Annotated in this window: 54 protein-coding genes and 1 pseudogene (1 of these 55 only partly in view); 30 read left to right on the forward strand and 25 right to left on the reverse strand. The window is 73.0% G+C overall.

Annotated features, from left to right (window positions below):
- The 4 genes from Dvina_RS31530 to Dvina_RS31545 all read right to left on the reverse strand — a co-directional run.
- A protein-coding gene (locus Dvina_RS31530) for a hypothetical protein (protein WP_223092932.1) crosses the window boundary here: on the reverse strand, positions 1 to 346 show its 5' portion. The gene continues 95 nt to the left of window position 1, outside the view; the window shows 346 of its 441 coding nt (coding positions 1–346); it begins with the start codon at positions 344 to 346; its stop codon lies off the left edge, out of view.
- A gap of 106 nt (positions 347 to 452) precedes the next feature.
- Positions 453 to 887 (reverse strand): GNAT family N-acetyltransferase, encoded by a 435-nt coding sequence (locus Dvina_RS31535; RefSeq protein WP_223092933.1) that lies wholly within the window; start codon positions 885 to 887, stop codon positions 453 to 455.
- 114 nt (positions 888 to 1,001) lie between these two features.
- Positions 1,002 to 2,075 carry an alpha/beta fold hydrolase gene (locus tag Dvina_RS31540; RefSeq protein ID WP_223092934.1) on the reverse strand — a complete coding sequence of 358 codons (1,074 nt, stop codon included), beginning with the start codon at positions 2,073 to 2,075 and terminating at the stop codon, positions 1,002 to 1,004.
- Between the two features lie 337 nt (positions 2,076 to 2,412).
- Positions 2,413 to 3,567, reverse strand: coding sequence for an FG-GAP repeat domain-containing protein (locus tag Dvina_RS31545; protein WP_223092935.1), 1,155 nt, complete (start codon positions 3,565 to 3,567; stop codon positions 2,413 to 2,415).
- A 179-nt stretch (positions 3,568 to 3,746) separates the two neighbouring features.
- On the opposite strand from Dvina_RS31545, the gene Dvina_RS31550 reads away from it, so the two are divergent.
- Positions 3,747 to 3,896 carry a DUF1345 domain-containing protein gene (locus tag Dvina_RS31550; protein ID WP_223092936.1) on the forward strand — a complete coding sequence of 50 codons (150 nt, stop codon included), beginning with the start codon at positions 3,747 to 3,749 and terminating at the stop codon, positions 3,894 to 3,896.
- Between the two features lie 53 nt (positions 3,897 to 3,949).
- Positions 3,950 to 4,966 (forward strand): hypothetical protein, encoded by a 1,017-nt coding sequence (locus Dvina_RS31555; protein WP_223092937.1) that lies wholly within the window; start codon positions 3,950 to 3,952, stop codon positions 4,964 to 4,966.
- 123 nt (positions 4,967 to 5,089) lie between these two features.
- On the opposite strand, the gene Dvina_RS31560 is transcribed toward Dvina_RS31555, so the two are convergent.
- On the reverse strand, positions 5,090 to 6,805 hold the full coding sequence (locus Dvina_RS31560) for an RICIN domain-containing protein (protein WP_223092938.1): 1,716 nt from the start codon (positions 6,803 to 6,805) through the stop codon (positions 5,090 to 5,092).
- A 371-nt stretch (positions 6,806 to 7,176) separates the two neighbouring features.
- Here Dvina_RS31560 and Dvina_RS31565 point away from each other — a divergent pair, with 371 nt between their 5' ends.
- Together Dvina_RS31565 and Dvina_RS31570 are read left to right on the forward strand one after the other, a co-directional pair.
- Positions 7,177 to 7,890, forward strand: coding sequence for an esterase family protein (locus Dvina_RS31565; RefSeq protein ID WP_223092939.1), 714 nt, complete (start codon positions 7,177 to 7,179; stop codon positions 7,888 to 7,890).
- A gap of 24 nt (positions 7,891 to 7,914) precedes the next feature.
- Positions 7,915 to 8,223, forward strand: a complete 309-nt coding sequence (locus Dvina_RS31570; protein ID WP_223092940.1) for an NIPSNAP family protein — start codon at positions 7,915 to 7,917, stop codon at positions 8,221 to 8,223.
- Positions 8,224 to 8,368: 145 nt separating this feature from the next.
- Here the strand turns inward: Dvina_RS31570 and Dvina_RS31575 are convergent, their stop codons facing one another.
- Positions 8,369 to 9,568, reverse strand: coding sequence for an ROK family transcriptional regulator (locus Dvina_RS31575; protein WP_223092941.1), 1,200 nt, complete (start codon positions 9,566 to 9,568; stop codon positions 8,369 to 8,371).
- 121 nt (positions 9,569 to 9,689) lie between these two features.
- On the opposite strand from Dvina_RS31575, the gene Dvina_RS31580 reads away from it, so the two are divergent.
- From Dvina_RS31580 to Dvina_RS31595, 4 genes are read left to right on the forward strand one after another with little or no spacing between them, the layout of a single operon-like run.
- The gene (locus Dvina_RS31580) at positions 9,690 to 10,766 is read left to right on the forward strand and encodes a sugar ABC transporter substrate-binding protein (RefSeq protein ID WP_223092942.1); all 1,077 of its coding nucleotides are present in this window, start codon (positions 9,690 to 9,692) and stop codon (positions 10,764 to 10,766) included.
- Positions 10,766 to 11,503: an ATP-binding cassette domain-containing protein gene (locus tag Dvina_RS31585; protein WP_246655440.1), complete on the forward strand. Its 738-nt coding sequence runs from the start codon at positions 10,766 to 10,768 to the stop codon at positions 11,501 to 11,503. The genes Dvina_RS31580 and Dvina_RS31585 overlap by 1 nt, the downstream gene beginning before the upstream one ends.
- Complete coding sequence (locus Dvina_RS31590; protein WP_223092944.1) at positions 11,500 to 12,651, forward strand: sugar ABC transporter permease; 1,152 nt, start codon at positions 11,500 to 11,502, stop codon at positions 12,649 to 12,651. Before Dvina_RS31585 ends, Dvina_RS31590 begins: the two co-directional genes overlap by 4 nt.
- Positions 12,648 to 13,538, forward strand: a complete 891-nt coding sequence (locus Dvina_RS31595) for an ROK family protein (protein WP_223092945.1) — start codon at positions 12,648 to 12,650, stop codon at positions 13,536 to 13,538. The genes Dvina_RS31590 and Dvina_RS31595 overlap by 4 nt, the downstream gene beginning before the upstream one ends.
- Before the next feature lie 85 nt (positions 13,539 to 13,623).
- Here the strand turns inward: Dvina_RS31595 and Dvina_RS54625 are convergent.
- Positions 13,624 to 13,788: pseudogene (locus Dvina_RS54625) on the reverse strand (FKBP-type peptidyl-prolyl cis-trans isomerase); the annotation flags it as partial.
- A 289-nt stretch (positions 13,789 to 14,077) separates the two neighbouring features.
- Between Dvina_RS54625 and Dvina_RS31605 the strand changes: the two are divergent.
- Positions 14,078 to 15,160, forward strand: a complete 1,083-nt coding sequence (locus Dvina_RS31605) for an IS110 family RNA-guided transposase (protein ID WP_223092947.1) — start codon at positions 14,078 to 14,080, stop codon at positions 15,158 to 15,160.
- A 6-nt stretch (positions 15,161 to 15,166) separates the two neighbouring features.
- Here the strand turns inward: Dvina_RS31605 and Dvina_RS31610 are convergent, their stop codons facing one another.
- Both Dvina_RS31610 and Dvina_RS31615 read right to left on the reverse strand, forming a co-directional pair.
- On the reverse strand, positions 15,167 to 15,559 hold the full coding sequence (locus tag Dvina_RS31610; protein ID WP_223092948.1) for an FKBP-type peptidyl-prolyl cis-trans isomerase: 393 nt from the start codon (positions 15,557 to 15,559) through the stop codon (positions 15,167 to 15,169).
- Between the two features lie 74 nt (positions 15,560 to 15,633).
- Positions 15,634 to 16,497 (reverse strand): alpha/beta fold hydrolase, encoded by an 864-nt coding sequence (locus Dvina_RS31615; RefSeq protein ID WP_223092949.1) that lies wholly within the window; start codon positions 16,495 to 16,497, stop codon positions 15,634 to 15,636.
- Positions 16,498 to 16,660: 163 nt separating this feature from the next.
- Here Dvina_RS31615 and Dvina_RS31620 point away from each other — a divergent pair, with 163 nt between their 5' ends.
- Positions 16,661 to 17,683 (forward strand): hypothetical protein, encoded by a 1,023-nt coding sequence (locus Dvina_RS31620; protein ID WP_223092950.1) that lies wholly within the window; start codon positions 16,661 to 16,663, stop codon positions 17,681 to 17,683.
- A gap of 370 nt (positions 17,684 to 18,053) precedes the next feature.
- On the opposite strand, the gene Dvina_RS31625 is transcribed toward Dvina_RS31620, so the two are convergent.
- A complete protein-coding gene (locus Dvina_RS31625; RefSeq protein ID WP_223092951.1) occupies positions 18,054 to 19,574 on the reverse strand; it encodes an MFS transporter in 1,521 nt (506 codons plus the stop codon).
- Positions 19,575 to 19,635: 61 nt separating this feature from the next.
- On the opposite strand from Dvina_RS31625, the gene Dvina_RS31630 reads away from it, so the two are divergent.
- On the forward strand, positions 19,636 to 20,520 hold the full coding sequence (locus Dvina_RS31630; protein WP_246655441.1) for a helix-turn-helix transcriptional regulator: 885 nt from the start codon (positions 19,636 to 19,638) through the stop codon (positions 20,518 to 20,520).
- 174 nt (positions 20,521 to 20,694) lie between these two features.
- Here the strand turns inward: Dvina_RS31630 and Dvina_RS31635 are convergent, their stop codons facing one another.
- Entirely contained in the window at positions 20,695 to 21,501 is an 807-nt protein-coding gene (locus Dvina_RS31635; protein WP_223092952.1) for a polysaccharide deacetylase family protein, read from the reverse strand.
- Positions 21,502 to 21,937: 436 nt separating this feature from the next.
- Here Dvina_RS31635 and Dvina_RS31640 point away from each other — a divergent pair, with 436 nt between their 5' ends.
- The 3 genes from Dvina_RS31640 (at position 21,938) to Dvina_RS31650 (ending at position 24,824) form a co-directional block, all read left to right on the forward strand.
- Entirely contained in the window at positions 21,938 to 22,960 is a 1,023-nt protein-coding gene (locus tag Dvina_RS31640) for a glycoside hydrolase family 11 protein (RefSeq protein WP_223092953.1), read from the forward strand.
- 125 nt (positions 22,961 to 23,085) lie between these two features.
- Entirely contained in the window at positions 23,086 to 23,529 is a 444-nt protein-coding gene (locus Dvina_RS31645) for a CBS domain-containing protein (protein ID WP_223092954.1), read from the forward strand.
- On the forward strand, positions 23,526 to 24,824 hold the full coding sequence (locus Dvina_RS31650; RefSeq protein WP_223092955.1) for an ArsB/NhaD family transporter: 1,299 nt from the start codon (positions 23,526 to 23,528) through the stop codon (positions 24,822 to 24,824). The genes Dvina_RS31645 and Dvina_RS31650 overlap by 4 nt, the downstream gene beginning before the upstream one ends.
- Positions 24,825 to 24,907: 83 nt before the next feature.
- Here the strand turns inward: Dvina_RS31650 and Dvina_RS31655 are convergent, their stop codons facing one another.
- Positions 24,908 to 25,417 carry a hypothetical protein gene (locus tag Dvina_RS31655; RefSeq protein WP_223092956.1) on the reverse strand — a complete coding sequence of 170 codons (510 nt, stop codon included), beginning with the start codon at positions 25,415 to 25,417 and terminating at the stop codon, positions 24,908 to 24,910.
- Positions 25,418 to 25,776: 359 nt separating this feature from the next.
- Here Dvina_RS31655 and Dvina_RS31660 point away from each other — a divergent pair, with 359 nt between their 5' ends.
- A complete protein-coding gene (locus Dvina_RS31660; RefSeq protein ID WP_223092957.1) occupies positions 25,777 to 26,292 on the forward strand; it encodes a fascin domain-containing protein in 516 nt (171 codons plus the stop codon).
- Here the strand turns inward: Dvina_RS31660 and Dvina_RS31665 are convergent.
- On the reverse strand, positions 26,276 to 29,032 hold the full coding sequence (locus tag Dvina_RS31665; RefSeq protein WP_223092958.1) for an AfsR/SARP family transcriptional regulator: 2,757 nt from the start codon (positions 29,030 to 29,032) through the stop codon (positions 26,276 to 26,278). The two genes, Dvina_RS31660 and Dvina_RS31665, sit on opposite strands and share 17 nt — an antisense overlap.
- Positions 29,033 to 29,207: 175 nt before the next feature.
- Here Dvina_RS31665 and Dvina_RS31670 point away from each other — a divergent pair, with 175 nt between their 5' ends.
- The 10 genes from Dvina_RS31670 (at position 29,208) to Dvina_RS31715 (ending at position 36,357) form a co-directional block, all read left to right on the forward strand.
- A complete protein-coding gene (locus tag Dvina_RS31670; RefSeq protein WP_223092959.1) occupies positions 29,208 to 29,393 on the forward strand; it encodes a hypothetical protein in 186 nt (61 codons plus the stop codon).
- A 91-nt stretch (positions 29,394 to 29,484) separates the two neighbouring features.
- Positions 29,485 to 30,042, forward strand: a complete 558-nt coding sequence (locus Dvina_RS31675; protein ID WP_223092960.1) for a peroxiredoxin family protein — start codon at positions 29,485 to 29,487, stop codon at positions 30,040 to 30,042.
- A complete protein-coding gene (locus Dvina_RS31680) occupies positions 30,039 to 31,901 on the forward strand; it encodes an ABC transporter ATP-binding protein (RefSeq protein ID WP_246655442.1) in 1,863 nt (620 codons plus the stop codon). The genes Dvina_RS31675 and Dvina_RS31680 overlap by 4 nt, the downstream gene beginning before the upstream one ends.
- Positions 31,898 to 32,338: a S26 family signal peptidase gene (locus Dvina_RS31685; RefSeq protein ID WP_223092961.1), complete on the forward strand. Its 441-nt coding sequence runs from the start codon at positions 31,898 to 31,900 to the stop codon at positions 32,336 to 32,338. Before Dvina_RS31680 ends, Dvina_RS31685 begins: the two co-directional genes overlap by 4 nt.
- 4 nt (positions 32,339 to 32,342) lie before the next feature.
- Complete coding sequence (locus tag Dvina_RS31690) at positions 32,343 to 32,741, forward strand: hypothetical protein (RefSeq protein WP_223092962.1); 399 nt, start codon at positions 32,343 to 32,345, stop codon at positions 32,739 to 32,741.
- 65 nt (positions 32,742 to 32,806) lie between these two features.
- The gene (locus tag Dvina_RS31695; RefSeq protein WP_223092963.1) at positions 32,807 to 33,319 is read left to right on the forward strand and encodes a hypothetical protein; all 513 of its coding nucleotides are present in this window, start codon (positions 32,807 to 32,809) and stop codon (positions 33,317 to 33,319) included.
- A gap of 62 nt (positions 33,320 to 33,381) precedes the next feature.
- Positions 33,382 to 33,744: a VOC family protein gene (locus Dvina_RS31700; protein ID WP_246655443.1), complete on the forward strand. Its 363-nt coding sequence runs from the start codon at positions 33,382 to 33,384 to the stop codon at positions 33,742 to 33,744.
- Between the two features lie 100 nt (positions 33,745 to 33,844).
- Positions 33,845 to 34,504, forward strand: a complete 660-nt coding sequence (locus Dvina_RS31705; protein ID WP_223092965.1) for a GNAT family N-acetyltransferase — start codon at positions 33,845 to 33,847, stop codon at positions 34,502 to 34,504.
- A 536-nt stretch (positions 34,505 to 35,040) separates the two neighbouring features.
- Positions 35,041 to 35,838, forward strand: a complete 798-nt coding sequence (locus tag Dvina_RS31710; protein ID WP_223092966.1) for an RNA polymerase sigma factor SigF — start codon at positions 35,041 to 35,043, stop codon at positions 35,836 to 35,838.
- Positions 35,839 to 35,973: 135 nt separating this feature from the next.
- Positions 35,974 to 36,357, forward strand: a complete 384-nt coding sequence (locus Dvina_RS31715) for a hypothetical protein (RefSeq protein WP_223092967.1) — start codon at positions 35,974 to 35,976, stop codon at positions 36,355 to 36,357.
- Between the two features lie 33 nt (positions 36,358 to 36,390).
- Here Dvina_RS31715 and Dvina_RS31720 read toward each other — a convergent pair whose 3' ends face one another.
- Entirely contained in the window at positions 36,391 to 36,963 is a 573-nt protein-coding gene (locus tag Dvina_RS31720) for a TetR/AcrR family transcriptional regulator (protein ID WP_246655444.1), read from the reverse strand.
- A 92-nt stretch (positions 36,964 to 37,055) separates the two neighbouring features.
- Between Dvina_RS31720 and Dvina_RS31725 the strand changes: the two genes are divergently transcribed.
- Positions 37,056 to 37,370: a putative quinol monooxygenase gene (locus tag Dvina_RS31725; RefSeq protein WP_223092968.1), complete on the forward strand. Its 315-nt coding sequence runs from the start codon at positions 37,056 to 37,058 to the stop codon at positions 37,368 to 37,370.
- Between the two features lie 80 nt (positions 37,371 to 37,450).
- Here the strand turns inward: Dvina_RS31725 and Dvina_RS31730 are convergent, their stop codons facing one another.
- From Dvina_RS31730 to Dvina_RS31740, 3 genes are all read right to left on the reverse strand, one after another.
- The gene (locus tag Dvina_RS31730) at positions 37,451 to 40,147 is read right to left on the reverse strand and encodes a hybrid sensor histidine kinase/response regulator (protein WP_223092969.1); all 2,697 of its coding nucleotides are present in this window, start codon (positions 40,145 to 40,147) and stop codon (positions 37,451 to 37,453) included.
- Between the two features lie 213 nt (positions 40,148 to 40,360).
- On the reverse strand, positions 40,361 to 42,622 hold the full coding sequence (locus tag Dvina_RS31735; protein ID WP_223092970.1) for an Hsp70 family protein: 2,262 nt from the start codon (positions 42,620 to 42,622) through the stop codon (positions 40,361 to 40,363).
- Positions 42,623 to 42,684: 62 nt separating this feature from the next.
- Positions 42,685 to 43,194 (reverse strand): hypothetical protein, encoded by a 510-nt coding sequence (locus tag Dvina_RS31740; protein ID WP_223092971.1) that lies wholly within the window; start codon positions 43,192 to 43,194, stop codon positions 42,685 to 42,687.
- 125 nt (positions 43,195 to 43,319) lie between these two features.
- Between Dvina_RS31740 and Dvina_RS31745 the strand changes: the two genes are divergently transcribed.
- On the forward strand, positions 43,320 to 43,694 hold the full coding sequence (locus Dvina_RS31745; RefSeq protein WP_223092972.1) for a response regulator: 375 nt from the start codon (positions 43,320 to 43,322) through the stop codon (positions 43,692 to 43,694).
- Here Dvina_RS31745 and Dvina_RS31750 read toward each other — a convergent pair.
- The 3 genes from Dvina_RS31750 to Dvina_RS31760 all read right to left on the reverse strand — a co-directional run bounded on the left by Dvina_RS31750 (position 43,660) and on the right by Dvina_RS31760 (position 47,120).
- Positions 43,660 to 44,334, reverse strand: coding sequence for a response regulator transcription factor (locus tag Dvina_RS31750; protein WP_223092973.1), 675 nt, complete (start codon positions 44,332 to 44,334; stop codon positions 43,660 to 43,662). The two genes, Dvina_RS31745 and Dvina_RS31750, sit on opposite strands and share 35 nt — an antisense overlap.
- Entirely contained in the window at positions 44,321 to 46,075 is a 1,755-nt protein-coding gene (locus Dvina_RS31755; protein WP_223092974.1) for a sensor histidine kinase, read from the reverse strand. Before Dvina_RS31755 ends, Dvina_RS31750 begins: the two co-directional genes overlap by 14 nt.
- 271 nt (positions 46,076 to 46,346) lie before the next feature.
- Positions 46,347 to 47,120 carry an SDR family NAD(P)-dependent oxidoreductase gene (locus tag Dvina_RS31760; RefSeq protein WP_223092975.1) on the reverse strand — a complete coding sequence of 258 codons (774 nt, stop codon included), beginning with the start codon at positions 47,118 to 47,120 and terminating at the stop codon, positions 46,347 to 46,349.
- A gap of 100 nt (positions 47,121 to 47,220) precedes the next feature.
- Between Dvina_RS31760 and Dvina_RS31765 the strand changes: the two genes are divergently transcribed.
- Positions 47,221 to 48,093, forward strand: a complete 873-nt coding sequence (locus Dvina_RS31765; protein ID WP_223092976.1) for a helix-turn-helix transcriptional regulator — start codon at positions 47,221 to 47,223, stop codon at positions 48,091 to 48,093.
- Positions 48,094 to 48,136: 43 nt separating this feature from the next.
- On the opposite strand, the gene Dvina_RS31770 is transcribed toward Dvina_RS31765, so the two are convergent.
- From Dvina_RS31770 to Dvina_RS31785, 4 genes are all read right to left on the reverse strand, one after another.
- Complete coding sequence (locus Dvina_RS31770; protein WP_223092977.1) at positions 48,137 to 49,372, reverse strand: hypothetical protein; 1,236 nt, start codon at positions 49,370 to 49,372, stop codon at positions 48,137 to 48,139.
- The gene (locus tag Dvina_RS31775; protein ID WP_246655445.1) at positions 49,369 to 49,857 is read right to left on the reverse strand and encodes an RNA polymerase sigma factor; all 489 of its coding nucleotides are present in this window, start codon (positions 49,855 to 49,857) and stop codon (positions 49,369 to 49,371) included. Before Dvina_RS31775 ends, Dvina_RS31770 begins: the two co-directional genes overlap by 4 nt.
- 184 nt (positions 49,858 to 50,041) lie before the next feature.
- On the reverse strand, positions 50,042 to 50,974 hold the full coding sequence (locus Dvina_RS31780) for an NADP-dependent oxidoreductase (RefSeq protein ID WP_223092979.1): 933 nt from the start codon (positions 50,972 to 50,974) through the stop codon (positions 50,042 to 50,044).
- Between the two features lie 70 nt (positions 50,975 to 51,044).
- Positions 51,045 to 51,461, reverse strand: coding sequence for an SRPBCC family protein (locus Dvina_RS31785; RefSeq protein WP_223092980.1), 417 nt, complete (start codon positions 51,459 to 51,461; stop codon positions 51,045 to 51,047).
- A gap of 160 nt (positions 51,462 to 51,621) precedes the next feature.
- Between Dvina_RS31785 and Dvina_RS31790 the strand changes: the two genes are divergently transcribed.
- Positions 51,622 to 53,163, forward strand: a complete 1,542-nt coding sequence (locus Dvina_RS31790; RefSeq protein WP_246655446.1) for an FAD-dependent oxidoreductase — start codon at positions 51,622 to 51,624, stop codon at positions 53,161 to 53,163.
- A 118-nt stretch (positions 53,164 to 53,281) separates the two neighbouring features.
- On the forward strand, positions 53,282 to 53,764 hold the full coding sequence (locus tag Dvina_RS31795; protein ID WP_223092982.1) for an ArsI/CadI family heavy metal resistance metalloenzyme: 483 nt from the start codon (positions 53,282 to 53,284) through the stop codon (positions 53,762 to 53,764).
- Between the two features lie 5 nt (positions 53,765 to 53,769).
- Here the strand turns inward: Dvina_RS31795 and Dvina_RS31800 are convergent, their stop codons facing one another.
- On the reverse strand, positions 53,770 to 55,362 hold the full coding sequence (locus tag Dvina_RS31800) for a methyl-accepting chemotaxis protein (protein ID WP_223092983.1): 1,593 nt from the start codon (positions 55,360 to 55,362) through the stop codon (positions 53,770 to 53,772).
- Between the last annotated feature and the right edge of the window lie 104 nt (positions 55,363 to 55,466).

Here is a 55,466-nt window from a genome sequence, read left to right on the forward strand (position 1 = left end):
ACGCCATCGGATACTGCGGCGGCCTCACCCTCGCCAGCAGCCGGCGACGCGCGAACCCGCCTCCGATCCATACCGCAAACGTGAGGTAGCCGAACTCGTGCCACCAGTGCGCGAGCACCCAGCAGACGCACGCGCACGCGGCCACGCCCACGTCGGCGTACTGCTCCAGGCGGCGGTAACGAACGAACCGCTTCCGGCTGGCGTCGTCGAGCATGATCCAGAGCGCGTCCGGCCAGAGCCCGGGCATCGGCAGCTTCGTCGGCGTCTCCACGACGGACCCGTCGACCACGGACCTGTACGGCATCGGCGGCACCGCCCCGCCCATCTCCCACCAGACCCACGCCACACCCACATTGTCATCGATACCCGCAACACCGGCCGCCCTCGTCTCCCGGCCCGAGTGATCCCGACGGCCCCGGGGCCTGCGCTGGGGCCGGTCGGTACGGAAGGCTTCAGCCGACCGGCAGGTCGCGGGAGAGGTCGATGAACTGCGCCCCGTCGACCGTGTAACGCTCGACCTCCACGAAGCCGTGTCGCCGCGCGAAGGCGAGCCCCTCGACGTTGGCGGCGAGCACCACCGTCGCCACCGAGGCCGCGCCGAGCTCGCCCGCGACGGCCAGCATCCGCCGCAGATACTCGCTGCCGTATCCGCGGCGGCGATACTCCGGCAGCACCCGCACGATCACCGTCGCTCGCCCGTCGACGACCGGACGCACCGTGGCGTTGCCCACCGTCGCACCGCCGACGAGGCCCAGCGTCAACAGATTCCGGCCGCGACGCTCCTCGACGTCGGTGCGTGACAACGGCGCCACCGGGATGATCAGATTATGGATCTCGCGCCAGGCTTCGGCGGAGTCGTCGGCAACCGGCACGACAGTCAAGGCCACCGGCCGAGGGTAGCCGTTCACGGCCCGGGACCGCAGCGGCGAAGCGGCCTCCGGGGCGGGCGTGACACCGCGGCCACCGCGGTCGGCGGTGGTCGCGGTGCCGCCGGGCCGGTGTCAGGCCACGCAGCCGTTCGCGTCCTTGACCGGGTTGATCGTGTATTTGTCGACCCAGCTGTGCGCGAAGTTGTAGGAGTCGCGGGCTTTGATGTGGAACCCGGTGGCGTGGCCGCCGTCGAGCACGACGTAGGTGCTCAGGCAGGCCCGCGGCCCGAAGTTGACGCCCTCGCGGGTCTTGACGGCGGCGCTTGTCGCGCAGGTGAGCCCGCTGGGCTCGTCACAGTAGAAGGTGTCGTACTGCCCGACGGTGATCAGCACCGGCACCGTGATCGCCAGCGTCACGGCCGGGTTGCGGGCCGCGCCGAGCGACGATCGCTCGGTGAGCGTGCCGGTCTGCTTGATGGACTCGTCCATCGTGATCATCGCCGCCTCGGCTCCGGCCGTGCGGTAGAAGGCCGTCCCGCGGGTGTTCGGCATGGTCGTGATGTAGCCGCTGTCCAGTCCGGCGGAGGCGAACGCCGGGTCGGAGGCCGCGGTGTAGAGCGCGCTGCCCAGCACCGCGAGCCCCGGTGCGTAGGTGGTCATCAGGAAGTCCTGCAGCACCAGAAAGTCCGGCCGGGCCGCCGCATTGGTGGTGGTCCCCGCCAGGTACTGCAGAATCGCCGCCCCGAAGGAGTGCCCGACCCCGACGACGTTCACGAAGGAAATACCGCCGATGACCCCGGTGCGCAGCTTCTGCACGATCTGGGCGATGACATAGGCGTGCGACTGCAGCGTCAATTTGCTCGACGGCGGATGGTCGGACAGCCCGACCCCGAGCCGATCGATGTTGAAGGTGGAATATCCCCGGCTCGTTGCGGCATAGACGTACGAGTACGTGTTGGGCTGGGCCGGTGAATTGAAGTAGTTGTGGTCGTAGGTCAGGCCGGACACGAAGAGCTCGACCGTCCTGGCGCCCCGCAGGCTGTCGGCAGTGGTGCACAGCCGCCCCCGTACGGTGTAGGGCGTGGGATCGGTGGCCGAGACGGTCACCGTGACCGTCTGCGCGGAACAGCTCGCCCAGGACGGGTCCGCGCCCTCGGCAAACGCCGTCGAGGGCGGGGCCACCATCGCCAGAAATACACTGCTCAACAGGGCGACGGAAAATGACAATAATCGACGCATTCGCATTCCTAGCTGTAGTGGAGGATTTGCGAGTGCGGTAGAGCATAAAGACGGATCTCGAAGCCCACCCGGTCCGATCGGGTGCCTCGGCCGAGTCATTGAGACAGCTTTGGCGGCATGATCGGATTACCGCTGCGCGCCGCGGCACTCGGCGCCATTCGCCGATTACCCGCGGTGACTGCGTTCTACAGTTGACCGTGTGCTTGACGGCCGCAGCGGCGCCCTCATCCGCACCGGGATGCGGCGGGACCGGGGTTCGCCCCGGCCCCGCCGCCCGTTGCCGCTCGTCCGCCGGGCCGGGCGCTCAGCGCGGCGCGGTGAAGGTGCCGTTGAAGCTCGCGCCGTCGGACAGCCAGCAGGTGATCTTGTCGATGACCGTGCAGTGGTCGGCCTTGCCGTCGCCGTTGACGTCCGGGTAGTAGGGCCAGCCGCCGTCGCTCGGCATCGGGTGGGCGAAGCTCGTGGTGCTCCAGCCGGAGCCGTCGGAGAGCGTGCACAGGTCCTGGTACCCGCCGTAGTTCACCACCCGGCAGAAGTCGGCGCGGCCGTCGCCGTTCACGTCGGCCCAGGCCGACCGGCCGGCGTAGCCGCCGTCCATCACCGGTGACATGCCCGTCGAGCCGAACCCGCTGCCGGTGGCCGGCGTGCACTGGATGTTCATGGCCGCGTAGTTGGCCGAGCCGACGAATCGGCAGTAGTCGGCCCGGCCGTCACCGTTCACGTCGGCCCATTTGCGGGTGTCGTCGTAGCCGGGGTCGACGACGCCCGACGTGACGGTCAGGCCGAAGCCGATGCCTGTCGACAGGGCCAGCGTGCACTGCAGGTATTTGTAACCGCTGCCGACGACCCGGCAGTAGTCGGCGCGGCGGTCCCCGTTCACGTCGACCCAGGCGCGGCCGGCGTCGTAGCCGGGGTCCAGCGGGCCGGACGTGTACGTATCGCTCCAGTTGGTGCCGGTGGACAGCGTGCACGAGATGCGCTTGTCGGACCCGCCGACGACCCGGCAGTAGTCGGCGCGGCCGTCGCCGTCGAAGTCGGCCCAGGTCCGCCCGGCGTCCCAGCCGGCGTCGACCGCCCCCGACGTGTACGTGGCGCCGAAGCCGCCGCCCGTGGACACCGTGCACTGCAGGTCGGTGTACCCGCTGCCGATGACCCGGCAGTAGTCGGCGCGGCCGTCGCCGTTGAAGTCGGTCCAGGCCCGGCCGGCCGACCAGCCGAGGTCGGCGATCGAGCCGCCCGTCGCGAACAGCAGCCCGGTGCCGGTCAGCAGGTCGCAGTGCAGGTACCGGGAGTTCTGCGCCTCGCAGTAGTCACCGCTGTGGTCGCCGTTGAAGTCGACGAAGCCGAACTCGCGCGGCACTCCCGCGAACCCGGCCGTCGTGGCATCGGCCGGTGCGGCCGGGACGATGAGCAACGCCGCGGCCGCGGCCGCGAGTATCCCGGTGATGCGTCGGAACATGTGATGACCTCCTGTCATCGCGGTGCTGGATACGTTCCGTCACGCTAGGGACGCGGACTGGTGACCGGCATCGGTGCTACCACCGATTCCCCGGGCCCCGGACTGACCGCAATACGACGTATCAGCGGGCCGCGGGCGCCGTCCGCGGGGGCGGCGGGTCAAAGGGCTTCACCCTCGGCATGACCTACCAGGTCTCGGACACCGAGCTGAAGACCCGGCCGATCCGGATCACCGCGCTGCGCCACGGCCTGCTGTCGTACCTCTTCGGCGCGATCATCCTGGCCACGACCATCAACCTCGTCGCCGGGCTGGGCAGCTCGGGCCGCTGACTCGGGCCGCGCCGAAGGGCGCCGGTGCCGCAGACGTGCCAGACTCGCATGCCATGAGCCTGGTCGACGCCCTGATCCAGGGCCTGACCGCGCCCGTCTCCGAGGCGCAGCGCGCCGCGTACGCCGGCCCGCCGTATCCGACGCCGCCCGCGCTCGTCGCGCCGCGGGCGAGCGTACTGGGCGAGCTGGAGGCCCGCCTGCCCGCGAACGGTGACGGGCCGATGACCGTCACGCGGGTACTCGGGCCGGTGCAGCCCTACCGCCTCGAGGTCCGCTCGCTGCGCCGGCCCGGCCCGTTCCAGTTCGCCGACGCCGCCTGCGCGCTGCTCGCCGTCGGCGCCCTCACCGACGACGACGCCGAGACGCTCCGGCCCCACCTGCCGCCCTCCTGCGGCATCGGCCGCCAGCAGGTGCTGAACCGGCTCGCCGCCGACGACGTCACCGGTGCCCGCGCGGCCGCCGACCGGATCGAGGGCGGCACCGGCTGGAAGGGCCACCGCGACATCGCCGCCGCCCTCGCCGACCGGGGCGACGCCGCCGGGTTCTTCGCCGGCTGGAAGCGCTGTGCACCGGTGAAGGACCGCCACGGCCTGGCCGACCTCAAGCGCCGGCTGGTCGAGGGCGTTGCACGCGCGACAGGCTGGGAGGCGGCGCTCACCCTGACCGCCGACAAGCGGCTCGGCCCGGCGTTCGCGAGGCACGCGTTCACCGCGTTCGGCGCCGACGTCGACGGCCTGCGCCGGGTCCTGGCCGGCGTCGGCGCGCTGCCGGAGCTCGACCAGCTCGCGCTGCTCGCCGAGGCCGTCCGGCAGGCCGCCGGCAAGGACCCCGCGAGCGACCACCCGTACCTGCCCGAGCTTGTCGACCGCATCATCGCCGTCGACCCGGCCACCGACCGCGCCACCATGCGCTCCCGCGACTGGCTGCTGTTCTCGCTGTGGCCGGCGATGGGCGAGCAGGCGACGCTCGAGCGCGCCCGCAGGGCGATCCGGACACCGCAGTACAAGCGGGAGCTGCACCGGCTGCCCCGCGATGTGACAGCTTCGCTCAGGCACCGCCCGGCGAGCTGATGCTCGCGCGCCGGAGGAACCCCCGCGCCGCGGCCTGACAATCGGCGGCGGTGGTAGTGCGCTACGCACCCGCGCGCCGGCAGCCGGCGCGGGGTGCGCCGGCTGCCGGTTCCTGCTGGGGTGTCACATCGTGGCGAACTTGAACTTCTGGTAGTCGGTCGTGTTGCAGGTGTTGATCACCAGGTAGGCGTTGACCGCCGTGGAGTTGCCCTCGAGCTGCAGGCACAGGCCGCCGGCTCCGACGTTGGCCAGGCGCTCGCTCGGGTAGCGCATCCACTGCTGCTTGGTGGTGCCGTTGCAGGGCGCCAGGATGACCCGGGTGTTCGCGGCGGTGCTGCCGCCGTTGAGGTCCAGGCAGCGGGCGTCGCTCGCGGTGCCCGTGTCGTTGTAGACCTTGTAGTAGCCGGAGGTGCCGGCGGAGCTGGACGGCACGAAGACCAGGCGCTGGCCGTTGTTGTAGTTGCAGCTGCGGTCCTGCAGGAAGCTCGTGGTCGCCGGTACGGTGCCGTCGGTCGACGAGCCCAGGCAGTAGCTGATCGCCGTGGTCGTGCTGCCCTTGCTCTGCATGATGTCGAGCGGGCGGACGTTCCAGTTCTGCGAAGCCGCGGCGCTGTCGCAGGTCACGACCTGCAGCGGCGTGTTGTTGGCGGTGCTGCCGCCCTGCGGTGCCAGGCACAGGCCCGAGCTGGCGTTGCGGATCAGACCGTTCGTCTGGAAGTACCACTGCATGCTCGTGTTGCTTGCATCACAGTTGTAGATCACCGCTGCGGTGCCGCTCGTCGCGCCGCCGTTGAGCGGGTAGAGGCAGCGCTCGCTGCCGTCGGCGAGCGGGCTGCCGGCCACGGAGCCGCCGACATTCGTGCGCAGGGTGCCGTAGATGCTGTTGTCGTTGATTGGCGTAAATGTCCACCACTGCGCGTAGGTGCCTGTGCAGCCAACGATCTGCACCGTGTTGTTGTCGGTGTCGGCATAGTTGAGCACGTCGGCGCAGGAGTTGGTGGCGCCGTTCTTCAGCGTCAGGATCGAGCTGACCTTCTTGCTCGTCATGTTGTACCAGGCTTCGCCGAGCGTCAGGTATCCGTTCGCGTTGCCCGTCTGCGTCTTGATGAAATCGTCGAGGTTGTTGCCCGGGTACTGGTTGGCGTAGAGGTCGTGCGCGAAGTTCGGCTTGTTGAACGTCGTGGCGATGTAGTTGAACAGGTAGCCGGCGTGCTCGTAGCCGTGCAGGTAGGTGAAGGTGGTCGGGTTCGCCACCGGCATGTTGCTGCTGTACACCCAGTAGCGCACGTAATCGCCGAAGCCCTCGACGATCCAGCTCGCGTTGAACACCGGGCTCATGCCGTAGGTCGCGATGTGCGTGCCCTCGTGGATGGCGAAGGACAGGTCCGGGTCGTTCAGGTGCCCGTCGATCCAGGGCGTGCCGACGAACATCGTGTTGCCGCTGACGTACGCGCCACCGTAGGTCGTGGTGGTGTTCAGCGTGATGCTCGTCGGCGCGTTCGCCTGCGCGCCGAGGTAGGTGACGATCTTCGGGTACCACTTCTCGAGCAGCCCCTTGACCGAGGTCAGGTACTGCAGGTACGTCCCCGTGACGCCGGACGCGATGGTGATCGGCGGCACCGGGAACGGGCTCGCCGGCTGCGTCGCCGACACCGTCGAACTGGCCGCCGAAGCCTCGTTTGCGGCATTCTTCGCGACGACCTTGTACGAATACGTCGTGCCGTTGGTGACACCGGTGTCGAGCCAGCGCTGCGTCGCGTCACCTGACGCGTATGCGGCGGTCGCCGCGACGGTGGCATACAACGCATTGTTGCGGTAGACGTCATATTGCGTCGGCACCTGACCGGAGGCGTAATTCCAGGTCAGTCCGATACTGTTCCCACCGACGAGTGCCCGCACATTCACCGGCGCACTCGGCGCGGCGGCGTGGGCCATTTCGGCCGGCAATCCCAGTGGTGCGACCACACCGACAGCCGCGGCGGTGATTGCCAGCGCTGCCCTCCTGGCCCGCTTCATGCGCGCGACCAACCTACCCAGCATCGATTGCCGCCCTCCCCGTTTAGGCGCTAGATCCGGATCACCATGGTCGCGTGCCGGTACGACGGGCGTCAATGTCTTGATCGACGACGGTCAACAGGGTAAAGGGCGGCCGGCGGCGGCCGCGGCAGGGCCTTCGCCGGGTGTTTCCACGGACCGGATACCGTCGGCGGATGCGTGAGGTGCAGCTGTCGGCGGGGCGGGTCGTGCAGTACGGGCACTGGGGCCGGCCGGTGCTCGTGTTCCCTTCGGAGGGCGGGGACGCGTACGAGTACGCCGACCGGGGCATGGTGCACGCGCTGTCACCGCTGATCGAGGCCGGGCGGATCAAGGTGTACTGCGTCGACTCCCACGACGCCCAGTCGTGGTCGGCCCGCCACCTCCCGATCGAGGAGCGGACCCGCCACCACGAGCGGTTCGAGGCGTGGATCGTCGGCGAGGTCGTGCCGTTCGTGCACGGCGACACCGGCCCGGACATCATCGCGACCGGGTCCTCGCTCGGGGCGTACCACGCGCTGAACCTGGCCCTGCGCCACGCCCACCTGTTCCCGCAGGCGATCGGCCTGTCCGGCCACTACGACGTCGGCGCGTGGTCGGCGTGGGGCGAGCGCGCCGATCGGACGTACTTCAACAACCCGGCCGACTACGTGCCCAACCTGCACGGCCCGCACCTCGACTGGCTGCGCGCCCGGCTGTCCCTGGTCCTCGTGTGCGGCCAGGGCCGGTGGGAGGACACCACCGGCGCGCTCGAGCAGACCCGGCGCATGGCGGCGCTCCTGCACGACAAGGCGATCCCGTGCGAGCTCGACGTGTGGGGTCCACAGTGGCCGCACGACTGGCCGTCATGGCGGGCGCAGATCGCGAAACACCTGCCCCGCTTCTGCTGACCCCGCCCTCCGTATGCTGGCCCGGTGATCACCTGCGTCGTGCACTACACCATCGACCCGGCCCGGATCGACGCGTTCGAGCGCTTCGCCCGCGAATGGATGCGCCTCGTGGCCAAGCACGGCGGCATCCACCACGGCTACTTCCTGCCGGCCGAGGGCGCCAGCGACCGGGCCGAGGCGCTGTTCAGCTTCGAGAGCCTGGCCGCCTACGAGCGGTACCGCTCCCGGTTCGGCACCGACCCGGAGTTCATCGCCGCCGACCGCATCCGCGACGAGTCAGGCTGCGTGCGCCGCTACGACCGCACCTTCATGCGCCCGCTCCTGCCGGACTGACCCGCAGCGGGCAGGCCGCCGGACAGTGCCCGGCCTCGCGCGCCTCGGCGCGGACCGGCTCCGGCACGCGGGCATCGTGGATGACCCGGTGCCAGAAGCCGCTCATCCGCCCGGCCCCCACCCGATCATGATCGCAGACCGGGCGTCAGCGGGTCGGTGCGGTGCGGTCCAGGACGAGGGTGCGGGCCTCGGCGAGGCCGATGGCGAGCGCGCCGAGCAGGACGGCGTCGGGGCCGAGGGTGGAGACCTCGATGCGGGGCGGGCGCAGCGCGACGAGGGTGCGCAGCCGCTCGGTGAGCGGGCTGGTGAACAGGTCACCGAGCTGGCTGCCGACGCCGCCGCCGAGGACCACCAGCTCCGGGTCGAGCACGGCGGTGATGCCGGCCAGGGCGTGGCTGACGTGGTCGACCTCGCGGGACACGGCCAGCCGGGCGGTCTCCTCGCCGGCGCGGGCGGCGTCGAAGACGTCCTTCGCGGTGACCGCACCGGGCAGGCCCAGGCGCCGGGCCACGCCCACGATGCCGTCGGCGGAGGCGACCGACTCGAACATGCCGCGGGGGCGGGCGGCGGGCTGCTCGAGCAGCGGGTCGCCCTCACCGATCGGCAGGTAGCCGATCTCGCCGGCCGCGCCGCGGAACCCGCGGTACAGCCGGCCGTCGATGATGATGCCCATGCCGGTCCCGGTGCCGATGGAGACGTAGACGAAGTGCCGGACGCCCCGGCCGAGCCCGTAGGTCGCCTCGCCCACCGCGGCCAGGTCGACGTCGTTCTCCACCACGTACGTCGAGCCGGCGATGCCCGCGAGCCGCTCGACGCTGCCGCGGCGGTCCCAGCCGGGGAGGTTGGGCGCCAGGTGCAGGGCGCCGGTGGCCTTGTCGTGGATGCCGGGGGTGCCGAACACGGCGAGCGTGATGTCGTCGCGGGTGATGCCGGCCTGCCCGGCGAGCTCCTCGGCGAGGCGGGTGAGCTGGGCGACGAGGTCGCGGGCGCGGGTACCGCGCGACGGCTCGTCCTTGCGCGCCACGATCGTGCCGACCAGGTCGGCCAGGCCGACGCGGACGTAGGAGCGCCCGACGTCGACGGCGAAGACCCAGCCCGCCTCGGGACGCACCTCGTACAGCATCGCCGAGCGGCCGGCGGCTCCGGCCCGGGTGCCGACCCGGCGCAGCAGCCCGGCCCGCTCGAGGTTGGTGAGCGCCACGGCCACCGTCGGCTTGGACAGCCCGGTCTGCTGCGCGAGCTCCGGGCGCGACACCGTGCCCAGCCGGAACGTCTCGGCGAAGACGGCGCGCTCGTTCATCACCCGCAGCACGCTCGTCGTGCTGGCGGTGTTCGTGGTCTGCACAGGCAACAGCCTGCCACATCAAGTAAAGAAGGGTCCTTTATCAATTTCGTAAAGGACCTTGCCACACGGCGGGCCGGTGGTCGACCATGCACCCAGTACCTCCGAGGAAAGGTGCCCCTCCATGCACGCAAGATGGTTCGTCGCAGTCGTGGCCGTCGCGGCCACCATCGTCAGCGGGTGTGGCGGCAGCACCGGCGGCAAGCCCGGCGGCGGTGACGCGCCGACGATCGCGCTGTTCCTGCCCGAGTCCAAGACGACCCGCTACGAGGCGTTCGACAGGCCGCTCTTCGAGGCCAAGGTGAAGGCCCTGTGCGCGGACTGCAAGCTGCTCTACGCCAACGCCGACCAGGACGCCGCGAAGCAGCAGCAGCAGGTCGAGGCCGCACTGGCCCAGGGCGCCGACGTGCTGGTGCTCGACGCCGTGGACGCGAGCGCCGTGGCATCCCTGGTCAACCAGGCCAAGCAGAAGAAGGTCCCGGTCATCGCCTACGACCGGCTGATCTCCGAGATCAGCTACGAGTACTACGTCTCCTTCAACAACGTCCGGGTCGGCGAGATGCAGGGCCAGGCCCTGCTCGACGCGCTCACCAAGGCCGGGACGACCGACAAGGGCAAGATCGTCATGCTCAACGGCGCGCCGACCGACCCCAGCTCGGCGGACTACAAGACCGGCGCGCACAAGGTCCTGGACGGCAAGGTCCAGATCGGCCGCGAGTTCGACACTCCCGACTGGAGCCCCGACAAGGCCCAGCAGGAGATGGAGCAGGCCATCACCGCGCTCGGCCGGGACACCGTCATCGGGGTGCTGTCGGCCAACGACGGCATGGCCGGCGGCGCGATCGCGGCGATGAAGCGGGCCGGCTACCCGGCGCTGCCGCCGATCACCGGCCAGGACGCGGAGCTCGCGGCGGTGCAGCGGATCCTCACCGGCGAGCAGTACATGACCATCTACCTCGACATCCGGGCCGAGGCCGAGAAGTCCGCCGAGCTGGCGGTCGCGCTGGCCAAGGGCGAGAAGCCGGCCGCACCCGCGAAGGTCGCCAACGGCACGGCCGACATCCCGGCGTTCCTGCTCGACCCGATCGCGGTCACCGCGGACAAGGTCAAGGACACGATCGTCAAGGACGGCTTCTACAAGGCGGCGGACATCTGCACCGGGCCGGTCGCCCCGGCGTGCGCCAAGGCGGGAATCCAGTAGTGCTCAGCGCGACAGGGATCAGCAAACGGTACGGTGCGGTCCAGGCTCTGGACGGGGTGAGCCTGGACCTGCCGCCCGGCGAGGTGGTCGCCTTGGTCGGCGACAACGGCGCCGGCAAGTCGAGCCTCGTCAAGGTGCTGTCCGGCGTCGTCACCGCCGACGACGGCGTGATCGAGCAGGACGGCCACCCGGTCCGCATCGCCGGCCCGCACGACGCTCAGCGCCTCGGCGTGTCGACGGTCCACCAGGACCTCGCCCTCTGCGAGAACCTCGACGTCGTCGGCAACCTGTTCCTCGGCGCGGAGCGGCGCCGCTGGACGCTGCTCAACCACATCAGGATGGAGCGCTCGGCCCGCGACCTGCTGTCCTCACTGGACGTGCGCATCCGGGACATCCGGGTGCCCGTCGCCATGCTCTCGGGCGGCCAGCGCCAGTCCGTCGCCATCGCCCGTGCCCTGATCGGCGAGCCGCGCGTCGTCATCCTCGACGAGCCGACCGCCGCCCTCGGTGTCGAGCAGACGGCGCAGGTGCTCGGCCTGATCCGGCGCCTGCGGGACCGCGGCCTGGCGGTGCTTGTCATCTCCCACAACCTGGCCGACGTCCGGGCGGTCAGCGACCGGATCGTGGTGCTCCGGCTGGGCCGCAACGCCGGCGAGTTCCGCACTGCGGACGTCGCCCCCGAGGCCGTCGTCGCCGCCATCACAGGCGTTGCCACAATCTTTGGGGGTACCGCATGAAGGCGCTGCTGCGCACGGCCGGCCGCACCGACCTCGGGGCCTGGCCGGTCGTCGGCGGCCTGATCGTCATCGCTGTCGTGTTCGGCTCCCTCAACGAGCGCTTCCTGTCCGCGGAGAACCTCACCAACCTGGCCCTGCAGATGGCGGCCACCGGCACCATCTCGCTCGGCATCATCATGGTGATCCTGCTCGGCGAGATCGACCTGTCGGCCGGCTCGGTGAGCGGTCTCAGCGCCGTGGCCATGACGATCCTCTCCGTGCACCACGGCTGGCACCCGCTGCTCGCGGTCGCCGCGGCCCTCGCCGGCGCCGCGCTGCTGGGCCTGCTGCACGGCTGGATGTTCACCAAGCTGGGCATGCCCTCCTTCGTCGTCACCCTGGCCGGCCTCATCGGCTGGCAGGGCCTGATGCTGTACCTGCTGGGCCGTGGCGGCACCATCAACCTGCCGTTCGAGGGCCTGCTCGCCCGGCTCAGCGACACCTGGCTGCCGCTCTGGGCCGGCTGGCTGCTGGCCGCGCTCGTCGTCGCGGGCTGGACCGCCGGCTCGGTGATCAATCGCCGGCTGCGCCGCGGCGCCGACCTGCCGGTCACGTCCGGCCCGTGGCTCGCGGCCCGGCTCACCGCCCTCGCCGCCGTCCTCGCGGGAGCGGTTCTGGTGCTGTCGGCCGACCGTGGAGTACCACTGCTGCTTGTGCTGTTCGGCGCTCTTGTCGTGGGCCTGGATCTGGTGCTGCGGCACACCGTCTTCGGCCGCCACATGTACGCGGTCGGCGGCAACGCCGAGGCGGCGCGGCGGGCCGGCATCAACATCACCCGGATCCGGCTGCTGGCCTTCATGGCCGCCTCCACCCTTGCCGCGTTCGGCGGCATCCTCGCGGCCAGCCGCCTCGCCGCCGTCAACCAGAGCTCCGGCGGCAGCGACACCCTGCTCATGGCGATCGCCGCGGCGGTCATCGGCGGCACGTCCCTGTTCGGTGGCCGCGGCCGCGCCTTCGCCGCCCTGCTCGGCATCCTCGTGATCCAGTCCATCACCAACGGCATGCTGCTGCTCAACGTCGACTCCTCGGTCCGCTACATGGTCACCGCCGTGGTCCTGGCCGTCGCCGTGGCGATCGACTCCCTCGCCCGCCGCGGCCAGCCGCGGTGACGCCCCAGGTCCTGGCCATCGACTTCGGCGGCACGAAGGTGGCCCTGGGCACGGCGACCACCGACGCCCTCGACGGCCGCCCGCACATCACGACCCGGCTGCCCACCCGCGGCGACCAGGGCGCCCGGCGAGTCGTCGAACGCGCCCTCACCGCCGCCCGGGAACTGCTGCGCACCCCGGCGGCGGTGGGCGTCTCGACCTTCGGCGTGCTCCGCGACGACGTGATCCGCCTGGCCCCGAACGTCCCCGGCTGGGACGGCCTGCCACTGCCCCGGCTCCTGCGCACCGAGTTCGGCGCCACCCCCGTCGCGATCGACAACGACGTCAACGCCGGCGCCGCCGCCGAACTGCGCTGGGGCGCCCTGCGCGGCATCGACGTCGGCCTGTACGTCAACCTCGGCACCGGCCTGGCCGCCGCCCTCGTGGCCGGCGGCCGCGTCCTGCCCGGCGCCCACGGCGCGGCCGGCGAGATCGCCTACCTGCGCGACCGCGCCGACGCCCCCACGTTCGCCGACGGCCACGCCGCGCTGGAGGAGTCGGTCTCCGGCAGCGCCCTGGCCCGCCACGGCTCCGCCCTGCTGGGCCGGCCCGTGACCGCCGCCGAACTGTTCGCCCACCGCCACGTTCCCGCGGTCGCCGCGCTCCTCGACGACGCGGTGGGCACCCTGTCCCGCACGATCGCCAACCTCTGCGTCACCTTCGACCCGCAACGGGTCGTCGTCGGCGGCGGCCTGATGGGCGCGGCCCCGCACATCCTGCCCCCGATCGCCGCCGCCCTCACCCGCTCGGTCCCGTTCCCCCCGGACCTGCAGGTCGCCACCTTCGCCGACGACGCACCGCTGATCGGCGCCCTCGCCATGGCGGTAACGCTCGCCACCACCGCCTGACCGGATCGCCCGGCCCGGCGGCACCCGGAGCCCGCGCGGTCAGTCGCCGTGGCCTCGGACCGGTCCCGGCGCCGCGCGCGGCTGCCTACGCCGCGGCGTCGAGGACGTCGACGATGAAGCGCAGGGCCCCCTTGGGCTCGCCGTGCTCCGGGTTGTCGCCGTACGCCTGGTCCGCCGGGATGTCGAGCTGGACCCGGCTGCCGACCGCGACACCGACGAGGCCGCGGTCGAAGCCCTTAATCAGCATGCCCTTGTCGACGCTTCTATATGCGTGGTGATCGAGTCCGGGTATTCGTGATCCGCTAGGTTCGGCGCTGGCCGTGACGGTGTGACCCCACAGCAGTCTGACCATTGACGTATGTGTCGTGTAGTCGACCTGTCCACCGTCGCGGCCGGCATCGGCCGCCACCCTTACTGGCCTGATCAGAAGCATGTCCGCTGGCCACGCCAGCGTGACCCATCACAGATCTGCCGTCGGGTGAACCTCCCGGGCCGACGCCGTTGACCGGCATCAGCCTTCAGGAAGGACACCCACCGTCATGCCAATCGAGGCAGGCCAGCCCGCCGATTCTCGCCCTGATCGACGCCGATGGGTCGTCGGAGTCGACACTCACACCGACACCCATGCCGCCGCACTGGTCGACGCCCTCGGCGAGGTCCATGCCCAGACCGAGGTCAGCGCCGACCCAGACGGCTACATCCGGCTGCTGGCCTGGGCCGGCGAGCACCTTCCCGCCGGCCAGCGGATGTTCTGGGCCGTCGAAGGCACCCGCGCGCACGGACACGGCCTGACCCGAGTGCTCCAAGCAGCTGGCCACCAGGTCATCGAAGCCGTGCCCCCCGTGCGAGGCAGCCGCCGCCGCGGCGGCAAGTCCGACCGGCTCGACGCCATTCACGCCGCTCGCACAGCGTTGATCAACGACCATCCCGCCACGCCCCGCGCCGACGGCCCTCGCGAAGCGCTGCGCCTGCTGGTCACGGCCCGCCAGCACTACTCCACGACGCGCACTGCCACGATCAACGTCTTCAAGTCGGTGATTCTCGGCGCCACGGAGCTGCGCGAACAGCTACGTCATCTACCCACTGCGGCCCAGATTCGCACCGTGCTCACCCTGCCCGAGCCCGAGACCGCCGATGTTGAGGAACGCATCCGTCTGCAACAACTCCAGACTCTCGCGCAGACCGTCACCGACCTGAACGCCGTCCTGGCCGCCAACTACCAGCAGCTGGAAGACCTCGTCCGACAGCTCTGCCCAGCGCTGCTCGACCTGCCAGGCGTCGGGCCGCAAACTGCCGCTGTCGCACTGACCGCCTGGTCGCATCACACCCGGCTGCGCGACGAAGCGGCATTCGCCGCTCTCGCCGGCGCCGCACCGCTACCCGCCAGTTCAGGACGCCACCAGCGCCACCGCCTCAACCGCGGCGGAGACCGAACCCTCAACGCCGCACTCCACACGATCGTTACCACCAGACGTCGCATGAAACACCCAGCCACCAGCGCATACATCGCCCGCCGCACTGCCGAAGGACTCACCCCGAAGGAAGTCCTTCGCTGCCTCAAGCGCTACACCGCGCGCCAACTCTTCCGGCTGATGCAGACCACCGCACCCGCAACCACTTGACAAACACTACTCACAGATCGCTGTCTCGAACACCTGCTTGCGGGTCCACGACGAGTCGAAGACCTTGCCGTCGGCCAGTGTCAGCCCGACGTAGTTGAGGGTGACCGTCTGCCCGCTCGCGACCTTGGCGCACGCGCCCTGGATGAGCACGGTCACGACGAGGTCCTTCGGGGTCGCGTGCGCCGCGCTGTCCACCGGGGCCGTGGCCAGCCGCGGGTCGAAGCCGCCCAGCATGGGCGGGAAGCCGCTGCCGGGCACCCGGGCGCAGGCCGCGGGGCTGGGGCTCGCCGCCTTCGCGCGTGCCGCCTCCGGCTGCGTCTTGGCCGGTGCGGTACAGCCGGCCAGGGCGAGCGGCAGGACGAGCGCGACGGCGAGGAGCGCACGGGCGCGGGTGGGCATGGCCCGTTTGTACCAGAGCGGCGCCAGGCCGATCGCCCGCGCTCGATCACGGTCGGATGCCCGGGAGCGCTGCGTCAGTCGACGAGGAAGCGGCGCAGCGCTTGCGCCAGCGCGTCGGGGTTCTCCTCGGCGACGTGATGGCCGGACTCGATCGGCTCGCCGCGCAGGTCGGGAGCCCAGGGTCGCCAGACGGCGAGGGGATCACCGTAGAGGGCTTCCATGTCGTCGCGGGTCGACCACAGCAGCAGCGTCGGGCAGCGGACGGTGCGACCGGCCCGCCGGTCGGCTTCCTCGTGATCGCGGTCGACCCCGAGGCCGGCCCGATAGTCCTCCAGCATCGCCCGCACCGTGGCCTCGTCGTGGATGGCGTCACGGACCTCGCGGTAGTTCTCGGCGCCCATCGTGTCCGGCCGTACGCTGTCGTACCACGCGTCGGGGTCGGCGCCGATGGCCCGCTCCGGCTTGTCGGGCTGAGCGAAGAAGAACCAGTGATACCAGTCCCGGGCGAACGTCGCGTCGCATCTGGCGAGCGCCTCGCTGATGGGCACGCCGTCCATGACCACCAGCCGGCTGACCAGGTCGGGATGGTCGAGCGCCAGCCGCAGCGCCACGTAGCAGCCGCGGTCATGGCCGACCACCGCGAACCTCGCATGTCCCAGCGCCGCCATCAACCGGACCATGTCCCCGGCCACCGCACGCTTGGACTGCTGCGAATGGTCCGGACGGAGCGCCGCCTTCCCGGACCGGCCGTAGCCGCGCATATCGGGGCAGACGACCGTGTGGCCGGCGTGCACGAGCTGTGGGGCGACCCGGTGCCAGGTCGACCCCGTGCGCGGATGCCCGTGGATGAGCAGCACGGGAAGTCCGCGCCCGGCATGCCGGACCCGCAGCTGCACTTCCCCCACGCCGATCCGCTCGTCGATGAAGCCTTCGAACATGCCCCGAACGTACCCCGCGCCGCCCGCCCGGCCCTCGCCCGGTGTTGATAAGCGCAGCTTATCGGCGGCATCGAAGCCGGTATTGGACGAGCCGGCGCGATCATCCGCACCCTTGTCGCATGAGTTGCGCGTTCACGCTGCTGTACGCAATCGGAGGGCCGGCATGACCGCCTACTCGGGCTGGGGCCGGCTGCCGCTGTTCCTGGCGGCGGTACCCCTTGTGCTGTTGTTCGCCGTTTCGGACGCGAACGACCACGACTGGCGGGCCGGGGCCTGTGCCGCGATGATCGGCGCGCTGGTCCTCGCCGGGCTCAACCTCGCGGTCGCGGCCGGCCTCAACGGCGGTGAGGGCGGCGCGTGGCGAGGGGATCACCGTGCGGGTGGCACGGCGATGCAGAGCTTCACGCCGGATCTCCTCAGCATGGCCGGCGCCGCCGGGGCCGCCTGGACCGCACAGTGGATCACCTGGCCGGTGGCGATCCTGCTGTACGTCGCGGGCACCGTCGCCTACTTCGCGGTGCCGAGATGGCGGGAGCGTCGCGCCCGCGCCGCCGTCATCGCGCGCCGCCGGGCCTTCGCGGCGGCGAAGGGCTGGCGTTTCGCGGGTACCGTTGCGGGCCTGACGACCCGCTGGGACTTCGGCCCGTTCGCGATGGCGAGCACCTTCGCGGAGGTCATGAACCGGCCCACGGCGAAGCTGCGCGGCCACTATGCGGGGATGTCCGGCTCGATCGACGGCTTCGCGTTCACCATCGTCGACGCCTTCCGGCCGCAGCCGTGGGCGGTGTTCCGGGCCTGGAGCCGCACGCCTGTCACCGTCTGCGCCGTGCACCTCAGCCACAGCCTGCCCGGGATCCGCGTCGGGATCGTCCCGGGCCGCGCACGCGGCCGTGTCAAGGTGGCGGTCGACTGCGTCGCGCCGGCCTACGCCGAGGCGGTCGTCAACGGCGCGGCGGTCGACGCGATGGTGGAGTGGAGCCTGGACTCCTTCGAGATTCAGGGCTGTGACGTGCTGACCGTGCTGCCGTCGTTGACGTTCGACACGGACGAGGACAGCGAGGAGGACAATGTGGCAGTCGTCGAGAGCCTCATCGCCGTCCTGTCATGCCTTGACGTGGACCCGCACACGTGGCGGTCGGGCCCGGCGGGTCCGCTACCGATACCGCACGACGCCGGGCGCGGCTGAAGGCCGCATGCACCACGGCGGCAGCAGGGTGGTCGGGTCGCTGCTCGACGAGAGCCTGGACCCGCAGTTCCGCGACAGCACCGGTCGGACGCTGCTGCACGGAGTCCATGTGCGAAATTCTGGTCCATGGCGCATCGGCCGAGCTCATCGCGCGCTTGGCGCAGGGACGACACATGGCGCTGCGGCGTGTTCAGTGCCGTCGACGGCGGGTGCTCGCCCCACACCACGTCGATGAGGCGGTCGGTGCTCACGACCTCGCCGGCCCCAGGGCGAGCACCGCGAGCACCGTCCGGCGGCGCTGGGGCCGAGCCGCCCCATTCCGCGACAGGCCATCAGAGACTCTCGACCGCAGCGGGATGCCGGTCTGGTGTCACGCCTGGTGGGGCACGGCGGTCCGGGGTAGGGCGAGCATCGCGGCCGCGGCCAGGAGGTAGGTTGCGACCTGCCAGGGCATGACCTGGGCCAGGGCGTGGCCGAACGCGGCTGCCTCGTCGCCGGCTCCCGTCGGGGCAGCGCCCGGCGCGGCGGTGCCGGTGGCCAGCGCGTCGAAGAAGACGGTGCCGAGCACGGCGACGCCGACCGCGCCACCGATCTGGTTGACCGTGGACAGCACGCCACCGGCGGCGCCGGCGCGGCGGCCGGGAACACCGGCGAGGACGACGTTGACCAGGATCGGGGCGGCGAGTCCGAGGCCGAGGCCGCCGAGGAGCATCACCGCGGCGAGGTGCCGGTAGCCGGGTGCGTCGCCGTCGCGGACCAGCCACCACAGCAGCCCCTGGGCGGCCGCCAGGATCAGGGACCCCGTGACGAGCAGGGCCCGGCCGGCCCGGGCGGCCAGCGCGACCCCGGCGCCGGAGGTGAGCATCGACCCGATCGCGTAGGGCAGGATCACCAGGCCGGCGTCCCAGGCCGAGCGGCCGGTCCCGGACTGCAGGTAGATGGACAGGGTGAGGAAGAACGACGCCAGCCCGCCGAAGAACAGCACGGACGCGGCGAGGCCCGCGGTGAACGGGCGCACCGACAGCAGCCCGGGGTCCAGGACGGGCTCACCGCCGCGACGGGCCAGGCGCCGCTCGTAGCCGAGGAACAGTGCGAGGACGGCGACGCCGGCGGCCAGCAGCGCCCAGCCCCAGGCGGGCCAGCCCCAGTCCCGGCCCTGGACCAGGGGCAGCAGCACGAGCAGCACCCCGACCGCGGCCAGGACCGCCCCGAGCACGTCCCGGCGGGTCCGTGCGGGGGCGCGGGACTCGGCCAGGACCCGCGACCCGACGGCCAGGGCGACGAGCGCCACGGGGATGTTGATCCAGAAGATGGTGCGCCACCCCAACTCCCACAGGTCGGCGTCGACCAGGGCGCCGCCGAGCAGCGGACCGGCCACCGAGGCCAGACCCTGGACCGCACCGTAGGCGCCGAACGCCTTGGCCGCCGCGGCCGGTGCGAACGACGAGCGGATGATCCCGAAGACCTGCGGGACCATGAACCCGCCCGCCAGGCCCTGCAGCACCCGGACGGCGATCAGCACCGCGGCGGTCGGGGCCAGCGCGCACGCCGCGGACGCGATCGCGAAGCAGGCAAGCGACCCGAGGAAGACCCGGCGGCGCCCGTAGTCGTCGCCGACCCGGCCCCCGGTGATGAGGCCCGATCCCAGGGCCAGGGTGTACGCGGCAAGCATCCACTGCAGCTGCGCCGGCGAGGCGTGCAGGTCGCCGGCGACATCCGGGGCGGCGACGGTGACGATGGTGACGTCCAGCAGGTCCATGAACGAGGCGAACAGCACCACCAGGAGCGCCGGCGTGGCGGCCCGCCCGGCCAGGCGCGGCGCGCCGCGCTCGCCATGTGCGTCGGCGGGGTACTCGTCGGCGGCGGGAAGATCCCCGCTTGCAGCAGTCATGAGCGCACTCTGGCACCGGTGGCGGACACGGAATGGCCGCTACTGCTGGCAGCCTCGGAGCATGGCCGACACGTCCGCGCGAATCCTGCGCCTGCTGTCTCTGCTCCAGGCCCGCATCGACTGGTCCGGACCCGAGCTCGCCGAGCGGCTCGGCGTGTCGGCGCGGACGCTGCGCCGCGACGTGGAGACGCTGCGCGAGCTCGGGTACCCCGTCGAAGCGATCAAAGGCCCCGGCGGCGGGTACCGGCTCGGCGCCCACGGGAAGCTGCCGCCCTTGGTGCTCGACGACGACCAGGCCATCGCCATCGCCCTGGCCCTGCAGACGGCCCCGGCGACCGTGACAGGCATCGACGACGCCGTCACCCGCGCCCTGAGCACCCTGCGGCAGGTCATGCCCGCACGGCTACGGGCCGCCAGCGAGGCGTTCGAGGTGACCAGCCTGCGCAACTACTGGGAGTTTTCGGCCCCGCCCATCGACGTCGCGACCCTGCAAGCCGTCGGCTCGGCGATCCGCACCGGCCGCACGCTGCGCTTCGACTATGCCACCGACGCCGCCTCGGACAGCCGTGGCCCGGCGGCCGGCGAGCCCGGCTTCCGGCCCCCGCTCGAGGTCGAGCCACACCACCTCGTCGTCTGGGCCGGCCGCTGGTATCTCGTCGCCCGGGACCGCGCGCGGCAGACCTGGCAGACCTACCGCGTCGACCGCGTCCGGCCCCGGGCCTCCACCGGGGTGCCGTTCACGCCGCAGCCCCGCACCCGCGACGACCTGACCCGGCTCGTGGTCCAGAACCCCGACCGCGGCGACACCCCCGGCCGATGGCAATGCGTCGGCACCGCGACGCTGCACCGGCCCGCCGAGGTCGTCGCGCGCTGGGCGCCCGGCGGGTCCGTCGTCACCCCCATCGACTCCGACCACAGCCGGCTGACGATCGGCGGCTGGTCCTGAGTCGGCGTCGCCGGCCTGTTCGTCACCTTCGACACCGACCTCGACGACGTCACCCCGCCCGCCCTCGCCGACGCCTTCGCGACAGTCAGGCGCCGGCTCGGGCGCGACCACCTCGCGACCCGGTGACCCGGCCGGCCTCGTCACCGCGGTGGCGACCCGCGCGGTCGGGCGGCGTCAGGGCCGCTGGGCGGGGTCGTGCTCGTCGAGGGCCAGCAGCTCGGACACGGTCACGAAGCGGTAACCGCGGGCGCGCAGGCCGGCGAACATCTCGCCGAGGTGTCGCAGCGCGACGAGGCGGCGCTGGTCGCCGACGTCGTGGGCGAGCACGATCGAGCCGGGGCGGACGGTGTTGACGATGTCGGCGACCTGACCCTGCGGGTTCTTCTCGTACTGTGCCTCGTGCATCTGCTGCGACCACAGCACGAGCCGGTAGCCGAGCTTGTCGGCAGCGAGCACCGTGGAGCCGCCGAGGTGCCCGTAGGGCGGGCGCAGCAGGGTCGGTGCGCGGCCGGTGACGTTGTGGATCGCCTCCGCACCCCGGTTGATCTCCCCGACGGCCTGGCTGAGGTCGAGGGTGGCGAGGTCGGCGTGCGACCAGGTGTGGTTGCCGACCTCGTGGCGGTCGAGCCGGCCGCGCACGACGTCGGCGTGGTGGCTGAGGTTGCGCCCCACCATGAAGAAGGTCGCCGGCACGTCCCACGCGTCGAGCGCGTCGAGCACCATCGGCGTCCAGTCCGGCGCCGGGCCGTCGTCGAACGTGAATGCGACGACCGGTGCGTCGGTGCGCACGTGGTACGTGATGGTCGTGCTCGGCGAGTCGGCGTCGGTCAGCACGTCGGCGGCCGACGCGTAGCCCCCGGCCAGCGGCGGCTCGTCCAGGCCGAAGACGTGCTGGACGAGCGGCGAGCCGACCGCCCCGACGGCCATCCCGGCCACCGCGAGCCCCGCTCCTCCAAGTATCCGCCGTCGCGACAGCCCCATTCGCCGCTCCCCCCGTCGATGTCGTGGTGGCATCGTGTCACGGCACAGGGTGACCAATCATCGTCCGAGCAGTCGGTCCGCACCAGGGTTTTCCCGGACGCATCGACCCCGGCTCGCCCCGATAAGAACCTTACGTAGCGTCGGATGCACGGAGCGTCGCCTGGCGGTACATCGCGGCGCGGCTTCGACATCAGCGCGCTGAAGTTCCCCGAAAGGTGCTCGAAACTTTCGGGGAAACGCCGGTCGGTTTGGGCTCGTCGTGGCCGGTCGCGGCCCGTGCAGTACCCACCGAACACGCTTTTGCGGGGTTTCGACGTCCGGAAGTTTTCCGGTAATTGTTGCCAGCGCGACGGCGGCGTGTTCATAATCTCGCTGTCGGCGTTCGACGATCGTCGATTGACTCGTCCTCGCCCGCCTATCGAGGAGGGAACACCCCATGCCCGAGAGACCCGCCCGGCACCGACGGCTGCTCATCGGCCTGGTCAGTGCGGTCGCGCTGGCCGCCGCCTCCGTGGTCGCCGCCGGCACCGCGCACGCCGAGGCCGACCGGACCGTCACGTCCAACACCACCGGCACGCACAACGGCTACTTCTTCTCGTACTGGAAGGACAGCGGCAACGTCACGATGAACCTGGGCGCCGGCGGCAGCTACAGCGTCCAGATGAACGGCATCAACAACTCCGTCGTCGGCAAAGGCTGGAAACCCGGCTCCAACCACACCGTCAACTACTCCGGCTCATTCAACTGCGGCGGCAACTGCTACCTCGCCCTCTACGGCTGGACCACCAACCCCCTCATCGAGTACTACGTCGTCGAAACCTACGGCAACTACAACCCCAGCAACGGCACCCAACGCCTCGGCTCCGTCACCACCGACGGCAGCACCTACGACATCTACCGCACCCAACGCGTCAACCAACCCTCCATCATCGGCACCGCCACCTTCTACCAGTACTGGAGCGTCCGGCAGAACAAACGCGTCGGCGGCACCATCACCACCGCCAACCACTTCAACGCCTGGGCCAGCCTCGGCATGAACCTCGGCTCCCACGACTACCAGATCCTCGCCACCGAGGGCTACCAGAGCAACGTCAGCTCCAACATCACCGTCAGCGAAGGCTCCGGTGGCGGCGGCGGCGGCGGCGGAGGCGGCGGCGGAGGCGGCGGAGGCGGCGGAGGCGGCGGAGGCGGCGGTGGCTGCACGGCCACACTGTCCGCGGGCCAGAAGTGGAGCGACCGCTACAACCTCAACGTCACGGTCTCCGGCTCCAGCAACTGGACCGTCACGATGAACATGCCCTCGCCGGCGACCATCAGCTCGACCTGGAACGTGAACGCGACCTGGCCCAGCCAGTACGTGATGGTCGGCAAACCCAACGGCAGCGGCAACAACTTCGGCGTCACCATCATGGCCAACGGCCAATGGACCTGGCCGACGGTGTCCTGCAGCAGCGGCTGACCCACCGGGTTCCCGGGGGCGCGGTGGCGATCGGCCGCCGCGCCCCCGTCTGATAGTTTGGCACCGGGTGTGCCGGGAAGTCTGGTCGGCGTGCGATGCACTGTGCCGACCGAAGGGACCCCCCGATGAAGGCCCGCGATCTCGCCGCCGAGTTTCCGGCCGTGCACCTCGACACACCGGCCATCGAGGCGGCGCGGCTCCTTGCCGGGCAGGACCTGCCGGGGCTCATCGTCCTCGACGCGCGTGGCTACCCGTCCACGATCCTGGCCGGCACGCAGGTGCTGCGCATGGCCATCCCCCAGTACTGCCAGGACGATCCGGCGCTCGCCCGGGTCGTCGACGAGCCGGCCGCCGACCTGCTGCTGCGTGAGCTCGGCGACCGTACCGTCGCGCAGGCCCTCCCGGCCGAGAAGCGCGAGCTGGCCGTCGTCGCCCCGGACGCCACCGTCCTGGAGATCGCAGCCGTCATGGCCCGCACCCGCACCCCGCTCGTCGCCGTCGTCGACAAGCAGCGGCAGCTGCTCGGCGCGATCACCCTCGACGCACTGCTCGACCGGATGCTCGAGTGAGCATCACCGCCTGGATCGCCGTCGCGGTCTTCGCCGCCGCCTACGTCCTCATCGCCACCGAGTGGGTCCACCGGGTCGCCGCCGCTCTGGGCGGTGCCGCGGTCATGCTCCTCGTCGGAGCGACCGACGCCGGGCACGCGTTCTTCTCGCCCGCGGCCGGGATCGACTGGAACGTGATCGTCCTGCTGCTCGGCATGATGCTCATCGTCGCCGTGCTGAAACGCACCGGCGCGTTCGAGTACCTGGCCATCTGGGCGGTGAAGCGGGCCCGCGGCCGGCCGTTCCCGGTCATGGTCATCCTCGTCGTGGTGACCGCCGTCGCCTCCGCGATGCTCGACAACGTCACCACCGTCCTGCTCATCGCCCCGGTGACGTTCCTGGTCTGCCAGCGCCTCGGCGTGCCGGTCGCGCCCTATCTGATCGCCGAGGCGATGGCCAGCAACATCGGCGGCACCGCCACCCTCGTCGGCGACCCGCCCAACATCATCGTCGCCAGCCGGGCCGGGCTGGCGTACAACGACTTCCTCAACCACCTGGCGCCGCTCATCGCCGTGCTGGTCGTGGTGTTCGTGCTCCTGTGCCGGGTCCTGTTCCGCTCGGCGTTCCAGGCCGACCCGGCGAAGGCCGCCGCCGTGACCAAGCTGCGCGAGCGCGACGCGATCCGCGACCCGCGCCTGCTCGCCGTCAGCCTCGGCGTCCTCGCGCTCGTCACCGCCGCGTTCGTCCTGCACGCCGTCGTCCACCTCGAGCCGTCGGTCGTCGCGATCGTCGGCGGTCTCGCCCTGCTGGCCGTGTCCCGGCTCGACACGGGAGAGGTCATCGCCGACGTCGAGTGGCCGACACTGGCGTTCTTCGCCGGGCTGTTCGTCATGGTGGGCGCCCTGGTCAACACCGGCGCCATCGCCACGCTGTCACACGGCATCGCCGACGCCGTCGCCGGACGGCCCCACGCCGCCGCGATGGGCCTGCTCGGCGGGTCCGCGGTGCTCTCGGCGGTCGTCGACAACATTCCCTACGTGGCCACGATGACGCCTATCGTCGCCGACCTCGCCGCCGCACAGGGCAGCCACGGCGGCCCGCACGTGCTGTGGTGGGCGCTGACCCTCGGCGCCGACCTCGGCGGCAACGCCACCGCCGTCGGTGCGTCGGCGAACGTCGTCATCCTCGGCCTCGCCGAGCGGGCCGGTGCGCGGATCAGCTTCTGGCAGTTCACCAAGTACGGTCTCGTCGTGGCCGCCGTCACCGTCGGCATCTCGGCGGTGTACCTCTGGCTGCGCTACCTGGCCTTCGCCTGACCGCGCCCGGCGGGCGTACTGCGCCCGCCGGATGCCATGGGCGCGGCGCCGGTGCCCGAGCGGCTCGGGCACCCGATGTGGCATCAGCCGGTCGTCGCCTCCGCCGACGGTTCGGTGGTCGGCTCGGTGGCCGGGCCCGACCCGGACCCCGGCCCGCCGGCCGGCTGGTCGTGCAGCAGGACGTAGGTCGCCGTGTAGGACGCCGACTGGCCGGTGCCCTGGACCGTGCCGGCCACGAGCACCTTCGTGCCGGCACCGATCGGCCCGGCCTGCAGGCCGTTGCGCGACGAGAGCACCTTCGTGCCCGAGCTGATCGTCCAGGTCCGGGAGAACCCGTCCGACGAGCGCACCGTCAGGCTGGAGCCGCTCACCCGGCCGGCCGTGCCCTGCTGCACCGCGACGCGGACCGGGCCCTGCTTGGTCTGCAGGATGCCCTCGCCGTGCAGGACGTCGGACATGCCTGTCATGCTGCCGCTCGACTGGCTTTCCCCGGGCGGCGCCGGGGTCGGCTGGGCCGCCGCCGTCAGCGGGGCGCCGGTGATCAGCGCGCCGGCGGTGACCGCGGCCACCAGTGTTCGCCGTGTGCGATACATGATCGCCCTCCTTCACTCATCTCAGGGGACTGCTACCGCGCTGGAGAGCGACAAAACGGGCTTCTTTCGGATTTCCGGCACGACTTGCCGATGCAGGACAGCGGCCCCGGAATGGGCGATGCGGCGGTTGGCGAGGTCTCGGCGGTTCTCGATGCCGGGGCGCCCGTCAGGTCGGCGCTGGGCAGCGTGAGGGTCATGGCCGGGCCGCCGCCCGGTGTCGCCTCCGGGGTCATGGCGCCGCGTCCGGGTTGTCGGGTATCGGATCGTGGCGGCCGTTCGGGCGGCGCTGCAACCGGCGGCTCCTACCTTCGTCCTCGGACCCGGGCGACGGCGTCCGGGCGCGAACGAGGGGGAACCACATGAACGGGATGCGCATCACGGTGGCGGGTGTCGTGGCCGCGGTCGCGGCGGCGCTCGTGCCCGCCGCGGCCCAGGCCGGCAACGCGCCTGTCACCTGCTTCATCCAGACCAACGACGGGCATTACCTGACGGCCGTCGGCGGCGGCGGCCGGGTCACCGACGTGCTGCACACCGACGCGACGAAACCCAGGTCCTGGGAGCGGTTCACGCTCGTGGACTCCGGCGACGGCGCCGCGAACATCCACTACGGGTTCCGGACGTTCCGGGGGCAGTACCTCACCGCTGTCGGCGGCGGCGGGCGCACGAGCGACGTCATCCACTCCGACGCGACGGCGCTGCGGGCGTGGGAGAAGCTCTCCGTGGACTCGCTCGGCCACGACATCTACGCCATCGAGACCATCAACGGGCACTACCTGACCGCCGTCGGCGGCGGCGGGCGCACGAGCGACGTCATCCACTCCGACGCCACGCGGATCGGGGCGTGGGAGCGGTTCCGGTTCAGCTGCGGGCACTGACCGGCGCATCCGCCGTCCAGGGCGGTGCGGCGGGCCCGGCGTCGCCGAGGTCGGCGAGGATCTGCCGGGCCACCCGCCACGCGGCCTGCGCGGCGTCCGGGCGGCCGGACGCCGCGTGGGTGTGGCCGAGGTGGGTGAGGATCTTCGTCTCGTTGAACCGGTCGCCGCAGCGCCGGCACAGGGCCAGGGCGCGCTCGTAGTACCGCGTCGCGTCGGCGTATTCGCCGCGGTGGTGGTGCACGTAGCCGATGCTGTCCAGGGTGGCCGCCTGGCCGCTGCGGTCGTCGAGCTCGTCCTGGATCGCCAGGGCGCGCTCGCAGTGGGTCAGGCTCGCGGTCCACTCGCGGTGCCGGGCGTGCACCCAGCCGACCAGGTTCAGCGCGCGGGCGCGGCCGACGCGGTGCCCGGCCTCGGTGTAGAGCCGCAGGGCGTGGGCGCTGCGCTCGCGCATCACCGGCCACTCGCCCCGCGACTCGGCCAGGCGGGCGAGGGCGTAGTAGACACCGGCCCGGCCGGCGGTGTCGCCGAGCCGCTCGTAGCCTTCCAGCGCGGCGCGGTACGCGGTCTCGGCCTCGCCGAAGCGGCGCAGGTGCGCGTGGGCACAGCCGAGCAGCCGCAGCGCCCAGGCCCGCCCGCGGTCCTCGCCGAGCTGCTCGGTGGCCCGGATCGCGAGCCGCCCGACGGCGCTCAGGTCGTGCCAGCGGCCCTGGTCGTGCAGCAGCCCGGCGAGGACCCGGGCCAGCTGCCAGGCCCGCCGGGCGAACCCGGCCTCGACGGCCAGTCCGGCCGCGGCCAGCATCGCCGGGCGGTGCTCGGCGACCCAGCGCAGCGCCGCCCGCTCGCCGGTGCACGCCTCGACCAGCACCCCGTCCGGCGCCGGGTCGGCGACGACGCGGACCCGGTGCGGGTGCAGCTGCAGCGCCGCGGCCTGCCCGCCGTACACGTAGTGATCGATCACCCGGCCCAGCGCGGCGGCCCGCTCGCCGTCGGAGTCGCGGGAGGCGGTCAGCTCGGCCGCGTAGGTGCGCAGCAGGTCGTGCATCGCGTAGCGGCCGGGCCGGTGCTCGCTGAGCAGGTGGGCCCGGGTCAGGTCGGCCAGCAGGGACCGGGTCCGCTCGGCCGGGAGCCCGGCCAGGCTCGCGGCCGCCGCGGCGCCGGCGTCGGGGCCAGGGCACAGCGCGAGGAGCCGGAACAGCTGGGCGGCCGGTGGGTGCAGCGCCCGGTAGGACCAGGAGAAGACGTTGCGCACGTCGGTGGCCGGGTCGCCGGCGCCCAGGACGTCGAGGCGGCCGACGACGAGCTCGTCGGCCCAGCGGGCGAGCGGGAAGTCCGGGTGGGCGGCGGCCCGGCCGGCGACGACGCCGAGGGCGAGCGGCAGGCGCGCGCACCGTTCGGCGATGAGCCCGGCGGCGTCGGGCTCGGCGGCGACCCGGTCGGTGCCGAGCCGGCCGGCCAGGAACTGCCGGGCCTGCTCGGGTGAGAACAGGGCGATCGGCACCGGCCGGGCCCCTTCGGCCGCGGCGAGGCCGGTGAGCTGGTCGCGGCTGGTGACCACGACCAGGCAGCCGTGGGTGCCGGGCAGCAGCGGGCGGACCTGGGCGGCGTCGCGGGCGTTGTCGAGCAGGATCAGCATGCGGCGGTCGGCGACCAGGGTGCGGTAGAGGGCGGTCGCGGCCGGCGGCTCGGACGGCACCGTCTCGGCCGGGACGCCGAGCGCGTCCAGGCCCAGCAGGACGGCCTCGGCGCTGCTCATCGGGGCCGCACCGGCGCCGAATCCGCGCAGGTCGAGGTAGATCTGCCCGTCGGGGAACCGGTCGCGGACCCGGTGGGCCCAGTGCACGGCCAGGGCGGTCTTGCCGACCCCGGCCGAGCCGGACAGCACCACCACCGCGGCCGGCGCCCCGCCGTCCAGCGCGTCGTCCAGGCGGGCCTGCTCGGGCGCGCGGGCGACGAACCCGGGCACGTCGGCCGGCAGCTGCGCCGGCGCCCGCCAGGCCGGCCCGGGCAGCTTCCCGTCCGGGGCCTCGTTGCGCAGGATGGCCCGGTAGGCGTCGCGGACCTCCGGCGACGGGTCGGCGCCGAGCTCCTCGACGAGGCGCTGGCGCAGCTCGGCGTAGCAGTCGAGCGCGTCGACGGTACGCCCGGTCAGGTGCAGGGCCCGCATCAGGGCCGCGGTGAGCGGCTCGACGAGCGGATACTCCCCGATCGCCTCGGTCAGCGGGGCGAGGACGGCGCCGCCGTTGCCGCAGCGCAGCTCCGCCTCGGCCCACTGGACCAGGGCGTCGACGTACTGGCGGCGCCAGGCCCGGCGCATCCGCTCGGCCCAGCTGCCGGGCAGCCCGGCCAGGGGCTCACCGGTCCACAGGCGTAGCGCCCGGCGCAGCAGCCCCACCCCGTCGTCGTCCCGGCGGCCGCGGGCCTGCTCGACGAGGTCGCGGAACCGGTTGAGGTCGACCTGCTCGGCCGGCACGTCCAGGGCGTAGCCGCCGGAGCGGCGCAGCAGGACCGGCCCCGCCCCGCCGGCCAGCAGCCGCCGCAGCCGGGTGAGGTAGACGTGCAGGGTGCGCCGGGCGCCGGGCGGCGCCTCGTCCCACACCCGGTCGATGAGCAGCTCGCTCGTCACCGTCCGGCCCGCGTCGGCGGCCAGGACCGCCAGGACGTGCCGCTGCTGGGGTGGACCCGCGTCCACCACCTGCCGATCGAGCCGCAGCTCCACCGGCCCGAGCAGTCGAATCTCCATGCCACACCGCCCCCGTTGGCAGCGCCCTGCATCAATGTACGGCTCAGCAAGGTCGAATACGTCAATTGGTACCAGCGGGACGTTAGGAATTCGTTAATAAATCGACTTCGGTCTTTGTCGCATGCTGTGGGCAGCCGGCCGGAGATCATCGGCCGGCACGGCGGAAGGAGTGCACATGCGTTCAGCCATGAAGGCGGTCGGCTCGGTGGCCGACCGGCTGCTCGGCATGGTCGTGCCGCACACCGTGGCCCGGGCCATGGACTGCGACTGGGAGTGCTGCGGCGGTGGCAAGGCCCACTACTGCTGCTACTACACCGGCGGCACCCACAAGTGCGGGACCTGCGTCAAGCACGAGTGCTGAGCCGGCACTGAGTACCGCGGGTCGCCGGTGTCCGCGGGCACCGGCGGCCCGTCATCCACCGATTTCAGCCGAATCCGAAGGCGGTCCACCCATGCCTGTCCTGATCGTCGCCGTGGCGCTCGTCGGCGCCCTGTGCCTGCTGAACCTGCTGTTCGCGCTCGGCGTGATCCGCCGCCTGCGCGAGCAGACGAAGCTCATCGACGCGCTCTACGAGGTCGTCGGCGACATGCCCGATGCCGGCGCGGGCGGCTCCGGCCCGGCCGCCGGTGACACCGTCGCCGACTTCCGCGCCACCACCACCGCCGGCGAGCTGGTCGCCCGCGACGACCTGGCCGCGGCGAGCGTCGTGGCCTTCCTGGCCGCCGACTGCAAGGGCTGTCACGAGCAGCTGCCCGGCTTCCTGGCCTGGGCCCGCGACCAGGACCGCGGGCGCGTCCTCGCGGTCGTGAACGCCGACGGCGCCGACCCGCGGTCCTTCGTCGAGCAGCTGAGCCCGGTGGCCCGGGTCGTCCTGGAGGGCGCGAAGCCGGCGGTCGCCCGCGCGTTCAAGGTCACCTCGTACCCCCAGTTCGTCGTCGTGGGCCCCGGCGCCACTGTCGCCGAGGTCATCCACGCGGCGTCCCGGCTCCCGGTGGGTGCGCCGGCGTGACCGCCGAGGAGTCCGAGCCGCGGCCCGGCGCGCGCGCCCTGTTCGGCGCGGCCGGCCGGGCCGCCGGCATGGTCTGGCAGGCGGCCCGCGCGCACGTCGTCGCGTACGTCGCGGCGGTCGTCGTCACGGCCGCGATCCCGGTCGCGGTCGCCTGGCTGACCCGGGAGGTCCTCGACCGGGTCAGCCGCCCGGACCGCACCGGCGCCGGGCTGCTCGAGCTGGCCCTCGCGCTGGCCGCCGCGGGCGGTGCGCTGGTGGTCGCCACCCAGGCCGGCGAGTATCTGCGCGGCGAGGTCGACCGGCGCGCCGCCCTGCGCGGCAAGGACGAGCTCTTCGCCGCCGTGGGGGCCATCCCCGGCCTGGCCCCGTTCGAGGACCCGGCGTTCCTCGACCGGCTGCGCCTGGGCGAGCTCAGCGCGGGCCACCCGGGCCGGCTCGTCGACACGACCCTGAGCACGATCCGCAGCACGCTGACGGTGGCCGGCTTCGTCGGCTCCCTCGCGCTCATCAGTCCGATCTTCACCGCGATCGTGCTGGCTTCGGCGATACCGGCCCTGCTCATCGAGGTCCGCCTGTCCCGCCAGCGGGCCGGCATGCTGTGGCGGATCGGCCCCGTGGAGCGCCGCCGGATGTTCTACTCCACCCTGCTGTCCACGGTGGACGCGGCCAAGGAGATCCGCCTGTTCGATCTCGGCGGCTTCCTGCGCGGCCGGATGCTCGCCGAGCAGCGCACCGCCGACGCCGCCCGCCGCCGCATGGACCGCCGCGAGGTGCTGGTCCAGGGCGGCCTGGCCGGCAGCGCGGCAGTGGTGGCCGGGGCCGGGCTGGTGTGGGCGATCCTCGCCGCGGGCGACGGCAGGCTCGGCGTCGGCGACGTCGCCATGTTCATCGCCGCGATGGCCGGCGTGCAGGCGTCGCTGGGCACGGTGGTCGGGGCGGGTGTCATGGCCTACGAGCACCTGCTGACGTTCCACCACTTCGTCGCCGTCGTCACCGCCGCCCCCGACCTGCCGGTGCCCGCCGCCCCCCGCCCACTGCCGGCGCTGCGCCGCGGCATCGAGCTGCGCGACGTGTGGTTCCGCTACAGCCCCGACCACCCGTGGGTCCTGCGCGGGGTCGACCTGACCATCCCGGTCGGCCAGACGGTCGCCCTGGTGGGGCGCAACGGCGGCGGCAAGAGCACCCTGGTGAAGCTCCTGTGCCGCTTCTACGACCCGACCCGGGGCTCGATCCGCTGGGACGGCGTCGACATCCGCGACGTCCCACCGGCGCAGCTGCGGTCCCGGATCGGCGCGGTCTTCCAGGACTTCGTCTCCTACGACCTGAGCGCCGCCGAGAACATCGCCGTCGGCGACCTGGCCGTGGCCGACGAGCACCGCATCGCCGAGGCCGCCCGCGACGCCGGGGTTCACGACACCATCGCCGCCCTGCCCCGCGGCTACGACACCATGCTGAGCCGCTCCTTCAAGGCCACGGCGGCCGACGATGACGACCGAGAAGCGGCGGCGGGGGTACTGCTCTCCGGCGGGCAATGGCAGCGCGTGGCCCTGGCCCGGGCGTTCCTGCGGCGCGATCGCGACCTGCTGATACTGGACGAGCCGAGCGCCGGCCTGGACCCCGAGGCCGAGCATCAGGTCCACAGCCACCTGCGCACCCTGCGCGCCGGACGCACCAGCCTGGTCATCTCGCACCGTCTCGGCGCCGTCCGCGACGCCGACCGCATCGTCGTCCTGGCCGGCGGCGTGGTCGCCGAGGACGGCCGCCACAGCGAGCTCGTCGCGGCCGGCGGCGGCTACGCCCAGCTCTTCGCCCGCCAGGCCGCCGGCTACCGCGACGAGGGCGTGGCGGTGGCGGGATGATGTGGCTCTCACCCACCGCTGCGGCGCTGCTCGTCCTGGCCGGCCTGTGGTGGCTGCGCGGCCGCTACCTCACCATCACGGTCTCCGGCCCGAGCATGCTGCCCACCTACCACCCCGGCGAACGCCTCCTGGTCCGCCGCATGCCCCCGGCCGCACTGCGGGCCGGCCAGGTGGTGGTCCTGCGCGCCTTCGCCCCGCCGGGCCCGGACCAGGACCGGCCCTCGTGGATCGTCAAACGCGTGGCCGCCGCGCCCGGCGACCCGATCCCCCGCGCCACCGTGCCCGCGCTGCACGCCGAGCCGGGTGATCGGGTCCCACCCGGCCGCGTGGTCCTGCTCGGCGACAACCCGGACTCCTCCCACGACTCCCGCCGCTCCGGCTACTTCAACGCCGACCGCCTGCTCGGCGTTGTCGTGCGGCGGGTGGGCGTACGCTGAGACAATGAGAGCCGTCGATCTCATGCTCCGGTGTGGCCTGGTGCTGCTGACGGCCGCGTGCACCGGCGGCCACCCCGACGTCGAGCCCGCACCCTCGGCGACCCCGTCGTCCGCCCAGCGGGAACTGCACGCGGGCACGAACGTCGACCTCACCGCCGTCGTGAGCCGCGTCTACGGCGAGCACGCCTTCGTCGTCGACGACGCCGACCTCCCGCCGGACGGGCAGCTGGTGGTCTCCGCCGCCGCGGTCACGGTCTTCGTCGACGACCTGGTGACCCTCTCCGGCACCGCCGAACGCCTGGACGCCACCGCCCTGCGGCAGTACGGCGCCGCCACCACGACAGCCGTCGCCGTCATTGCCACAAGCGTCCGCCGCTACCCCGCCCGCTCCGCAACGCCCTGACCCTGACCCATGCCGAACCGGCGGCGCTCGTTTCACCGCCGCGTGCCGCCGGGTATCGGTTCGAGGTGACCGACATCGAAGTACCCGCGATGCGGCGCAGCGGCCCCGTGCGGCTCGCCGTGGCCGCCGGGTTCGGGATCTGCGCGTCAGGCACCGTCCTGCTCATCACCCTGGCGCTGCTGCACCACGGTACGGGCCGGCCGGCCGCGCTCTGCGCCGCGCTGGCAACGGCGTCGCTCACCGCCGTCATGCGGCAACGGCACCCGGCCCGCCCACCGGTCCGCCTGACCCGGGCCGGCCTGCAACTGCCCGGCGCCGGCGACGAACCCCGCACGCTCGCGTGGGCCGACATCGAGACCGCGACGGTGGCGGGCGGCCGGCTGTCACCCCGGCTGGTGGTGGTCCCGGCCGATCCGAACGGGTCCGTGGACGCGGCGGCCCCACGGCGGCGCGCGGCCACGCCGAGCCGGACCCGGCTGCCGATCGTCGTACCGCTGGGCGGGAGCCGCACCGAACACGCCCGGCTGCGCACCGGCCTGGCCGCGCAGCTCAAGACCGAGCCGGGAGACGCAAGGTGATCAATGTTGCCGGCTCGAGCCCGGCCTGAGGCGCCGCCCGGCCCGTCGCTATGTTTGGTGCCGTGGAGACATTGGGCCGGCTCGCCGGTGTCACGATCGACTGCGGCGACCCCCAGCGGCTGGCCGAGTTCTGGGCCGCCGCGCTCGGCGGGCGGGTGACGGAGTCCCTTCCCGGGTGGCGGCGGGTCACCGTCGACGGCGGCGGGCCGGTGCTGACGCTCCAGCCGGTGCCGGAGCCCAAGGCCGGCAAAGCGCGCCTGCACCTCGACATCGCCGTCGCCGACGTCGGCGCCGCGGTGAGCCGGGTCGAGGCGCTGGGCGGCCGGTGGACCGGTGAACGGCACGACTACGACGAGGGCGCGGTCCTCGTCATGGCCGACCCGGAGGGCAACGAGTTCTGCATCGTGCAGTACTACCAGGTGTGACCCGACCAGGTGTGACCCGTCCGGGCCTCGCCGTGACGGCCCCGGAGCGCGGCGCCGCCGGGGCTGCACGCCGGGCGCCGGGCCGGTGATCACTACTGCCGTGACCGATCTCGCGCAGCTCTTCATTCGCTGGCAGCACGGCTGGAGCGTGGCCCGGGGGCTGCCCGCCGCGCAGGACGTCGACGGCGGGCTGCGGGTGCACTGCGCGCAGCCGGGCCGCGCGGTGGAGTACTTCGCGCCCGGCGCGGACGCGGACCCCGGCCTGCTCGCCCGCCTCGCCGCCCGGGTGCGTCAGGAGAGCGTCGTCACCTGGCTGACCACGCCGACCGTCCGCCCGGGGCCCACCGCCGGGGCGCTCGAACGGGCCGGCCTGGTCCTCGTCCAGCGGGCCGAGCAGCTCATGGTCACCGACCTGGCCACCCACCCGGACCGGCCGCCGGCCGGCTCCTACTCGCTCGACGTCCGCGTCGAGGGCACTGCCGTCACCGCGCTGGTCCGGCACGACTCGGGCGAACGGGCGGCCGGCGGCGTCATGGGTGTCACCGGCACCGACGCGGTCGCCGACCGGATCCTGACCGAGCCCGGCCACCGCCGCCGCGGCCTGGCCGGCACCGTCATGGCCGCCCTGGCCCGCACCGCCGTGGACCTCGGCGCCCGGCACGGTGTGCTCATCGCCAGCGCGGACGGCCAGCGCCTGTACCCGACGCTCGGCTGGCGCCCGGTCGCCGACGTGGTCATCGCCGCCAACCGTCGTTCGTAGCACCGCCGCTGCGCACGTGCGGCCGGCGGCGCGCGGCGGCCGCACTGCCGCTGCCCACCGTGCGCCGCTGTCACCCGATCGAGTCGGGCTCCGGACCCATCCGCCCGCAGCCCGCGGCCGAATCTCGGTGTGGTGCCGGGATGGGCGCCAACCGGTCCGGGTCCGGCCCCGGCCGGCCGTCCCGGCACCGCCCGGTGCCGCCGATCGGCCGGTCGGCGGCGCGACCGCCGTGCCGGCCGGTGCCGTACCTCGCTGAGCTGTTGGCCCTGCATGCCGGCGTGACATAGGCTCGGCGAGTCCGACCTGCCCCGGGATGACCCGGCGGCGGGCAGCGCATCGTCCAGCAACCGGCGGTGTCCGCTCGGACGGTTCACGGCCGACTCCGCACAGCGGCGCGCTCCAGACCCGGGCGCAGCAGCCGCCGCGAGGGATGGGCCGTCCTGCTGACGCATCTCCTCGCCCGCACACCGCCCTCCGGCGTCGTCCGACGCCCTGGCTGCCGGTTGTGCGGGTACCGATGAAAGAGGTTGCCGGACATGTCCGTTGCCGTCACTGCCACCGCCGCGCGCTCCACCCGTGAGGCCACCGACGCGACCGCGCTGGCGCTGCTGTCCCTGCTGGCCGACCTGGCCGCCGGCAGCCCGGACCGGCAGCGGGTCCGCGACCGGGTCGTCGAGATGTACATCCCGCTCGCCCGCTATCTGGCCCAGCGGTTCAGCCACCGCGGCGAGCCCGTCGAAGACCTGATCCAGGTCGCCCACATCGGGCTGCTCAAGGCCGTCGACGGGTTCGATCCGGCCCGGGGGGTGCCGTTCACCGGCTACGCCATTCCCGGGATCACCGGCGAGCTCAAGCGGCACTTCCGGGACAAGTGCTGGAACATCCGGGTGCCGCGCCGGACGCAGGAGACCCGCCTGCGGATCAACCACGTCACCGAGGAGCTCACCCACAGCCTCGGACGCAGCCCGACGGTGGCCGACCTCGCCGGCCGGCTCGGGGTCTCCGAGGAAGAGATCATCGAGGGCCTCGACGCCACGCACGCCTACCGCACCCTGTCCCTCGACGCTCCGGTCGGCCACGACGGTGACGCCGCGACCGGCCTCGCCGACATGATCGGCCACGTCGACGCCGACATCGAGCAGGTGGAGCTGCGTGAGACGCTGCGGCCGCTGCTGGCGGCGCTTCCGGCCCGCGATCAGCGCATTGTGACGCTGCGGTTCTTCGGCAACCTGACCCAGGCGCAGATCGCGGCCGACCTCGGCGTCTCCCAGATGCACGTGTCGCGGCTCCTGCGCGGTGCGCTGGACCGGCTCCGGCAGGGCCTGCTGACCTGACGGTCGCCGGCTCCAGGCCGCAGCCGATGCGCACGAGCCTGGCGCCGACCGGGGCGGGTCGCCCGGCCGGTGCGGGAGTGTCCGGTCCCGGTCACGCGCCTGTGGGCCGGGCGGACCTGCTCCTACGATTGGCCGGTGATGTACCGCCCCTGGCTGCTCCGTGCCCTGCCGCGCCACCGCCGGATCATGCGCGGTGGCGCCACGGCCGAGGCGATCGTGCTCGAGTCCCGCCCCTGGGGCTGGACCTCCGGAGCGGTCCGGCCGAACAACCGGCTGACGCTGCGGGTGCACTTCCAGGACGGCACCACCACGACGATCGCCCGGGTCGAACGGACCCACTACCTGCTCCAGGACGAGTCGGTCGGCTCCACGCTGCCGATGCGCTACGACCCGGCCGACCGCGCCTACATCGACATCGATCGCCGGGCGCTGCTCGACCGGCACGCCCGCTTCGAGCGGGAGGCCGACCGGGCCCGGATCGAGGACGCCGAGCGCCGGCGGCGCCACCCGGGCGACTGAACGGCGGCGGCCACGGCCCGGCCCGCAGGCCCGTCACGGCGGGCCGCCGGCCCGCGCCCCGTCCAGGAACACCGAGACGACGGCGGCCGAGGCTTCCTCCACCCCGGCGCGCCCGTCGGCGGTCAGCTGCAGCGCGGCCCTGATCAGCCCGCTGAACAGGTCGGCCATCACGTCGGCCGGGAGGTCGGCCCGCAGGGAGCCGTCGGCGGCCCCGCGCCGAAACAGCGCGCGGATCGGCTCCACCAGCCGGGCATCGATGTCGGGATGCTCGCCGGAGCGCTGGATGCCGGCGGTGGTCAGCACGGTGTACTTGCTGCCGACGGCGATGAACCCGCGGGCCAGGCGGGCGATCGCCGCCCCGGCCGGGATGCCTTCCAGATCCGCGTCGGCGATGCGCGCCGCGAGTTCCTCGACACTCTGGGCCGCCATGGCCCGCAGCAGCGCCTCACGACTGGGGAAGTACCGGTAGAGCGTCGCCCGGCCGACCCCGGCGGCGTCGGCGATCCTGCTCATGCTGGCCCCGTCGCCCTGGGTCGCCATGATCACGGCGGCGCTGTCGATGATCGCGGCGACGGTGCGGTCCCGCATCGCTTCCCCTCGGCTCACCGCCGCATCGTACCGTTGACAGCACGCTCTCAACACGAGACAGTGTTGTCTCATCTATGAATCTTCAGCGCGCGAGCGGACGGGGAGCGAGCATGTCTGCGGTAGGCCGGTTCAGTGTCCACGGGCGGATCACCGCGAAGCCCGGGCAGCGCGAGGCGCTGCTCGCACGCTTCCGCGACGTGCTCGAGCTCGGCATCCCCGGACTCGAGTGGTGCAGCATCAGCACGCTGCAGAGCGACCCCGACACGATATGCATGACCCAGATCTGGACCGACCGGGCGGCCCACGACGCCGGCACCCGCTCCGGCATCGTCGCGTCGGCCACCGAACGGGCGATGGCCCTGGTGGCCGGGTCGATGGAGGGCTCCTACGGCCAGGTCGCCTACCTGCGCAGCCAGGCCCACTGACCGGCCGGGCCCCTCCTGCTCCGTGAGCCGCCGTCCGGACCAGGACGTGTCCGGTGGGTGCGGGATGACGGCGAGCGGCGTCAGGGTGTGTCGAGCACGGCGCGGATGCGATCGAGCAGGCCCGCCTCGGTGAACGGCTTCTCGACGAGGATGATGCCGGGGTCCAGGGTGCCCTGGGAGGCGAGGATCGGCTGGGCATAGCCGGACATGTACAGCACCCGGGTGCCGGGGTACAGCTCGCAGATCGCGACAGCGAGGTCCTTACCGAGCATGTGCGGCATGATCACGTCGGTGAGGAGGAGGTGGATCTCCTCATCGGCGCTCTCGGCGATCTTGAGGGCCTCCGGGCCGTTGGCGGCGGCCAGGACGTGGTAGCCGTTGCGGACGAGGATGCGGCACGTGACCTCGCGGAGCGCTTCCTCGTCCTCGACGACCAGGACCGTCTCGCCACCCCCGGGGCGGATCGCAGCGGCGCGGGTGGGGCCCGGCTGCCGGGTGGTGGGCTGCCTGTCGGTGGCGGGCAGGAAGATCGTGAACGCGGTACCGGCGCCGAGCGTGGAGGTGATCTCGGCGTGGCCGCCGGCTTGGACGACGATGCCGTAGACGGTGGCCAGGCCGAGCCCTGTGCCTTCGCCCTTGGGTTTGGTGGTGAAGAAGGGTTCGAAGACGCGATCGGCGATCTCGGGTGGTATGCCGGTGCCGGTGTCGGCGACGCAGAGTCGGACGTGCGGGCCGGCCCGCAGGCTCGGATAGCGGGCGGCGCCGGCGTCGTCGATGACGTGGTTGGTGGTGTGAATGCTTAGGGTGCCGCCGTCGGGCATGGCGTCGCGGGCGTTGACGGCCAGGTTGACCAGGACCTGTTCGAGCTGACCGGAGTCGGCAAGCACCGGCCATAGGTCGCTGTCGAGGACGGTGTGGAGCCTGACGTGTTCGCCGAGGGTACGGCGGAGCAGGGCCTCGACCTCGGCGACGACGGCGTTGAGGTTGAGGATCTGCGGCCGGACGACCTCGCGGCGGCCGAACGCGAGGAGTTGGCGGGTCAGCTCGGTGGCGCGTTCCCCGGCGCGCTGGACCTGGGCGATGTCGTGGCCGACCTGGTGCCAGCGGCCGCCGTCCTCGACCGCGGCCTGGGTGATCTCCTCGGCGATGAACGTGGTGTAGTTGAGCATGACGGCGAGCAGGTTGTTGAAGTCGTGGGCGACGCCGCCGGCGAGCTGGCCGAGGCTCTCCAGGCGCTGCGACTGGTGAAGCCGGGCTTCGAGGCGTTCGCGTTCGGCGGCGGTCTTGAGCCGCTCCCGCTCCGCCTGCGCTTCGAGGCGGTCGGTGACGTCGCGGATGGCGGCGGTGACCATCGGGCCGTCCTCGGTCTCCAGCGCGGAGAGGCTGATCTCGGCCGGGAACTCGGTGCCGTCCTTGCGGCGCGCGGCCAGCTGCATCCCGGCGCCCATCGGCCGGGGCTTCGCGTTGCTGAAGTAGCCGGTGCGGTGCCCGGGGTGCACGCCGCGCGCCCGGTCCGGCACGAGGATCTCGATGGTCTGGCCGAGCAGCTCGTCGCGGCGGTAGCCGAAGAGCCGTTCGGCCTGGACGTTGACCAGGGTGATGGTCCCGTCCGCGGTGACCCCGACGATGGCGTCCGGGGCGGCTTCGAGCAGGCCGCGGAACTTCGCCTCGGCCCGCTGCCGGTCGCTGATGTCCCGCGACACCGACGCCACCCCGATGACATCGCCGTTGGCGTCGGCGATCGGGGACATGGTCAGGGACACCGTGACCATGGTGCCGTCCTTGCGCAGCCGCTCGGTCTGGTACTGCGCGACCCGTTCACCATTGGCGATCCGGCCCAGGATGGCGGCCTCGTCGGCCCGCCGGTCGACGGGGAACAGCACCTCGGCGGTGTGACCGACGATCTCCGCTTCGGAGTAGCCGTAGAGCCGCTCGGCTCCCGGGTTCCAGCTGGTGATCACCCCGGTCAGGGTCTTGCCCATGATCGCGTCGTGGGAGGACTGGACGATCGCCGCCAGCCGGTTCTGCGCCTCCGCGGCGCGCCGCCGTTCGGTGATGTCGCGGACCGTCGCCGAAACCAGGACGCCGTCCTCGGTGTCGATCGAGGACAGGAAGACCTCGCAGGGGAACTCGGTGCCGTCCTTCGCCCGGGCCGCCAGCTCCAGGCCGGCGCCCATCGGCCGTGGCTGGGGATTGCGGAAGTAGCCGCTGCGGTGCCCCGGATGCACGCCCCGCAGGCGGTCCGGCACCAGGATCTCGATCGGCTCACCGACCAGCTCGTCGCGGCGGTAGCCGAACAACCGTTCGGTCTGCGCGTTGACGAGGTTGATCCGCCCGTCCGGGGTGACACCCACCACCGCGTCCGGCGCCGCCTCCAGCAGCTCGCGGAACTTCGCCTCGGCGCGCAGCCGGTCGGTGACGTCCCGGACCGCCGCGGCCACGATCCGGCCGTGTTCGGTGTCGATGGGCGACAGCGAGATCTCCGCCGGGAATCGGCTGCCGTCCTTGCGCCGCCCCGACAGCGGCATCCCGGCGCCCATCGGGCGGGGATGGGCGTCGCGCTCATACCGCCGCCGGTGGGCCGGGTGCACGTCCCGGACGTCCTCGGGGACCAGCAGCTCGATCGGCTGCCCGAGCAGCTCCTCCCGGCCGTACCCGAACAGCCGCTCGGCCTGCGCGTTGACCAACGCGATACGGCCGTCCGAGCCCACGCCGACTATCGCGTCCGGTGCCGCCTCCAGCAGCCCCGCCGACCCGAACTCGCGCTGCCCCGGCACCTCGACCGCCCGCCTTCCGGCTGGATGGACCCCCGTCCGCCACGAGACATCCCGACCGCCAATCCTAGGCCGAACGGCCCTGACCGCCCGCAGATCCGCACCATTCGCAACCATGCCCACCCCGGCACCGCGGCGGTGTCCTCCAGCCCCGGCGCGGCCCGGTGCACAGGGCGGCCGGGACGGCGCGGCGCCGCGGCCGGACGGGCATCGCGATCAGTCGACCTCCGGCGCGGACGCGGCGCGGCGGGCGGCGCGGGTGGTGCGGGCGGTGCGGACGAGCGACGGGCCGGCGACGGTGGCGATCGCGGTCAGGGCCAAGGCCAGCCACACCGCCGGGCGCGGGCCGGTGAGGTCGTCGAGGCGGACGAACCTGGACCAGTACCATATCTGGACGTCGGCGACGGGGATGCCGTAGGCCGCCGGGCGCTCCCAGGCCAGGTCGAGCAGCAGCAGGCCGAAGCACTCGGCGATCGCGAACCAGCCGAGCGGGTGCAGGTCGCGATGGGCGGCGGGGCTGCTGACGATCGCCGTGCGCAGGGCCGCGCCGAGCAGGAGGGCCGCGGCCAGCATCACGGTCAGGCCGAGGAGGTAGCCGCCCCACCAGCCGGCCGCGCCGCCGTTGAGCAGCAGGCCGCGCAGCGGTTGGACGTCGCGGGCCCGGTCGCCGCTGAACGACGTGTACTCCCACTGGCGGCGGCTGCCCGTTGCGAGCACCAGCAGCGCGCCGGCCGCCGCCCACGCGGCGAACCAGGCGATCCGGGGCCGCGGACGGCGGGGCGCGACGAGGGGATCGGGCGACGGCGGGCGGAACGTGCGGTACACGGCGAGGACGAGCCCGGCGCCGGCGGCCGCGGCGACGATCCACAGGGCGGCGGCGCTGAACTGCTCCGAGTAGGCGCGGTCGCCGTCGGTGAACGAGAACGCGTCGCCGTCCTCGCGGGTGAGGCCGAGCATGAGCAGTGCGACGGCCCCGCCGCCGGTGGCGAGCACGGCCGGCCCGAGCGCACGGTGGGCCGGCGCCGGGGCGCGCCCGGGTGCGCCGCCGACCGCGACACCGATGACCATGGCGAGCAGGACGAGCACCGACTTGGGCAGCAGCGGCGTGAGCAGGCCGGTCACGAACGGCGGCCCGTAGTCGTCGTCGAACTCGCCGGCCAGCAGCCCGACGATCCCGAGCGCGGCGATGACGGCGAGCGCGATGAGCGGCCACCGGCCACCACCGCTGACCGGCTCCGCGTCCGGCTCCACCGCGGCCGGCTCGGCGGATGGGGAACCCCGCTCCCCGGCGGCTGCGGGCGGGGGCGGGTCCGGCGGGGCGGCCCCGGGCGTCGCCGGGCTTGGGTGCTCGCGGCGAGGGACGGTACTCGTAGGCAGGGTCGTGGCCGGGAGCGGGCCCGGGTCGGTGATCAGGCTGCCGTGGGCGACCACCAGCTCGGGCTGCTCCAGCACCACCGGGGCGATGCCGAGGGCCTGGTGCAGCAGCGTCGCCACCAGCGGCACCCGGCTCGCCCCGCCGACCAGGAAGACGCCCGCGAGGCGCCCGGCGGTCACGTCGCTGGCGAAGAGCGTCGCCGTGGTCAGCGCCACCGTCCGGTCGATCCACGGGCGGGCCAGTGTCTCGAACTCGGGCCGGGTGAGGTAGAGGTCGACGTCGTAGAGCGGGATGGCCAGGCCCGCGCTTGTGGCCCGGCTGAGCAGCTCCTTGGTCGAGCGGGCGTCGTCCCAGAGCACGCGGCGGTGGCGGCGGTCGGCCACCGTCGCCGGGTGTTCGAGGCGCTCCCACAGCTGTGGCGCCCGCGCGGCGACGTGGGTGCGGGTCCAGCCGACGACCGCGGCGTCGAGGTCGATGCCGCCGACGTCGTCGAGCCCGCCGGCCGCGGCGACGTGCCAGCCGTCACCGCGGCGGCGTACGACGCTGATGTCGAAGGTGCCGCCGCCGAAGTCGTAGACGACGACCGCGTGGCCGTCGGGCACGCGGTGACCGAGGACGCCGGTGAAGTACATGGCCGCGGCGACCGGCTCGGCGACGAGCGTGGGCTCGCCCAGCCCGGCGTTGCGGGCGGCGCTGGTGAGCAGGCCGCGGCGGGTCGCGCCCCAGCCGGCCGGGTGGGTCAGCACGATCCCGCCCGGCGCCTCGCCGAGGATCCGCCCGGCCTCCTCGGCCACCCGGCGCAGCACGGACTCGATCAGCCGCTCGACCGGCACATCGCGGCCGGCCAGCAGGACGCTGCCCTCGTCGATGCGGCGCTTGGGGTGCGGCTCGTAGGCGGCGGGCTCGATCCGGGCGCTGCGCTCGGCGTCCCGCCCGACGAGCATCGTCTCGTCGGCGGCCAGGTACACCGCCGACGGCATGAGCGGTGACGCCTCGAACAGCAGCGCGTCGGCGCGGCCGCCGGGGCGGCCGAGCACGGCGACGGTGTGCGAGGTGCCGAAGTCGATCCCGAGTCGTACGGTCTGCACTGTGTCGACCTCCATGACGACGTTCTCCGGCTTACACAGAGCGCCCCGGCGCCGATCTGATACAGCGCCGGCCGCGATCAGCAGCTGAGCTCGACGTTCACCCGGCCGGAGCCGAGCTTTGTCGGGTACTCGAACACGACGACGAACCGCTGGCCGCCCGAGAAGCTGCCGCCGATGCGGACCACCGCGCCGGCGCCCTCGGCGAGCGAGCCGGATGCCGGGCTGAGGGTGACCGAGCCGATGGTGCGGCCGACGGCGTTGTCCGACACGCGGTCGACCGCCCGCGCGGTCCAGTCGACGGGGCCGTCGCTCGCGGTGATCCGCTCCTCGCTCTGGATGTCCGAGCAGTTCACCCGGGTCTTGGTCTGGGCGGTCGAGCGCACCAGGAGCGTGCCGAGCTTCGCGCTGCCGGTCGTCCGGGCCGGCGCACCCTTCGTCGGCGTGCCGTTCGCCGTGGTGGTGGCCGGCGCCGGCTGCTGCGGCTCGGGCTGGGTCTTCGGCGGGCTGTCGGTCCCGAACCCGCAGGCGATCAGCAGCGCCGCCGCCGTGACGGTGGCGGCGGTGATACCGGCTCGACGGACGTCCATCGTGGTCTCCCCCCTCGTGCCCGCCCGATGCGGGCGGCGAACACCGAGGATGGGCGCGCCGGCGTCCGAAGTCGTCAGGGCCAGCACTGATGACGGCCGGGGCCCGCGGCCGGAAGGGTGGTGCGATGACGTCCCGGGTGCTCATCGTCGACGACCACGCCGGCTTCCGGCGGTCGGCGCGGGCGCTGCTGGAGCCGGAGGGTGTCGAGATCCTCGGCGAGGCCGGCCGGGGCCGGGACGCCCTGGCGATGGTCGCGGCTCTGCGGCCGGATGCGGTGCTGCTGGACGTACAGCTGCCAGATCTTGATGGGTTTGCCGTTTGCCGGGCCATCCGGGCGGCCTGGCCCGCGGTTCGGGTGGTGCTGTGCTCGGTGCGGCCGATCGCGGCGTACGGTCCGCGCTACGCCGAGTGCGGGGCCCACGCCTTCGCGGCGAAGGACGAGCTCACCGGGCCCGCCGTCGCGCTCATGCTCGGTCCCGGCGGGCCTGCCAGTACATGAGCACGGCGAGGACCCGCTGGTGGGTGTCCTTCTCATCGGCGATGCCGAGCTGCTGATACACAGCCCGGGCATGGGTTTCGACGGTACTTCCGCCGATGCCGAGCCGCCCCGCGATGGCGATGTTGCTCAGGCCCGCGGCCATGAGCGTGAGCACCTCCGCCTGACGGTCGGTCAGGCCGGCCAGCGCGGGCTCCGGGCGGCCGTGCAGCAGGCGCGCGGAGATGTCCGGGTCGACGACGCAGCCCCCGGCCGAGATCCGGCGCACCGCGGTGACGAAGTCGTCGGTGCCGCCGACCCGCTCCTTGAGCAGGTACCCGACCTTGCGCAGACCACCGGCGACGAGGGTGGTGAAGAACTGCGTCTCGACGTACTGGGAGAGCAGCAGCACGCCGACGTCCGGGTCGGTGCGGCGGATCTCGACGGCGGCGTGCAGGCCGGTGGGGCCGGGGCCGGGTGGCAGGCGGATGTCGATGATGGCGACGTCGGGGCGGGTGGCGCGGACGGCCCGGCGCAGTCCGGTCGCGTCGGCGGTCTCGGCGACGACGTCGACGCCCTGGTGGCGCAGGTGCTCCACGAGCAGCTCGCGGTAGAGGGCGTGATCCTCGGCGATGACGACGCGGATCGGCTCAACGGACGGCATCGCCGGCCTCCGCGGTGGGGGTGGGAGTGGCCGGCAGTACCGCCGAGAGGATCGTGCCTTCGCCGGGCGGGCTGGTCACGGTCAGGGTGCCGCCGACCGCCTGCACCCGGTCCTGTAGACCCAGCAGCCCACGGCCGCGCTCGACGGCGGCACCGCCGGCGCCGTCGTCGCCGACGTGGACCTCGAGCTCGGCGCCGGTGTGCCGCAGCCGCACGCTCGCCCGGGTGGCCCGGCCGTGCTTGAGCGTGTTCGCGAACGCCTCCTTGACCACCATGTAGACGGTCAGCTCGACGGTCCCGGCGAGGCGCGGGATGGCTGTCGTGTGCAGCTCGACCGGGATCGGCATCGCCGCCGCCAGCGCGTCGAGGGCCGGGCCGATGCCGAGCTCGGTGAGTGCGGCCGGGCGCAGGCCGTGGGCGATCTCGCGCAGCTCCCGGGTCACGTCGCCGAGCGCCCGGTCACTGCGGCGCAGCGCCTCGAGGGCCGTCGCGTCGGCGGTGCCGTCGAGCCGCCCGACGGCCTGGCGCAGGTAGGCGGCGGCGACCGCGAGGTTCTGCTGGGCACCGTCGTGCAGGTCCCGGCCGAACCGGCGGCGCTCGGCGTCGGTCGCGGCGACGATCCGCTCGCGGGACCGCTCGACCTGGGTGAGCATCGCACCGGCGAGGCGCCGGCGCTCCAGGGCGACGGCGGCACCGGCGGCCACGGCGTCGAGGCGGGCCCGGTCCTCGCGCAGCGCCGGGTCGTGGATGAGCACGGCGAGCGGGCGGCCGCCGAAGCCGACCTCCGTGACCGCCCGCGCGGGCCCGTCGGCGGGGACCGGCACCGGGCGCCCGTCATCGTCCACATAGGACCGGCTGGGCTCGTGCCACAGCGCGACCCGCAGCGACGGGTCGCGCAGACTGCGGGCGAGCAGCGTCTGCAGGTCCGCGGCCGGCTCCTGGCCGAGCTCGACCAGGAACGTGTCGACGCGCGTCGGGCCGACCCGCAGGCGCAGGACGCCGGCCAGGAACCCGAGGGGCAGCAGGCAGCAAAGGACCTTGTACGCGGCCAGGACCACGCGCGCGGACGGGCTGTCGTAGCCGGCGACCCCACCGACGGCGGTGGCGAGTGCGGCGGCGACCCCGGTGATCAGCACCGGCGCGAGGATGAGTCGCAGCGGGCGGCCGGCCGTTCGCCAGCGTTGGAGCAGTACCACCGCAACACCGCAGGCCACCACCCCGCCGGCCAGCTCCGTGCTCTCGGCGACGAACCGCCACATCGGCGGGTCGTTGCGCAGCAGCAGCAGGTTGGCGGGCTTGTGCAGCCCGAGGCCGGCCCCGTCGTAGAACAGCAGGCCGAACGCGGGCCACACGAGCGCCACGAGGTACGCGAGCCCGGCCAGCACCCGCTCGACCACCGACCCGAGCCGCCCGGCCGGGTAGGCCAGCACCAGGTGCGCGCCGATCGCCGTCGACACGTGCGACAACAGCCCGCCGACGGTGAACACCCACGGCACCCACGAGAACTGCAGATCCTCGGCGAACCAGCCGACCCCGACGAGCACCATGAGCAGCCCGACGCGGTTGCCGGGCTTCCGCACGTGGGCCACGACACCGGCGGCGAGGAACAGCAACCCGTTCACGCCGCCGAACACGAGGTCGGCGCTCGGGTGTGAGCCGTCCTCGGCTTTGAGCGCAAGCCCGGCGACCCCGAGGGCGACACCGCCGGCCGCCAGCAGCACCGGCCCGAGCGGCGCCCGCATCCCCACACTGTGTGTGTAGTCGATGCACGCAACCGGTGTCATCACCGGACCGGGCGGCGGCGCCGGGCCGGTCGGCGTCCGCCCAACCCGGCGCTGCTATTGGCAGCGCGAATGGCACATAAGTGATTCACTTCCCGAAGCGCGCATATCTACCCTGCGTCCGGCCGAATGGAGTCTGCAATAGGTGACTGAACGCCGGGCCGCCGGTCGCTGAGGCCGCCGGGTGCAGAGCCGGCCGGGGCCGGCGGCGCGGGAGGGTCCCGGGGCGCGGTCAGGCGGCGCGGGTCGCCGTGATCCCGCCGTCGATCGCGAGCTCCGCGCCGTGGACGTACCCGGCGCGGTCCGACAGCAGCCACGCCACGGCGTCGGCGACCTCCTCCGGCGTTCCAGGGCGGCCGGCGGGGGTACTGGCGGTCATGCGCGCGATCACGTCGCCGTCCGCGGCGTTGATGGGCGTGCGGGTCGCTCCGGGCGACACCGTGTTGACCCGTACCCCGCGCGGGCCGAACTCCGCGGCCCAGCTGCGGGCGAGCTGGATCTCGGCCGCCTTCGTCGCCGAGTAGAGCCCGACGAACGCGTGCCCGACGTGGGCCATCCACGAGCCGATGACGACGATGGCGCCGGAGCCGCGCTCGGCCATCGGCGGTGCGAGCGCCGCGGTCAGCACGTGCGGGGCGCGGACGTTCACCGCCAGCGCGGCCTCGAGGTCGGCGTCGCGCAGGCCCACGGTGTCGACGGCCGGGCAGAGCGCGGCGTTGTGCACCACCGCGTCCAGCCGTCCGCCGGCGGCGTCGACGGCCGCAGCGGCGAAGTCCCGCAGCGCCGCGGGCGGCGCGGCCAGGTCGGAGGGGACGAAGACGGCCGGCCCGCCGGCGTCCGCAATCCCGGCGACGACGGCCTCGCCGCGGGCCCGGTCGCGGCCGGTCACGACGACCCGCCAGCCGTGCGCGGCCAGGGCCCGGGCCGTGGCGGCGCCGATGCCGCTGGTGGAGCCGGTGATCAGGGCGGTGCGGGCCGTCGGGCCGGCGTGCTCGGTGATGGTCATGGCCACCACTTGACCGCAGCCCGGCGGGCCGCGCCAGGTCGCGTGCAGCCTGGTCACGACATGACCAGGCCGGCGCCGCGATCGCTCGTAGACTGGGTCCGTGCCTGCCGATCGTGCCGCCCTCGGGGCGTTCCTGCGCTCGCGGCGCGACCGCCTGACGCCGGCCCAGGCCGGCATCGCGCCGTTTCCCGGGCCGCGGCGGGTGCCGGGCCTGCGCAAGGAGGAGCTGGCGGTGCTCGCCGGGCTGAGCCCCGACCACTACAGCCGGCTGGAGCAGGGCCGCCAGCACACCGTCACCGACGAGGTGGTGCGGGCGCTGGCGCGGGCGCTGCAGCTGGACGACGTCGAACGGGCCCACCTGCGCGACCTGGCCGCCCCGGCCGCGCGGCGGCGGTGGAGCGGCCCGGAGGCGGCGCAGCGGCCCGACCCGGGGATGCTGCGCCTGATGACGGCGCTGGGGCACGTCCCGGTGCTGCTGCTGGGCCGGCGCTCACAGGTGCTGGCCCGCAACGGGCTGCTCAGCACGGTCCTGGGGACCGCCATGGAGCCGGGGTCGTCGTTCGCCCGCTGGCTGTTCCTGGACCCGGCGGCGCGGAACCGGATCGTGAACTGGCCGGAGTTCGCCGCCGCCGCGGTCGGCGCGCTGCGCTACGAGCTGGGCCGCCATCCGGACGACCGGCGCCTGGCCGACCTGGTGGAGCAGCTGCGGCGCGAGGACGCGGACGTGGCCCAGTGGTGGGATGACCAGCGGGTCACGTTCCGCACCTCGGTGACCAAGCACATCGACCACCCGGCGGCGGGGCCGCTGCAGTTCGGCATCGAGTCGGTCGTCCTCCCGCACGACCCCGAGCAGCGGCTGGTCGTCTACACCGTCGAGCCGGACTCGGCGACGGCGCGGGTGCTGCCGCTGCTGGCCAGCTGGGCGGCCGGCCCGCAGGACTCCGGCGCCGCGGCCGGGGCCGGCGCACGGTGAGCCCGTCCGCGGTGGCGGCGCCGGCCCTCGCCGCGGCCGGGCGCTATGCGGCGGACCCGCAGTGCCAGACGGCTGCCGTGTACGACTCGTGCTTTCGGCTGCGGTCGTAGTACGTGCCGAACACGTCGCCGTTGTCGGTCACGCCGGCCGAGCCGACCTCGCTGGTGCCGGGCGCACTCAGGCGCACCGCGGTGCCGTCCGGGCGATAGGCGACCTGGACGCCGTCGGTGATCCAGCCGGTGGCGCTGACGTGCATCCCCAGCATCCGGTTGTCGCCGTCCGGCACGGCCGGGATCGTGGTCAGCTGGTTGGTCGTGATGTCCCAGCGGGGAATGAGCCCGGGTATCCAGCCCGAGGCGTAGCTCCCGGCCGCCGCCGCGGGCGCGACCGCGGAACCGGCGGGGTGGGGGAGCTTCGTCGCGGTACCGGCGAGGTCCCAGAGGTAGACGTCCTGCATGGCGCCGTCGCCGATGTAGCCCAGGAGCCGGGTGTCGGCGGTGATCGCGATGACGGTGCCGCGCGACGGCAGGGGCACGAGGATCGGTGTCGTGCTCCCGGCCTTCCAGACGACGCCCTTGACGGCACCTTCCGGCCGGTCGTCCTCCGGCTTGATGGTGTCGGCGATGTCGCCGTGCTCGTTGATCGTGACGTTGCCGAACTGACGCCATCCCGCCGGAACCTGCAGGCGGGTCACCTCGCCGCCGGCGTATCGGAAGTACCATTCGGCCGAGTTCGGATCGGCGTCGCCTCCCTCGCCCGCCGCCACGCCGTGCGAGTTGATCGACTTGATCTGGACGCTCGCCGCGAAGCGGAGGTACTGCGGCGCGCCGTCCACCCACAGGACGCTCGTGAAGTTCGCCCGGTCGTCGACCGCGTGGCCACTGACGTAGCGACCGGACGGGTCGACCGCGTCCACCTGCAGACCGCCCGCCCCGGCCGGCTTGTTCAGCGGTGTCATCGGGCAGCGCAGTTTGATGTCGGTCACGCTCGACACCGCTGGACTCGACGCCGGGGTCGAGGCGGCACTGCGCGACGGCACCGCGGCCGGCGCGGTCGCCGGCTTCTGGGCGGCGTCGGCCCTCGAGACGACGACGGCCAGCGCCGCGGCGAGCACCACCGCGGCGGTGCCGCCCGCCACGCCCGCGGCACCGCGCCGCAGCGACATTCGCCGGCCGGCGCGCATCGCCGCCTCCAGGTCGACGCCGGCCTGCGGCGCCGGCACACCGTGCAGCAGCGCGCGGACGTCGTCCTCGTGGAGCAGGTCCGGTGCATCCTTCATGCGATCAGCCTCATCGTGGTTGTTCTCGGACGATCGGAACCCGGTTCGGGGCCGGACGCGCGGAGCGCGTCGCGGAGTGCGGACAGGCCGCGGGAGCACTGGCTCTTGACGTTGCCCTCGGAGCAGCCGAGTGCGCCGGCCGTGTCCTGGATGCTCAGATCGGCGAAGTACCGCAGCACCAGGGCGGCGCGCTGGCCTTTGGGCAGTGCCCGCAGCGCGGCCAGGACGTGGTCGTACTCGCCCGGTTCGCTCGGCGCGGTGGCCCGGTCCGGCGGCGAGGCCCGCAGCAGGACCCGGGACCAGCGCGATCGACGCTCGTCGACGATGCGCCTGGTCAGGATCCGGTGGACGTACCCGTCCAGGTTCTCGACGGTGCTGGCGTGCCGCCACTTGCTGTAGAGCACCGCGAGGGTGGCCTGCACGGCGTCGTCGGCCAGGTGCGGATCTCCGCAGATGAGCCACGCCGTGCGGTGTAACCGAGGCATGCGAGCACGTACGTATTCCACGTACTCGTCCCTTTTGGTCCGGTCCATACAGCTCCTCAGAAGGGGTAACGGCGGCGATCGCTACCCCTTATCGCTCGGCCCACCGCCCGAGGTTGCATGGACTCACCAACGTCTTGCCGCGACCGGGCGCGCCGGCTGCCGAGCGGCCGGGCGTCCCATGGGGTCAGCGCGCGGTCAGGACGATCTTGCCCTGGGTGGTGCCGTCGAGCAGCTCGTGGGCCCGGTGGGCCTCGGCCAGCGGGAAGGCCCGGCTGACGTGCGGGCGGACGGCGCCCCGGTCGATGAGTGCCGCGAGCCGCTCGAGGCCGTGATGGTCGGGCTCGACGGAGATGCCCTCGAAGCGCAGGCCGCGGGCGGCCGCGAGGTCGGTCATGCGGCGGTCGCCGCGCCCGACAAGGCTCAGCAGCAGCCCGCCCGGGCGCAGCACGTCGAGTGAGCGGTCGCCGACGTCGCCGCCGATCGGGTCGATGACCACGTCGACGTCGCCGGCGGCGGTGGTGAAGTCGACCGCGTAGTGGTCGATGACCTCGTCGGCGCCGAGGCCGCGGACGAAGTCGTGCTTGCCCGGGCCGGCGGTCGCGATGACGTGGGCGCCGAGCGACTTCGCGATCCCGACCGCGAGGTGGCCCACTCCCCCGCCGGCGCCGTGGATCAGCACGCGGTGGCCCTCCCCGACGCCGGCCACGTCGACGAGGCCCTGCCAGGCGGTGAGGCCGGCCAGCGGCACCCCGGCCGCGTGGACGTGATCGATCGACCGCGGCTTGCGGGCCAGCTGCCGGGACGGGGCGGCCACGTACTCGGCGTAGGCGTTGCCGGCCCGCGGGAAGAACGGCATCCCGTAGACCTCGTCGCCGACCCTGAACCGGTGCACGCCGGGCACGACCTCGACGACCACGCCGGAGATGTCCCAGCCGAGGATGAACGGCGGCGGGCCGAGCAGCGGGAAGTGTCCGGCCCGCACCACCGCCTCGACCGGGTTCAGACCGACCGCGTGCACTTCGACGAGTACCTCGGTCGGGAGCGGCCGGGGCGGGTCGACCTCGGTGAGCTCGAGGACCTCGGGGGCACCGAACCGGTGTTGGACGACGGCTCGCATGCCTCGATCGTGGTACGCAATCGGCCCCGGGTCGAGAAGGCACCTCCCGGTGCCCATACCGCGGGCGCCGTCAGCGGACCGCGGCCGACTCCTCGCACAGGCGCTTGAAGCCCTTGAGGTCCATGCGGAGCCGGTTGCGCAGGACGTGCTCGGGGACCTCGCTGTACAGGTGCACACGCGGGTCGTCGAACTCGACGGTGGCGGCGACATCCGTGCAGCCGTCGGGCGTCTCCTCCAGCCAGAACGACTCGATCATCGCCGCGCTCTCCCAGCGCACGAAGGCGCCCGGGCGGGCCTCGGCCAGCACGGCGTCGAGGTCGACGCGGCAGCCGCCCACGTCGAGGGTGAGGTGGGCGCTTGTGTCGTCGGCCGGGGTGCAGGCGAGGACCCCGGACATGAACCGCGGGTACTCCTCGAAGTGGACCAGGTGCTCGTACGCGGACATGGCGGGCACCGAAACCCGCACCGCATCCTGGGTCAGAAGCATGACATATCCCCCTTGCGGAGTTTGCGTCGATTGCTGCGTCGTTTTGACGGTACGCCCTCCCCGCGGGATGCGATGGCGATTCGGCTCGGCGGCGCTCGCCGCCCGGGCCGGCTGCGTCGAATTTCGCGGTGACCACCGGCGATCAGGTAGAACGAGGACCGTGCCCTCGCTCTTCGCCAACCACCCCCACCGCTTCGTCCGCAGCCGCCCCGACCTGCCGCGCCGGGCGCCCGACGGCGTCCGCGCGATCGTGATCGGCGGTGGCATCGCGGGCGTGAGCGCGGCACTGCTGCTGGCCGAGCGCGGTGTGGCCGTGACGCTGCTGGAGCGCCAGGCGCAGCTCGGCGGCCGGCTCAACTCCTGGCCGCGGCAGATCGCGGACGGCACCACGCACCTCGTGGACCACGGGTTCCACGGCTTCTTCCGGCAATACTACAACTGGCGCAACATCTTGCGGCGCATCGACAATCGCCTGTCGTTCCTGCGCCCGGTCGGCCGTTACCCGATCGTGTCGCGCCGCTGGCCGGAGGAGAACTTCACCGGCCTGCCCGGCACACCGCCGATCAATCTGCTGGCCCTGCTGCTGCGCTCACCGAGCCTGCGCCTGCGGGATCTGCGCAGCATGGACCGCAACGCCGCACTGCCGCTGCTGAGCTACTCGCGCAAGGAGACCTACCGCGAGTACGACACCATGCCGGCGAGCGAGCTGCTCGACTCACTCGGGCTGCCCGACCGGGCCCGCGCCATGCTGTTCGACGTCTTCGCGCACTCGTTCTTCAACCATGAGCGCGACATGTCGGCGGCCGAGATGCTGATGCAGTTCCACTTCTACTTCCTGCGCAATCCCGAGGGCCTCGACATGGACGCCCCGGACCATGACTACGAGACCGCGATCTGGTCGCCGCTGGCCGCCCAGCTGCGCGCCCTGGGCGCCGAGATCCGCACCGGCGCGGCGGTCGACCGCATCGCACCGGGCTGGACAGTCACCCTCACCGGCGGCGAGCAGCTGCGCGCCGACCACGTGGTCCTGGCCGCCGACCCGGCCTCGGCCCGGCGCATCGCGGCCGCGTCGGACGGGCTGGCCGCGCCCCTGGCCGAGCAGCTGGCAGCGATCCGCACGACGGCGCCGTACGCGGTCAGCCGCATCTGGACGGATCGTGACGTCGCCGCCAACCGCTCGGTCTTCACCGGCGTCTCCCGCGAGGCGACGCTCGACTCGGTGACGCTCTACCACCGCCTGACCCGCCCGGGCGGGCAGTGGGCGCGGCGCAGTGGCGGTGCCATTCTCGAGCTGCACGCGTACGCGGCCGACGCCGACGTCCCCGCCGACGTCCTGGGCCGCCGGATGCTCGACGAGCTCGGCGCCCTGTGGCCGGAGGCGCGCGACCTGACAGTGCTCGACATCGATGAGCGGGTGTCCCACGACGCGCCCGCGTTCGACGTGGGCAGCGACGCCACCCGGCCCGGCCCCGTCACGCCCATGCCCGGGCTCTATCTGGCCGGCGACTGGGTGCGCATGCCGCTGCCGACCGCCCTGATGGAGCGGGCCGCCACCTCGGCGGCGCTGGCGGCGAACGCGGTCTTCGCGACGTACGGCGTCGCGCCGGTGCCGGTGTACTCGATCCCGCCCGCGGGGCTGCTCGCCGGGCGGGTCCCCGTTCGCGGCCCCGCCCGGCCCCCGGTCGGCACCAACCGCGGTTGATGCGCCGGGACGCGGGCCGGCGACGGCTGCTGCTTCGACACATGTCTAGGTTGACGAATCTCGAATCAGTGCGCAAGCTGTCTGGAGAACCGTCGAACCAACCGTGTGGGGGTGTGTGATGTCCCGTGTCCAGCTCGCGTTGCGGGTCTCCGATCTGGAGGCTTCGGTGGCGTTCTACTCGAAGCTGTTCGGCGTCGAGCCGGCCAAGCGCCGGCCCGGGTATGCGAACTTCGCCGTCGCCGAGCCGCCACTGAAGCTGGTACTGCTCGAAGGCGAGCCGGGCCGCCCGACGGTGATGGATCACCTCGGGGTCGAGGTCGAGACGTCCGCGGCGGTCGACGCCGCCACCGGTCGCCTCACCGACGCCGGGCTGATCACGCTGACCGAGGGCGACACCGAGTGCTGCTACGCGTTGCAGGACAAGGTCTGGGTCCACGGCCCCGGCGACGAACCGTGGGAGGTGTACGTCGTCAAGGGCGACTCCGACGTGCGGGACAAGCCAGTCGCCGGCACCTGCTGCACCGACGCCACCGTCGACGCCCACGTGCCCGCCGGTGCGCCGGCGACGGCCGCCGGGCAGGCCGCGTCGACCTGCTGCTGAGGCGGTCAGTAGCGGAAGTTGCCGACGAGTGTGGACAGCTCGGTCGACATGCGGGCGAGGTCGGCGGCGGACTGCTGGGACTCGGTGACGCTGTGGCTGGTGCTGGTGGCGGCCTCGGCGACGCCGGTGATGTTGGCGGCGATCTGACCGGTGCCGGCGGCGGCCTCGGTGACGCTGCGGCTCATCTCGGCCGTGGTGGCGGTCTGCTGTTCGACGGCGGAGGCGATGGTGGTCTGGTAGTCGCTGATCCGGCTGATGACGTTGGTGACCTCCTCGATCGCGGTGACCGCGCCGCCGGTGTCGGCCTGGATCGCCTCGACGCGGCGGGCGATGTCCTCGGTGGCCTTGGCGGTCTCCTGGGCCAGATCCTTGACCTCGTTGGCGACCACCGCGAAGCCCTTGCCGGTCTCGCCGGCGCGGGCCGCCTCAATGGTGGCGTTGAGCGCGAGGAGGTTGGTCTGCGCCGCGATCGAGCTGATGACCGCTACCACGTTGCCGATCTGCGCGGACGACTCACCGAGCTGCTGCATGGTCGCGGTCGTCTGGGCGGCGGTGTTGACGGCCTCGACGGCGACCTGGGCGGCCTCGGCGGCGTTGTGGGAGATCTCCCGGATCGAGGCGCCCATCTCCTCGGCGCCGGCCGAGACGGTGTCGACGCTGCGGGACACCTCCTCGGCGGCCGAGGACACGGCCTGAGCCTGAGCCGATGCCTCTTCGGCGGACGACGCGATCTGCAGCGACACCGCGGACATCTGCTGTGAGGCGCCCGCCAGTGAGGAGGCGGCCTCGCTGATCGTCGCCATCGTCCGGCGCATCTTGTCGATCGCAGTGTCCAGGGCGCGGCCCATGCGGCCCGGTTCGTCGGAGGAGGTGAGGCCGGAGGTCTGGGTCAGGTCGCCGTCGGCGAGAGCCTGGCAGACGCGCTCGATGCGGGCGAGGGCACCCACGACGCCCCGGGCGACGTACAGGCCGAGCGTCAGGGCCAGCAGCAGCCCGACGACCATCACGACGATCGAGACGGTGCGGCTGGTGTGGTAGCCGCTGGTGGCCGCGGCGGCGGACTTCGCGGCGTCGTTCGTCTCGGCGGTGTGCAGGGTGTCGAGGTCCTGGCCGACCGCCTTCATCAGCGGCACGACGTCGCTGTTGCGGACCTGCTGCCACTGCGTCAGATCGCCGGCCTTGCGCAGCGGGGTGAGCTTCGTGTCGACGATGGTGCGGTAGGCATCCCAGCGGGTCTGCAGGTCGTCGATGGTCTTCGGATCACCGGCGGGCTGTGATCCGCGGTAGGCGGTCATCGCGCTGCCGAACGCCTGGAGGTCGGCGGTGAACGCCTGCTCGTAGGTGGCGACCGCGGCCGGGTCCTGCGTGAGCACCTGGTTGGTCAGGTCCAGGCGCGCCTGCGTGACGGCCGCGCGCAGGTCGCCGACCGCGTTCACGCTCGCCACGTTGCTGGTGTAGATGTGGCTCGCCGCGGCGCTGGCCCCGGCCAGCCCCAGCAGACCGACAACACCCACCACAATGGCGACGGCGGCCCCAACCGCCACGATCACCATGACCTTGCCGCGTACCCCGAGTCCCGCCGATGTCACCGTGGCCATTGCCCTGCACCATCCTTGTAGTACGGCAAACGTTGTCGCCTATCGGAAAGGTACCGCTGCGTCGTTTCCGGCGCGTCGGTTTCGGTCGAGAGCAGCGCCGGTCG

It is taken from the genome of Dactylosporangium vinaceum, assembly GCF_019904175.1.
In the GTDB taxonomy this organism is placed as follows: Bacteria; Actinomycetota; Actinomycetes; order Mycobacteriales; family Micromonosporaceae; genus Dactylosporangium; species Dactylosporangium vinaceum.

What these genes read in the sequence shown, in the direction of transcription:
- Dvina_RS31545 (WP_223092935.1), bottom strand. Translation starts at nt 3,567, where the DNA reads ATGTTCCGACGCATCACCGGGATACTCGCGGCCGCGGCCGCGGCGTTG.
- Dvina_RS31550 (WP_223092936.1), top strand. Translation starts at nt 3,747, where the DNA reads ATGACCTACCAGGTCTCGGACACCGAGCTGAAGACCCGGCCGATCCGG.
- Dvina_RS31555 (WP_223092937.1), top strand. Translation starts at nt 3,950, where the DNA reads ATGAGCCTGGTCGACGCCCTGATCCAGGGCCTGACCGCGCCCGTCTCC.
- Dvina_RS31565 (WP_223092939.1), top strand. Translation starts at nt 7,177, where the DNA reads ATGCGTGAGGTGCAGCTGTCGGCGGGGCGGGTCGTGCAGTACGGGCAC.
- Dvina_RS31580 (WP_223092942.1), top strand. Translation starts at nt 9,690, where the DNA reads ATGCACGCAAGATGGTTCGTCGCAGTCGTGGCCGTCGCGGCCACCATC.
- Dvina_RS31590 (WP_223092944.1), top strand. Translation starts at nt 11,500, where the DNA reads ATGAAGGCGCTGCTGCGCACGGCCGGCCGCACCGACCTCGGGGCCTGG.
- Dvina_RS31605 (WP_223092947.1), top strand. Translation starts at nt 14,078, where the DNA reads ATGCCAATCGAGGCAGGCCAGCCCGCCGATTCTCGCCCTGATCGACGC.
- Dvina_RS31610 (WP_223092948.1), bottom strand. Translation starts at nt 15,559, where the DNA reads ATGCCCACCCGCGCCCGTGCGCTCCTCGCCGTCGCGCTCGTCCTGCCG.
- Dvina_RS31615 (WP_223092949.1), bottom strand. Translation starts at nt 16,497, where the DNA reads ATGTTCGAAGGCTTCATCGACGAGCGGATCGGCGTGGGGGAAGTGCAG.
- Dvina_RS31620 (WP_223092950.1), top strand. Translation starts at nt 16,661, where the DNA reads ATGACCGCCTACTCGGGCTGGGGCCGGCTGCCGCTGTTCCTGGCGGCG.
- Dvina_RS31625 (WP_223092951.1), bottom strand. Translation starts at nt 19,574, where the DNA reads ATGACTGCTGCAAGCGGGGATCTTCCCGCCGCCGACGAGTACCCCGCC.
- Dvina_RS31630 (WP_246655441.1), top strand. Translation starts at nt 19,636, where the DNA reads ATGGCCGACACGTCCGCGCGAATCCTGCGCCTGCTGTCTCTGCTCCAG.
- Dvina_RS31635 (WP_223092952.1), bottom strand. Translation starts at nt 21,501, where the DNA reads ATGGGGCTGTCGCGACGGCGGATACTTGGAGGAGCGGGGCTCGCGGTG.
- Dvina_RS31640 (WP_223092953.1), top strand. Translation starts at nt 21,938, where the DNA reads ATGCCCGAGAGACCCGCCCGGCACCGACGGCTGCTCATCGGCCTGGTC.
- Dvina_RS31645 (WP_223092954.1), top strand. Translation starts at nt 23,086, where the DNA reads ATGAAGGCCCGCGATCTCGCCGCCGAGTTTCCGGCCGTGCACCTCGAC.
- Dvina_RS31655 (WP_223092956.1), bottom strand. Translation starts at nt 25,417, where the DNA reads ATGTATCGCACACGGCGAACACTGGTGGCCGCGGTCACCGCCGGCGCG.
- Dvina_RS31660 (WP_223092957.1), top strand. Translation starts at nt 25,777, where the DNA reads ATGAACGGGATGCGCATCACGGTGGCGGGTGTCGTGGCCGCGGTCGCG.
- Dvina_RS31665 (WP_223092958.1), bottom strand. Translation starts at nt 29,032, where the DNA reads ATGGAGATTCGACTGCTCGGGCCGGTGGAGCTGCGGCTCGATCGGCAG.
- Dvina_RS31670 (WP_223092959.1), top strand. Translation starts at nt 29,208, where the DNA reads ATGCGTTCAGCCATGAAGGCGGTCGGCTCGGTGGCCGACCGGCTGCTC.
- Dvina_RS31675 (WP_223092960.1), top strand. Translation starts at nt 29,485, where the DNA reads ATGCCTGTCCTGATCGTCGCCGTGGCGCTCGTCGGCGCCCTGTGCCTG.
- Dvina_RS31685 (WP_223092961.1), top strand. Translation starts at nt 31,898, where the DNA reads ATGATGTGGCTCTCACCCACCGCTGCGGCGCTGCTCGTCCTGGCCGGC.
- Dvina_RS31690 (WP_223092962.1), top strand. Translation starts at nt 32,343, where the DNA reads ATGAGAGCCGTCGATCTCATGCTCCGGTGTGGCCTGGTGCTGCTGACG.
- Dvina_RS31710 (WP_223092966.1), top strand. Translation starts at nt 35,041, where the DNA reads ATGTCCGTTGCCGTCACTGCCACCGCCGCGCGCTCCACCCGTGAGGCC.
- Dvina_RS31725 (WP_223092968.1), top strand. Translation starts at nt 37,056, where the DNA reads ATGTCTGCGGTAGGCCGGTTCAGTGTCCACGGGCGGATCACCGCGAAG.
- Dvina_RS31735 (WP_223092970.1), bottom strand. Translation starts at nt 42,622, where the DNA reads ATGGAGGTCGACACAGTGCAGACCGTACGACTCGGGATCGACTTCGGC.
- Dvina_RS31740 (WP_223092971.1), bottom strand. Translation starts at nt 43,194, where the DNA reads ATGGACGTCCGTCGAGCCGGTATCACCGCCGCCACCGTCACGGCGGCG.
- Dvina_RS31745 (WP_223092972.1), top strand. Translation starts at nt 43,320, where the DNA reads ATGACGTCCCGGGTGCTCATCGTCGACGACCACGCCGGCTTCCGGCGG.
- Dvina_RS31750 (WP_223092973.1), bottom strand. Translation starts at nt 44,334, where the DNA reads ATGCCGTCCGTTGAGCCGATCCGCGTCGTCATCGCCGAGGATCACGCC.
- Dvina_RS31755 (WP_223092974.1), bottom strand. Translation starts at nt 46,075, where the DNA reads ATGCGGGCGCCGCTCGGGCCGGTGCTGCTGGCGGCCGGCGGTGTCGCC.
- Dvina_RS31760 (WP_223092975.1), bottom strand. Translation starts at nt 47,120, where the DNA reads ATGACCATCACCGAGCACGCCGGCCCGACGGCCCGCACCGCCCTGATC.
- Dvina_RS31770 (WP_223092977.1), bottom strand. Translation starts at nt 49,372, where the DNA reads ATGAAGGATGCACCGGACCTGCTCCACGAGGACGACGTCCGCGCGCTG.
- Dvina_RS31775 (WP_246655445.1), bottom strand. Translation starts at nt 49,857, where the DNA reads ATGCCTCGGTTACACCGCACGGCGTGGCTCATCTGCGGAGATCCGCAC.
- Dvina_RS31780 (WP_223092979.1), bottom strand. Translation starts at nt 50,974, where the DNA reads ATGCGAGCCGTCGTCCAACACCGGTTCGGTGCCCCCGAGGTCCTCGAG.
- Dvina_RS31785 (WP_223092980.1), bottom strand. Translation starts at nt 51,461, where the DNA reads ATGCTTCTGACCCAGGATGCGGTGCGGGTTTCGGTGCCCGCCATGTCC.
- Dvina_RS31795 (WP_223092982.1), top strand. Translation starts at nt 53,282, where the DNA reads ATGTCCCGTGTCCAGCTCGCGTTGCGGGTCTCCGATCTGGAGGCTTCG.
- Dvina_RS31800 (WP_223092983.1), bottom strand. Translation starts at nt 55,362, where the DNA reads ATGGCCACGGTGACATCGGCGGGACTCGGGGTACGCGGCAAGGTCATG.